The sequence below is a fragment of the Paraburkholderia heleia NBRC 101817 genome (genome assembly GCF_000739775.1).
Taxonomy (GTDB): Bacteria; Pseudomonadota; Gammaproteobacteria; order Burkholderiales; family Burkholderiaceae; genus Paraburkholderia; species Paraburkholderia heleia.
In genome coordinates, this window is record NZ_BBJH01000027.1 from 1 (window position 1) to 57671 (window position 57671).

46 protein-coding genes and 2 pseudogenes (1 of these 48 running past the window's edge) are annotated in these 57671 nt (G+C 65.0%); 19 read left to right on the plus strand and 29 right to left on the minus strand.

Features of this window, described 5'->3' with window-relative positions; genetic code table 11:
- The 7 genes from BHE01S_RS22235 to aroQ all read right to left on the minus strand — a co-directional run.
- Positions 1 to 1034: CheR family methyltransferase (locus BHE01S_RS22235; protein WP_042267752.1), on the minus strand; the 1034-nt coding region annotated here is incomplete at its 3' end.
- Complete coding sequence (locus BHE01S_RS22240) at positions 1031 to 1525, minus strand: chemotaxis protein CheW (RefSeq protein WP_042267754.1); 495 nt, start codon at positions 1523 to 1525, stop codon at positions 1031 to 1033. The genes BHE01S_RS22235 and BHE01S_RS22240, both read right to left, overlap by 4 nt.
- A 13-nt stretch (positions 1526 to 1538) precedes the next feature.
- On the minus strand, positions 1539 to 3212 hold the full coding sequence (locus BHE01S_RS22245) for a methyl-accepting chemotaxis protein (protein ID WP_042267755.1): 1674 nt from the start codon (positions 3210 to 3212) through the stop codon (positions 1539 to 1541).
- Positions 3213 to 3546: 334 nt separating this feature from the next.
- Entirely contained in the window at positions 3547 to 4215 is a 669-nt protein-coding gene (locus BHE01S_RS22250; RefSeq protein ID WP_042267756.1) for a TetR/AcrR family transcriptional regulator, read from the minus strand.
- Between the two features lie 121 nt (positions 4216 to 4336).
- The gene (locus BHE01S_RS22255; RefSeq protein ID WP_245639836.1) at positions 4337 to 5635 is read right to left on the minus strand and encodes an MFS transporter; all 1299 of its coding nucleotides are present in this window, start codon (positions 5633 to 5635) and stop codon (positions 4337 to 4339) included.
- Between the two features lie 142 nt (positions 5636 to 5777).
- Positions 5778 to 6698, minus strand: coding sequence for a shikimate dehydrogenase (locus tag BHE01S_RS22260; RefSeq protein ID WP_042267761.1), 921 nt, complete (start codon positions 6696 to 6698; stop codon positions 5778 to 5780).
- Positions 6695 to 7150, minus strand: a complete 456-nt coding sequence (gene aroQ, locus BHE01S_RS22265; RefSeq protein ID WP_042267763.1) for a type II 3-dehydroquinate dehydratase — start codon at positions 7148 to 7150, stop codon at positions 6695 to 6697. The genes BHE01S_RS22260 and aroQ overlap by 4 nt, the downstream gene beginning before the upstream one ends.
- 306 nt (positions 7151 to 7456) lie before the next feature.
- Between aroQ and BHE01S_RS22270 the strand changes: the two genes are divergently transcribed.
- The 3 genes from BHE01S_RS22270 to BHE01S_RS22280 all read left to right on the plus strand — a co-directional run bounded on the left by BHE01S_RS22270 (position 7457) and on the right by BHE01S_RS22280 (position 12164).
- Positions 7457 to 9373, plus strand: a complete 1917-nt coding sequence (locus BHE01S_RS22270; protein WP_042267971.1) for a bifunctional sugar phosphate isomerase/epimerase/4-hydroxyphenylpyruvate dioxygenase family protein — start codon at positions 7457 to 7459, stop codon at positions 9371 to 9373.
- Positions 9374 to 9494: 121 nt separating this feature from the next.
- Positions 9495 to 10673, plus strand: coding sequence for a porin (locus BHE01S_RS22275; protein ID WP_042267764.1), 1179 nt, complete (start codon positions 9495 to 9497; stop codon positions 10671 to 10673).
- 135 nt (positions 10674 to 10808) lie between these two features.
- Positions 10809 to 12164: a PucR family transcriptional regulator gene (locus tag BHE01S_RS22280; RefSeq protein ID WP_245639829.1), complete on the plus strand. Its 1356-nt coding sequence runs from the start codon at positions 10809 to 10811 to the stop codon at positions 12162 to 12164.
- A gap of 21 nt (positions 12165 to 12185) precedes the next feature.
- Here BHE01S_RS22280 and BHE01S_RS22285 read toward each other — a convergent pair whose 3' ends face one another.
- On the minus strand, positions 12186 to 13811 hold the full coding sequence (locus tag BHE01S_RS22285; protein ID WP_042267975.1) for an AMP-binding protein: 1626 nt from the start codon (positions 13809 to 13811) through the stop codon (positions 12186 to 12188).
- A 395-nt stretch (positions 13812 to 14206) separates the two neighbouring features.
- Here BHE01S_RS22285 and BHE01S_RS22290 point away from each other — a divergent pair, with 395 nt between their 5' ends.
- A complete protein-coding gene (locus tag BHE01S_RS22290) occupies positions 14207 to 14590 on the plus strand; it encodes a helix-turn-helix domain-containing protein (protein ID WP_042267767.1) in 384 nt (127 codons plus the stop codon).
- 98 nt (positions 14591 to 14688) lie between these two features.
- Positions 14689 to 14919 (plus strand): SymE family type I addiction module toxin, encoded by a 231-nt coding sequence (locus BHE01S_RS37965; RefSeq protein WP_042267769.1) that lies wholly within the window; start codon positions 14689 to 14691, stop codon positions 14917 to 14919.
- A gap of 66 nt (positions 14920 to 14985) precedes the next feature.
- Here the strand turns inward: BHE01S_RS37965 and BHE01S_RS22300 are convergent, their stop codons facing one another.
- The 8 genes from BHE01S_RS22300 to BHE01S_RS22315 form a co-directional block, all read right to left on the minus strand.
- Complete coding sequence (locus BHE01S_RS22300; RefSeq protein ID WP_042267772.1) at positions 14986 to 15186, minus strand: hypothetical protein; 201 nt, start codon at positions 15184 to 15186, stop codon at positions 14986 to 14988.
- A gap of 395 nt (positions 15187 to 15581) precedes the next feature.
- Complete coding sequence (locus BHE01S_RS37970; RefSeq protein ID WP_157025567.1) at positions 15582 to 16022, minus strand: hypothetical protein; 441 nt, start codon at positions 16020 to 16022, stop codon at positions 15582 to 15584.
- A gap of 374 nt (positions 16023 to 16396) precedes the next feature.
- Positions 16397 to 16735, minus strand: a complete 339-nt coding sequence (locus tag BHE01S_RS37975) for a hypothetical protein (RefSeq protein WP_157025568.1) — start codon at positions 16733 to 16735, stop codon at positions 16397 to 16399.
- Entirely contained in the window at positions 16732 to 17016 is a 285-nt protein-coding gene (locus BHE01S_RS37045) for an adhesin (protein ID WP_084069108.1), read from the minus strand. Before BHE01S_RS37045 ends, BHE01S_RS37975 begins: the two co-directional genes overlap by 4 nt.
- 124 nt (positions 17017 to 17140) lie before the next feature.
- Positions 17141 to 17470, minus strand: coding sequence for a colicin immunity protein (locus BHE01S_RS22310; protein ID WP_042267776.1), 330 nt, complete (start codon positions 17468 to 17470; stop codon positions 17141 to 17143).
- The gene (locus BHE01S_RS39895) at positions 17470 to 17796 is read right to left on the minus strand and encodes a colicin E5-related ribonuclease (protein WP_084069110.1); all 327 of its coding nucleotides are present in this window, start codon (positions 17794 to 17796) and stop codon (positions 17470 to 17472) included. The genes BHE01S_RS22310 and BHE01S_RS39895 overlap by 1 nt, the downstream gene beginning before the upstream one ends.
- A 1122-nt stretch (positions 17797 to 18918) precedes the next feature.
- Positions 18919 to 19239, minus strand: coding sequence for a hypothetical protein (locus tag BHE01S_RS37985; protein ID WP_157025570.1), 321 nt, complete (start codon positions 19237 to 19239; stop codon positions 18919 to 18921).
- Between the two features lie 4 nt (positions 19240 to 19243).
- Entirely contained in the window at positions 19244 to 27613 is an 8370-nt protein-coding gene (locus tag BHE01S_RS22315) for a hemagglutinin repeat-containing protein (protein WP_042267779.1), read from the minus strand.
- 589 nt (positions 27614 to 28202) lie between these two features.
- Here BHE01S_RS22315 and BHE01S_RS22320 point away from each other — a divergent pair.
- Positions 28203 to 28421: pseudogene (locus BHE01S_RS22320) on the plus strand (DHCW motif cupin fold protein); the annotation flags it as partial.
- A 16-nt stretch (positions 28422 to 28437) separates the two neighbouring features.
- Here BHE01S_RS22320 and BHE01S_RS22325 read toward each other — a convergent pair.
- From BHE01S_RS22325 to BHE01S_RS22335, 3 genes are all read right to left on the minus strand, one after another.
- Positions 28438 to 29568, minus strand: coding sequence for a J domain-containing protein (locus tag BHE01S_RS22325; RefSeq protein WP_042267783.1), 1131 nt, complete (start codon positions 29566 to 29568; stop codon positions 28438 to 28440).
- Between the two features lie 117 nt (positions 29569 to 29685).
- Positions 29686 to 31473: a cobaltochelatase CobT-related protein gene (locus tag BHE01S_RS22330; protein WP_245639830.1), complete on the minus strand. Its 1788-nt coding sequence runs from the start codon at positions 31471 to 31473 to the stop codon at positions 29686 to 29688.
- A 14-nt stretch (positions 31474 to 31487) separates the two neighbouring features.
- The gene (locus BHE01S_RS22335; protein ID WP_042267785.1) at positions 31488 to 32720 is read right to left on the minus strand and encodes an AAA family ATPase; all 1233 of its coding nucleotides are present in this window, start codon (positions 32718 to 32720) and stop codon (positions 31488 to 31490) included.
- Between the two features lie 169 nt (positions 32721 to 32889).
- On the opposite strand from BHE01S_RS22335, the gene BHE01S_RS22340 reads away from it, so the two are divergent.
- On the plus strand, positions 32890 to 33711 hold the full coding sequence (locus tag BHE01S_RS22340; RefSeq protein WP_042267787.1) for an AraC family transcriptional regulator: 822 nt from the start codon (positions 32890 to 32892) through the stop codon (positions 33709 to 33711).
- A gap of 14 nt (positions 33712 to 33725) precedes the next feature.
- On the opposite strand, the gene BHE01S_RS22345 is transcribed toward BHE01S_RS22340, so the two are convergent.
- A complete protein-coding gene (locus BHE01S_RS22345) occupies positions 33726 to 33947 on the minus strand; it encodes a hypothetical protein (RefSeq protein ID WP_052406055.1) in 222 nt (73 codons plus the stop codon).
- Positions 33948 to 34327: 380 nt separating this feature from the next.
- Between BHE01S_RS22345 and BHE01S_RS22350 the strand changes: the two genes are divergently transcribed.
- Genes BHE01S_RS22350 through BHE01S_RS22365 form a run of 4 tightly spaced genes read left to right on the plus strand, consistent with a single transcriptional unit; the run spans position 34328 to position 43757 of the window.
- Positions 34328 to 35641 (plus strand): efflux RND transporter periplasmic adaptor subunit, encoded by a 1314-nt coding sequence (locus BHE01S_RS22350; protein ID WP_042267789.1) that lies wholly within the window; start codon positions 34328 to 34330, stop codon positions 35639 to 35641.
- An 18-nt stretch (positions 35642 to 35659) separates the two neighbouring features.
- Positions 35660 to 38818 carry an efflux RND transporter permease subunit gene (locus tag BHE01S_RS22355; protein WP_042267792.1) on the plus strand — a complete coding sequence of 1053 codons (3159 nt, stop codon included), beginning with the start codon at positions 35660 to 35662 and terminating at the stop codon, positions 38816 to 38818.
- Positions 38815 to 42129 carry an efflux RND transporter permease subunit gene (locus BHE01S_RS22360; protein WP_042267795.1) on the plus strand — a complete coding sequence of 1105 codons (3315 nt, stop codon included), beginning with the start codon at positions 38815 to 38817 and terminating at the stop codon, positions 42127 to 42129. The genes BHE01S_RS22355 and BHE01S_RS22360 overlap by 4 nt, the downstream gene beginning before the upstream one ends.
- Positions 42126 to 43757, plus strand: a complete 1632-nt coding sequence (locus BHE01S_RS22365; RefSeq protein ID WP_281177767.1) for an efflux transporter outer membrane subunit — start codon at positions 42126 to 42128, stop codon at positions 43755 to 43757. The genes BHE01S_RS22360 and BHE01S_RS22365 overlap by 4 nt, the downstream gene beginning before the upstream one ends.
- 28 nt (positions 43758 to 43785) lie before the next feature.
- Here the strand turns inward: BHE01S_RS22365 and BHE01S_RS22370 are convergent, their stop codons facing one another.
- Positions 43786 to 44241 (minus strand): PACE efflux transporter, encoded by a 456-nt coding sequence (locus BHE01S_RS22370; protein ID WP_042267983.1) that lies wholly within the window; start codon positions 44239 to 44241, stop codon positions 43786 to 43788.
- 88 nt (positions 44242 to 44329) lie between these two features.
- Complete coding sequence (locus BHE01S_RS22375; protein ID WP_042267797.1) at positions 44330 to 44980, minus strand: oxygen-insensitive NAD(P)H-dependent nitroreductase NfsB; 651 nt, start codon at positions 44978 to 44980, stop codon at positions 44330 to 44332.
- A 184-nt stretch (positions 44981 to 45164) separates the two neighbouring features.
- Between BHE01S_RS22375 and BHE01S_RS22380 the strand changes: the two genes are divergently transcribed.
- The 4 genes from BHE01S_RS22380 to BHE01S_RS22395 all read left to right on the plus strand — a co-directional run bounded on the left by BHE01S_RS22380 (position 45165) and on the right by BHE01S_RS22395 (position 48144).
- Positions 45165 to 45584, plus strand: coding sequence for a secondary thiamine-phosphate synthase enzyme YjbQ (locus tag BHE01S_RS22380; protein ID WP_042267800.1), 420 nt, complete (start codon positions 45165 to 45167; stop codon positions 45582 to 45584).
- 86 nt (positions 45585 to 45670) lie between these two features.
- Positions 45671 to 46393, plus strand: coding sequence for a dienelactone hydrolase family protein (locus tag BHE01S_RS22385; protein WP_042267802.1), 723 nt, complete (start codon positions 45671 to 45673; stop codon positions 46391 to 46393).
- A gap of 126 nt (positions 46394 to 46519) precedes the next feature.
- On the plus strand, positions 46520 to 47293 hold the full coding sequence (locus BHE01S_RS22390) for a bestrophin-like domain (protein ID WP_042267804.1): 774 nt from the start codon (positions 46520 to 46522) through the stop codon (positions 47291 to 47293).
- A gap of 146 nt (positions 47294 to 47439) precedes the next feature.
- Entirely contained in the window at positions 47440 to 48144 is a 705-nt protein-coding gene (locus BHE01S_RS22395) for a glutathione S-transferase N-terminal domain-containing protein (RefSeq protein ID WP_042267805.1), read from the plus strand.
- A gap of 12 nt (positions 48145 to 48156) precedes the next feature.
- Here BHE01S_RS22395 and BHE01S_RS22400 read toward each other — a convergent pair whose 3' ends face one another.
- The gene (locus BHE01S_RS22400) at positions 48157 to 48816 is read right to left on the minus strand and encodes a DUF4410 domain-containing protein (RefSeq protein WP_042267985.1); all 660 of its coding nucleotides are present in this window, start codon (positions 48814 to 48816) and stop codon (positions 48157 to 48159) included.
- A gap of 68 nt (positions 48817 to 48884) precedes the next feature.
- The gene (locus BHE01S_RS22405; protein ID WP_042267807.1) at positions 48885 to 49502 is read right to left on the minus strand and encodes an HAD family hydrolase; all 618 of its coding nucleotides are present in this window, start codon (positions 49500 to 49502) and stop codon (positions 48885 to 48887) included.
- Positions 49503 to 49661: 159 nt separating this feature from the next.
- Between BHE01S_RS22405 and BHE01S_RS22410 the strand changes: the two genes are divergently transcribed.
- The 4 genes and pseudogenes from BHE01S_RS22410 to BHE01S_RS22425 all read left to right on the plus strand — a co-directional run bounded on the left by BHE01S_RS22410 (position 49662) and on the right by BHE01S_RS22425 (position 53253).
- Positions 49662 to 49922, plus strand: a complete 261-nt coding sequence (locus BHE01S_RS22410; protein ID WP_042267809.1) for a hypothetical protein — start codon at positions 49662 to 49664, stop codon at positions 49920 to 49922.
- Between the two features lie 53 nt (positions 49923 to 49975).
- Positions 49976 to 50243 (plus strand): annotated as a pseudogene (locus tag BHE01S_RS22415) (aldehyde dehydrogenase family protein); the annotation flags it as partial.
- Positions 50244 to 50439: 196 nt separating this feature from the next.
- A complete protein-coding gene (locus tag BHE01S_RS22420; protein WP_042267813.1) occupies positions 50440 to 51501 on the plus strand; it encodes an ABC transporter substrate-binding protein in 1062 nt (353 codons plus the stop codon).
- A 72-nt stretch (positions 51502 to 51573) separates the two neighbouring features.
- Positions 51574 to 53253, plus strand: a complete 1680-nt coding sequence (locus BHE01S_RS22425; protein WP_042267814.1) for a GMC family oxidoreductase — start codon at positions 51574 to 51576, stop codon at positions 53251 to 53253.
- 137 nt (positions 53254 to 53390) lie between these two features.
- Here the strand turns inward: BHE01S_RS22425 and BHE01S_RS22430 are convergent, their stop codons facing one another.
- The 5 genes from BHE01S_RS22430 to BHE01S_RS22450 all read right to left on the minus strand — a co-directional run.
- Positions 53391 to 54191, minus strand: a complete 801-nt coding sequence (locus BHE01S_RS22430; RefSeq protein ID WP_042267986.1) for an ABC transporter permease — start codon at positions 54189 to 54191, stop codon at positions 53391 to 53393.
- A 5-nt stretch (positions 54192 to 54196) separates the two neighbouring features.
- On the minus strand, positions 54197 to 55105 hold the full coding sequence (locus BHE01S_RS22435; RefSeq protein ID WP_042267817.1) for an ABC transporter permease: 909 nt from the start codon (positions 55103 to 55105) through the stop codon (positions 54197 to 54199).
- Complete coding sequence (locus BHE01S_RS22440; RefSeq protein WP_042267819.1) at positions 55106 to 56440, minus strand: NAD(P)/FAD-dependent oxidoreductase; 1335 nt, start codon at positions 56438 to 56440, stop codon at positions 55106 to 55108.
- Positions 56441 to 56442: 2 nt separating this feature from the next.
- A complete protein-coding gene (locus tag BHE01S_RS22445) occupies positions 56443 to 57156 on the minus strand; it encodes an HAD-IA family hydrolase (RefSeq protein WP_042267821.1) in 714 nt (237 codons plus the stop codon).
- Positions 57157 to 57226: 70 nt separating this feature from the next.
- Positions 57227 to 57671, minus strand: the end of a protein-coding gene (locus tag BHE01S_RS22450) for an ABC transporter ATP-binding protein (protein WP_042267822.1). It continues 632 nt past the right edge of the window; only the last 445 of its 1077 coding nucleotides appear in the window; its start codon lies off the right edge, out of view; it ends in the stop codon at positions 57227 to 57229.

Consider the following 57671-nt stretch of genomic DNA (forward strand, 5'->3'; position numbering starts at 1 on the left):
GGAGCGCGTGCTGCCACGGCCAGCGGCGTGGCCAGCGGCGCGAACACCGGCGCGCTGCCGAATACGGGCGCCGCTGCCGCCGCGGCAAGCACCGGCAGCGGCGTCACCGGCAGCGGCGTGAGCGCTGGCGGCACCGCCGCCGGGCTCGCCGGATGATGATCCGCCGTCGCGCCGGGTTCCGGCGCGCGGAAACCGAACGCAAGCGGAATATGGGCGGACACCATCTCATGGCGCATCATCAGCCCGGTTTCCGCCGGTCCGACGAAGATCATGCCGCCCGCCGTGAGGCGTGCACAAAGCAGGTCGATGGCGCGGTCCTGCGAGGCGCGGTCGAAATAGATCAGCACGTTGCGGCAAAAAATGAAGTCGTAGCGCACCGGGTGCGGCGCGAGCCAGTCGAACAGGTTCGCGCGCTCGAACGTCACGGCGCGCCGCACCGTCGCGGCGATACGCCATCCGTCCGGCGTCGCCTCGAAATAGCGCTCGCGAAACGCGAGGCCGTCGCCGCGAAACGCATTGCGGCCATACACGCCGCGCGCGGCCGCCGCAATGGACTGCGCGCTGATGTCGATCGCGTCGATGGCGAACTGTTCGTGCGCGAGCCCCGCGTCGAGCAGCGCCATGGCCGCCGAGTACGGCTCCTCGCCGCTCGAGCACGGCGCGCTCAGCACGCGCAGCACGTCGCCCGGCTGCGCGGCCAGCCGCTTCGCGCCAAGGCGCGCGAGCGCGGCGAAGGCCTCGCGCTCGCGAAAGAACCAGGTCTCGGGCACGACGAGCGCGTCGATCAGCGCCTGGCGCTCGGCAGGCGTGCTCGTAAGACGCTGCCAGTATGCTTCGTACGCCCATTCGGGCAGCGCGGCGCCGCTCGTCCAGTCCTTGCGCGTCGCGGCCGGATGCTGATCCGCCTGGACCTCGAACGCCACCGCCGCCCGTGCGCCCACCGCGCGAGCGAGCGCGTTGGCGCCCAGCGATTCGGCGTCGATGCCGGTTTCGTCGAGCAGCCAGGCGGCGAAGCGCGGGTCGGCCTGTCTCATGGCACGCCTTGCCACGAAGGTGGATCGGGAAAGAGCAGCGCGCGCACGCGCGTGTCGAGCAGCTGGGCGACTTTCACCCACTGCACGAAACCGCGCCCGTCGCGCGCGACGGGGCCGAGCCAGCGCGCTTCGGGCGTGGCGATGCCGCCTTCGGCGAAACGCTCGGGCGCAATCGACTGCGTGCGCGTCGCGCTTTCGAGCAGCAGCGCAAGAAGGCGCGGCGGCGCATGAGAGGAAGCCGGGTCGGCGTCGTGTTCGCAGTCGTACACGAGCACGAGCCTCGTGGACATGAGCGTGCGCGCCGGGCGCCCAAGCGCGAGCATCGGCAGATCGACCACGGGCACGGGCGCGCCCTCGTAGTCCATCACGCCGGCGATATACGCGGGCGTGCCCGGGAACGCGCGCACGGGCGCGAGCGGCAGCACGTGCGCGATCTCGCGGGCATCGAGCGCGTAACGCTCGCCGTCCAGTTCGAATACCAGGAAGAGCATCGCCGCTCCCGCGTCACGCCTCGATCCTGAACCGCGACACGCCGGTGCGCAGTTCGTTGGCGACGAGCGTGAGATTGTCGATGGCCTGCGACGACTGGCGCAGCGACTCCGCCGTCTGCTGGGCGGCCTCGGAAAGCTGCGTGAGCGCCTGGGTAATCTGCTCGGCGCTCGTGGCCTGCGCCTGCATGCCGTCGTTGACGACCTGGAAGCGCGGCGCGAGCGTCTGCACCGCGCCGATGATCTGCGAAAGCTGCACGCCCACCGCTTGCACGTCGTGCATACCGCGCCGCACTTCTTCCGCGAACTTGTCCATGCCCATCACGCCTGCCGAGACCGCCGACTGGATTTCCTTCACCGTCTGCTCGATGTCGTAGGTCGCGACCGCCGTCTGGTCGGCAAGGCGCCGGATTTCGGTGGCGACCACCGAGAAACCCCGGCCGTACTCGCCCGCTTTCTCCGCTTCGATCGCCGCGTTCAACGACAGCAGATTGGTCTGGTCGGCAACCTTCGTGATCGTCGCGACCACCTGATTGATACTCACCGCCTTCTCGTTGAGGATGGCGAGCTTCGCGTTCACCGAGCCCGCCGCGTCCATCACGCTGCGCATGGTGTCTTCCATATGCGTGAGGCCGCTCTGGCTCGTGCTGGCGAGCCCGGCCGACTGCTCGGCCACCGTCGCCACTTCGCTCATGGTGCGCACGAGGTCGCGCGCCGTGGCGAAAATCTCGCGCGAAGTCGCGCCGATCTCGGTCGTGGTGGCCGCCGTCTCGCTCGCAGTGGCCTGCTGCTCCCTGGACGTCGCGGCCACTTCGGCTACCGAAGTCGTGACCTGCAGCGACGACTTCTGCGCCTGCGCCACGAGGCTCGCCAGTTCGTCGCTCATGCGGTTGAAGCCGTCCTCCAGCACGCCGAATTCGTCGCCGCGGTTCAACGCGAGGCGCTGCGAAAGGTTGCCGGTGCGCATGGAGTCGTGCACCTCCACGAGCCGCGCCATCGGCACCGTGATCGCGCGATACAGCGCGTACCCGGTGGCGAGCGCGGCGAGCAGCACGACGCCCAGCGCCGTGGCGAGCGTGATTTCCGTGCCCGTGACCGAGTTGCGGATGGCCTGCGCGGACACATCGGCCTGCTGGCGGTTCTCGTCGACGAGCAAGTTGGCCGTGGCGAGCACCTCCTGCCAGGCCGGGCCGATCTGCGCGAACGCGGCCTGCGCGGCCGGGCGCGAGGCGGGCAGCTGGCTCGCTACCGCTTTCGCCATCGGCAGATAGCGCGCGTAGGCGTCGCGCAAGCGCTGGAAGCGCTCGCGGTCGTCACTGCGGAAAAGCGTGCGTTCGTATTGCCGTGAGACCTCCTCCACCTGCGCCATGGCCGCGGGCAGGCCGGACAGGTCGCGCGCCGTGCTGTCCGCGTCGGCATCGACGAAGGCCGCGCGTTCGACGAGGCTATAGGTCTGATTGGCCGCCGCGCGCAGCGAGGTCGCATAGAACAGGCCCGGCACCGAGTCGGTTGTCAGGCTCATCGCCTCGCTGTCGATGGAGCGCAGGCGATCCCAGGAGACGGCGGCCATCGCGAGCATCAGCACGAACAGCAAGCCGAAGCTGAGGACGATGCGTGTGCCGAGGGTGTAGCGACCCTGAGTCTGTCGAGGCAGGCCGGCTTGGCCGGAACGGGGCATGGCGGTGCTCATTGCGCTAAAGACTCTCCGGTGGCGTGGACCGGCGCGCCCGCCCTGCCGGTGAGGCGGGGCGCGGCTGCGCAGGGCGAGGCCGCGCGCGGCGGCCCGGACCGCCGTAGTGTAATGCGTTTGCGCGCTTTTATGGGACAAGCGATGCTAGCTGTCAGCCACGTAGGACGGGGCTTGCCGGGCTTTTGGAGATGAATTTGCAGGGTTCGCGGGGGCCTTTTGGCCGCCCTGCGCGGCGCCGTGCGGGGATAAGGGCGCGCCGCGGCCCATGCGTCACGCATCGGCAAGCGCGGGGAATCGCCCGCGCGGCCGGGCCGGCCGCGGCGCCGGGGCCGCCTTACTTCTTGACGAAGCGCAGCGTGGCGTCGACGACCATCTCGCGATGGCGCGCGCGCAGGCGCGGATGCGACGGGTCGCGCCCGAACGCCGCGCCGAACGTGTGGCGATTGCCCACGCGGTGAAAGCACATCGAGCTGATGAGCAGGTGCAGGTCGATGGGATCGATGTCGTCGCGGAACGCGCCGCTCGCCACGCCGCGCGCCAGCAGGTCTTCGATCGTGCGGATCGCGCTGGCGTTGCGGCTGCGGAAGGTCTTCAGGCGCTCGATGTATTTCGCGCCGTGAATGTTCTCGATGGTGACGAGGCGCACGAAGTCGCGGTGGCGGTCGTGATAGTCGAAGGTGAATTCGACGAGCCGGCGCAGGCCTTCGGTTGGGTCCAGTTCGTCGATGTGCAGGTCCAGTTCGAGCGCACGGATGTCGCTGTAGACCTTGTCGAGCACCGCTTCGTACAGCCCTTCCTTGCTGCCGAAGTAGTAATACAGCATGCGCTTGGTGGTGTTGGTGCGCTCGGCGATCGCGTCGACGCGCGCGCCTGCGAGACCCATGGCCGAGAATTCGGCCGTCGCCACTTCGAGGATATTGCGCCTGGTTTGCTCGGGATCGTACTTGCGCCGGCTTTCGGATTGAGCATCGTTGCGTTCGGCCGAAGCCGCCGGTCTTGCCATGTTTTTCTTGGCCCGCAGCAGGGATGGGATGCGGGGAATTCTAGCACGCGGGGCGCGGCCCTCCAGCTGGCGCCACGTCCCGCTACCACGCCGAAAGCCGCCCGCAGGCGGCCTGCGAGCCTTACAGCTCGATGCGCTTGATATCGCCCACGATGAAGATGTACGAAGCCGCGCCGATCAGCGCGATCACGCCGATGAACACGAGCGCCCAGACGAACGAGCCCGTCGCGCCCACGATCAACCCCACGACCAGCGGCGTGATGATGCCTGCCAGATTGGCCGCGAGGTTGAAGATGCCGCCCGTGAGCCCGAGCATGCCGGCCGGCGCGATATCCGACACGAGCGTCCAGCCGAGCGCGGCCATGCCTTGCGCGAAGAACGCCACCGAGAGGATCGCGATCACGGCCACGTTGCTCTGCACGAAGTTCGCAAGAATGATGGTCGAAGCGAGCAGCAGACCGGCGATGATCGGTAGCTTGCGCGCCACGTTGGCCGAGACGCCGCGGCGCAGCATCCAGTCCGAGAACGTGCCGCCGAACATCACGCCGATCGACGCGGCAATGAACGGCATGATCGCGAAGAAGCCGATCTTGAGCCAGCCCATGTGGCGCTCGGTGGCGAGGTAGGTCGGAAACCACGTGAGGAAGAACACGAGCGTGGAGTTGCCCGCGAACTGTCCGAGGCAGATGCCCGCGAGCTGACGGCGGCGCACCAGCTTGCCGGCCATGCGCCAGTCGAAGCCCTGTTTTTTCGGTTGCCCGGCAGCCGCTTGCGTGTCGGCCTTGCGCTCGTGGCGGGCGAGACCGCCTCCCGCCTCGATGTAGTCGAGCTCGGCGCGGTTGGCCGCAGGGTGCTCGTGCGGCTCGCGATACAGGAGCCACCACACGAGGCCGAACACAATGCCCACGCCGCCCACCACGTAGAAGAGCGCGCGCCAGCCGTAGGCGCCCATCAGCGCAAAGAGGAACGGGCTGAAGAACGCGAGGCCGATATACTCGCCCACCGTATAAGTGCCCGTAGCGAACGCGCGCTCGCTTTGCGGGAACCACGTGGCGACCACGCGGCTATTGGTCGGGAAGCACGGCGACTCCGCGGCGCCGAGACCCAGGCGGCACGCGAACAGCGCGCCCACGCCGCTGATGAAGCCTTGTGCGAGCGTGCACATCGACCAGAGCGTCATCGACAGCCAGTAGGTGAACTTGCTGCCGAAGCGGTCGAGGAACACGCCGCCGGGAATCTGCGCGACGACGTAGCTCCACGAGAACGCCGAGAACACGAGGCCCATGAGCGCCGCGTTGATGCCCAGTTCCCGCGTGAGCTGCGGCGCTGCGATGCCGAGCACGGTGCGATCGAGGTAATTGATCATCGTGCCGACAGCCAGCAGGCCGAGGATGCGGTAGCGCGCTTTCGAGCGGCGCATCGCGCCGTCGACGGGCGCGGCTGCGGAAAGGTTCGGCGCGTCGCCGCGCCCCGTCGATACGGGTGGTGCCATGTCTTCGTCTCCGATGTGTATTGACGGGTGTCAGCGCGTGAAGCCTGACGCCCGCCTGGCGCTGTCGTTGTTATTCGCCGACGCTTGCGGCATTCGCCACCAGCATGGATTGCAAATGCGCATACATGCGTTCCGCGTCGGGCTCGACGCCCGTGAACAGCCGGAACGCGTCCACTGCCTGGTACACCGCCATGCCGCCGCCGCTGAGCGTTCGGCAGCCGCGCGCCTCGGCCGCTTCGAGCAGCGCGGTACGGATCGGGAAGTACACGATGTCCGCCACCCACAGCCGCTCGTGCAGATACTCCGCAGGCAGCGGCATGCCGGGCAGCTTCGCCATGCCGGTGGGCGTGGCATGGATGAGGCCCGTGGCGTGCTGGAGCACTTCGCGCAGATCGCCGCCCGCGCTCACGCGGGCCGCCGGGAAGCGCGCCTGCAATTCGCCGGCGAGCGACGCGGCGCGCGAGGCGTCCACGTCGAACAGCGTGAGCGCCTGGGCGCCCATCTGCAGCGCCGCGTGTGCGACCGCCGCGCCCGCGCCACCCGCGCCCAGCTGCACGACCGCTTCGAGCGAAACGTCGGGCAGGCCGCGCTGGAACGCGCGGGCGAAACCCGACCAGTCGGTGTTGTGGCCGATGCGCTTGCCATCGCGGAACAACACCGTGTTCACGGCACCGAGCGCGCGGGCGTCGTCGGAGAGTTCGTCGAGCAGTTCGATCACGGCCTGCTTGCACGGATAAGTAATGTTCAAGCCGTCGAAACCCATGCGCTCGGCGGCCAGCAACAGTTCGGGCAGCGCGGCGGGCGTGAGCTTCAGCGCTTCGAGGTCGATGCGCCGGTATATGTAATTGAAGCCGAGTTCGCGGCCTTCCTGCTCCTGCATCGCTGGCGTGAGCGAGCCGCCGATGCCCGAGCCGATCAAGCCGCAGAGAAACGAGTTGGCGGTTGCGCGCGCGCCCAGCGCATGCGTTTTAGCGTTGTTCGGGGCGCTCATTTCGCCACCTCTTTGGCAAGCAGCGTGGCCATGTGCTCCAGCGCGAGCGCATACCCTTGCGTGCCGCAGCCGACGATGATCGCCTGCGCAACGGGCGAAACGAAGGAATGGTGCCGGAACGCCTCGCGCTTGTGGACGTTCGAGATATGGACCTCGATCACGGGCTTCGCGATGGCCGCAAGCGCATCGGCAATCGCCACCGACGTATGCGTATAGGCAGCGGGATTGATGACAATGCCGTCAACGCGCGTGCGCGCTTCATGCAGCCAGTCGATCAACTGATGCTCGGCGTTCGACTGGCGAAAATCGATCTCGAGCCCAAGACGCCCCGCCGCCTCGCGGCACAGCCTGGCAACGTCATCTAACGTTTCAACGCCGTAGATCGCGGGCTCCCGCGTTCCCAGCAGATTCAGGTTCGGTCCGTTCAGGACCAGCACCGAAGGCATTCCCATTACACACACTCCAGAACAGCTTGACGACCGGCGCGGCGCATGCCGAAGAACCGTTGCATGTTTCACCGCATGGTCGAAAGTGTGCCGCGAAGCGGTCCACCGGTCACCTGGGGTTTGCCAGAATTTGTACTAACTAGTTAGTTTGCCGTATCCTGCGGTCACGCGGGTGGCCAGTGTGTCTGCGGTGCTCCAGTTAGTTAAACGCCCGTTCCACGCCGCCGCACCGGACCCTTGTTCAACACCGAAGTCGCAGCCAGCACGCACGCCATGCCCATGTCCAAGCCGCTCCACACCCCCTCTCGCGCGCTGCGCCGCTCGATCGCCACGGTGTCGATCAGCGGCACGCTCGCCGAAAAGCTCGCTGCGATTCGTGCCGCGGGCTTCGACGCCGTCGAGATCTTCGAGAACGATCTGCTCTATTTCGAAGGCTCGCCCGCCGACGTGCGCCGCATGGCTGGCGATCTCGGCCTCGATATCGTGCTGTACCAGCCGTTCCGCGATTTCGAGGGTGTCGCGCCCGAGCGCCTCGCTCGCAACCTCGAACGCGTGAAGCGCAAGTTCGACGTGATGCACCAACTGGGCACGGACCGTTTGCTGGTGTGCAGCAACGTCTCGCCCGACACGATCTGCAACGACGGCCTCGCCGCCGAACAGCTTGGCGCGCTCGCGCGAGCCGCCGGGGAAGCGGGCGTGACGATCTGTTACGAGGCGCTTGCATGGGGGCGCCACGTGCGCACCTATGGCCACGCGTGGCGGCTCGTGAACACCGTCGATCACGCGAACCTCACGCTCGCGCTGGACAGTTTCCACACGCTCTCGCTCGACGACGCGCCCGACGGCATCGCCGCGATTCCGGGTTCGCGCATCGGCTTCGTGCAGATCGCCGATGCACCGAGAATGCAGATGGACGTACTCGAATGGAGCCGGCACTATCGCTGCTTCCCGGGCCAGGGCGACTTCGCGCTCGCGGATTTCACGGCCCAGGTGGTGAAAAGCGGCTACACGGGCCCGCTCTCGCTCGAAATCTTCAACGACGGCTTTCGCGGCGCGCCGCCCGCCGCCACCGCCGCCGACGGTTATCGCTCGCTGCTGCTGCTCGAATCGCTCACGCGCGAGACTCTGCAAGCGGAGCATGTCGAAGCAAACGCGCTTTACCATCCGGGCACCGCGCCCGCGAACGCGCAGTGGCAGTTCCTGGAATTCGCTGTGGACGACACCGCGCGCGCGCACGTGGCGAACTGGCTCGAAAAGCTGCATTTCCGCCGCGCGGGCCAGCATCGTTCGAAAGACGTGACGCTCTATCGGCACGGCTCGGCCGCGATCGTGCTCAACGCCGAACCCGGCTCGTTCGCCGACGCGTTTTTCCAGCGCCATGGGCTCTCGCTCTGCGCCTCGGCATTTCGCGTGGACGATGCGCGGCTCGCGCTCGAACGCGCGGCGGGCTTCGGCTACCCGCCGTTCTCGGGCCGCGTGGGCCCGAACGAGCGCGTGGTGCCCGCTGTCCAGGGGCCTGACGGCAGTCTTAACTATTTCGTGAACGAAGAGCCGGACCAGCCCACCCTCTTCGAAGCCGATTTCTCGCTCACGGATATCGACGGCCCGGTCGAAGTGGGACCTATCGCCGGCATCGATCACGTGAGCCTTTCGCTGCCTGCCGGTTCGTTCGACTCGTGGGTGCTGTTCCTGAAGTCGGCGTTCGGGCTCGAAGCGACGTCCGCCGTGCTGCTGCCCGATCCCTACGGGCTCGTGCGCAGCCGCGCGCTCATGAGCCGCGGCCGCGGGCTGCGCGTCGTGCTCAACGCCTCGGTGGACCAGCACACGGCCGCGGCAGAAACCGTGCGCGCCTATCACGGCACCGGCCTGAACCACGTGGCGTTCAACACCGGCGACATCTTTCGCGCCGTGACCGAATTCGAGGCGGCCGGCGTGCCGCTCCTGCGCGTACCCGCGAATTACTACGACGATCTCGACGCGCGCCACGCGCTCGACCCCGAGTTTCTCGACGCACTGCGCAACCACAACCTGCTCTACGACCGCGACGAACGCGGCGGCGAGTTCCTGCACGCCTATACGGAAACGCTCGACCAGCGCTTCTTCCTGGAGATCGTGGAGCGGCGCGGCGGCTACGACGGCTACGGCGCGCCCAACGCAGCCGTGCGCCTCGCGGCGCAGGCGCGCCGGCGCGCACTCGCCGCACAGGGCGAGCGCGCACCCCAGGATTGATTCAAACGCAGTCACCTTAGTCGCTTCGCGCAGCAGTACACACGCCGTGTCGATCTGAAGATCATGCGGCGTAGCAAAGAAAAATATAAGCAGTCCAAATCTCACCCGGAGACACTCAACGATGAAGAAAGCAGGCCTTGGTTTTGGCACGTGCCTCGCCGCCAGCGCGGCGCTCGTGGCCAGCCCCGCGTTCGCGCAAAGCAGCGTCACGCTTTATGGCGCAGTCGACGACGCCATCACCTACGTCAACAACCAGAACGGTCACTCGAACGTCTATCTGCGCCAGGGCAACCTGTATGCGTCGAAGTTCGGCTTGCAGGGTAAGGAAGATCTCGGCGGCGGCACGTTCGCGATCTTCGACCTGCAGAACGGCTTCGACCTCAACACGGGCGCGCTGTCGTCGAGCGGGCTGATCTTCAATCGCCAGGCCTACGTGGGCCTGCAGAACCAGAACCTCGGCACGTTCACGGCTGGCCGTCAGTACACGCCGTATTACCTGTTCGTCGGGCCGCTCACGGGAAGCTCGTGGCTCACCGGCGCAACCGGCGCGCACCCCGGGGATATCGACGGTCTCGACACGACCGTGCGCATCAACAATTCGGCCACTTACACCTCGCCGATCGTTTACGGCGTGCAGGCCAGCGCCATGTACGCGCTCGGCGGCATTGCGGGCAGCACCGGCAAGGGCCAGACGTGGAGCGCCGCGCTGCGCTATTCCGCCGGCCCGGTGAGCCTCGCTGCGGCCATCCTGCGGATGGACAACGCACAGCTGACAAGCGGATTCGACAGCGCCTCCACGGGCAGCTTCGGCAAGTCGTCGCTGAACACAGGCTATGTCTCGGCGAGCGCGGTCCAGCACATCGCGGCCGGCGGCAACTACACGATCGGCAACCTGGTCCTCGGCGCATCGTATTCGAACGTTCAGTACATTGCGGGCGGCAAGTCGATCTTCCACGACACGGCCATCTTCAACACCTGGGCGGCGCTCGCCGTGTACCGCTTCACGCCGGCCTTCGACGTGGGCGGCGGCTTCGCCGATACGCTCGCTTCGAAGGCCAACGGCATCACGAGCGCGGCGCGCTATCAGCAGTACTCGCTCAAGGAGTCGTACCACCTCTCGAAGCGCACGACGCTTTATGCGCTGCAGGCCTACCAGCACGCGGGCGGCCAGACGCTCGGCGCGAACGGCGCGGGCAACATCGTCAACGCGAGCCCGGCCGTGGGCGACTCGCAGAACGCCACGCCCTCGTCCACACGCTCGCAGTTCGTCGGCATGGCCGGTATCGCGCTGTTGTTCTGATCATTGTTCCGATGCACCGCCGGGGCCGCCTCGCCGTCCCCCGGTTTCGCTCGCCCCCCTCGACGCAGCGGCACGGCGCTGAGTACACTCGCGGATATCGCCTAAACGAACCCGTGCGAATTCCGCGAACTCACCGTGCCGCCCCCCGTCCCCGCCATCAGCCCACGCCTGCGCAGCCGGCTGCGCACGCTCGCCAAAACCCAGACCAGGGCTGTCGAGCGCACCTACGACACGCTGCTCTTGCTCGAAGGCTATAGCGCGCTCTCGGCGGCGGCGCGCAAGGACATCTTCTCGTCGATCGCGTTTTCCGCGGGCCTGTGGTTCCAGTGCCTGCTCGACGGCACGCCGCCCACCGCCGAAGTCATGGACCAGATCGCGGCATTCGCGCGCCGCCGCGTGCACCAGAACGTGCCGCTGCGCTCGCTGCTGCGTGCATTTCGCCTTGGGGCGCGCGAGTTGTGGCGCACCTGCACGGAGCTTGCCGAGGCCGACCCGGCGCTCGCGCACGAACTGCTGTTCGATATTTCGCCTTATCTGCTCGATTACTTCGATGCGATGGCCGAGCACATCGCCGAGGCCTATCTCGACGAGCAGCATCAGCAAGCGCGCTGGCGCGGCTCGCTGCTGCAGCAGCTCTACGACCTCGTGTTCCATGCCCCCGACGACGCCGCGCGCTTTCGCGAGACCGTCGAGGCGCTCGGCCTCGACGCCACGCTGCCGCGCATTGCGCTCGCCGTCGATCTGGACTTGCGCGACCACGCGCCTTCGGTGCGCGAGGATGCGCTCGACCGTTTCGCACTGAGCGCCGCGCGGCACCTCGAGCTGAAGCCCGACGCGCTGGTGCGCGCGTGGCACCGCGAGCGGCTGGTGTTCTGGCTGCCGTGCGTGCGCGGCGATTCGATGACGCGCAACGATCAGCGCGTGGCCGAGCACGCGGCCGCGCTCGCGCGTGCCGAGCCGCGCGTGCGCAGCATCGGCATCGGGCTCATGAACGAAGGGGCGCGCGGCTGGGCGGCCTCGGTGGAAGAAGCGCTCAAGGCCGTGGACTTCGCGCCTCGCGGCAGCCGCGCGGACGACGGCGACGAAAATGGCAACGGCCCCGGCAATTTCCTGCGCGTGCACCGCTTTTCGTCGATTGCCATCGAGGAGAGTGTGCGCAGCAGCGCGAACGTGCTGCGCTATCTCGTCTCGCTCGCCGAGCAACTGGCGACCGAGGCGGACCTGCTCGCCACGCTCGAAGCGTGGCTCGCCAGCGGGCAGCGCCGGCGTCAGACGGCTGAAACGTTAGGTGTGCATCCGAATACGCTCGACTACCGGCTCGAGCGCATCGAGACGCTGCTGGGCGCGAAACTCGCCGACGCCCACTGGATTGCGCGGCTGGATATCGCGCTCAAGCTGCGCGGGGCGACGCAGGGTCCGGAGCGCGCGGGCAAGAAAACGGAGAAGAAGGGGCGCCTCGCGGCGAAGAAGGCGAAGAGCGCGGCGCGCTGAATGACGCGGCGCGCCCTCGCCTCACTCCCCGTCGCGCAATTCCCGCCGCAAGATCTTGCCTACCGTCGACTTCGGCAACGCCTCGACGAATGTCACCACGCGCGGCACCTTGTACGCCGCGAGTTGCGCCCGGCAATGCGCGATCACGGCTTCCTCGCTCAGCACCGCCTCACGCGCGAGCACTACGAACACGCGCACGGCCTCGCCGCTTCGTTCATCGGCCACGCCCACGCACGCGCATTCGGCCACGCCCGGCAACGCGGTCACGATCGCCTCGATCTCATTCGGATACACGTTGAAGCCCGAAACGAGAATCATGTCCTTCGAGCGATCGACAATGCGCAGGAAGCCGCGCGCGTCGAACACGCCTACGTCGCCGGTGCGAAAGTAGCCATCGTCCGTAAAGGCGGCGCGCGTGGCCTCGGGCTGGTTCCAGTAGCCCTGCATCACCTGCGGGCCCTTCGCGCAGATCTCGCCCGGCTCGCCCGGCGCGGCTTCGACGCCGTCGTTCATCAGCTTGATGTCCGTGGAAGGCACCGGCAGTCCCGTCGTACCCGTGAAGTGATCGACGCTTCCCGGATTGAACGACAGCACCGGGCTCGTCTCCGAAAGCCCGTAACCTTCGCGGATGAAACCGCCCGTCATGGCCTGCCAGCGTTCGGACACCGTGGAAATGATCGCCGCGCCGCCACCGCCCGCGAGCCGCAGCCGCGAAAAATCGGCCTCACCGATGCGCGGATGTGCAACGAGCCCTGCATAGAGTGTATTCACGCCCATGAAGCTTGTAGGACGCGCGGCCTTGAACACGTCGATCACGCCATCGAGATTGCGCGCGTTCGCAATGAGCCAGTTCTCCGCGCCTATCGAAAAGTAGACGATGAGATTCACCGTGAGCGCAAAGATGTGATAGAGCGGCAGCGCAGTGACGACGACCTCCTCGCCCGGGTTCATGAAGTCCGGCATGAAGGTCTTGAACTGCTCGACGTTGGCGACGAGGTTGCGATGCGTGAGCAGCGCGCCCTTGGAAAGCCCGGTCGTGCCGCCCGTGTATTGCAGGAAGAGCGGGTCGGCGCCGCACAACATGGGAGCTTCGAACGGCAAATCAGCGCCTTGCGCGAGCGCCGCCGCAAACGAGCCGGGCTGCGCAGCGCGCTCGCCGCTCGCGCTCGTGCAATCGCTCGCGGCAACGCTCAGCACGGTCTTGACGGACGTATTCGCCTTGATCGCATCGAAAGTCGGCAACGCACCGTCGAACACCACGAGCGTTTGCGCGCCGGAATCCACCAGCTGGTGCTGAAGCTCACGCGGCGTATAGAGCGGATTCACGTTCACCTGCACTGCCCCAGCCCGCACGATGCCGATCAGCGCGATGGGAAACGCGAGCAGGTTCGGCAACATCACGGCGACACGGTCGCCCTTCTTCACGCCCGCGTGCTGCAGATACGCCGCGAAATTGCGCGAAAGACGATCGACGTCGGCGTAGCTGAGTGAAGCGTCGCCCGGCGTGGCGTCGCCCGCGCGCAATGCCGGCCGGTGCGCATGTTCGCGCATGGCCTCATTGAGCATATGGGCGAGCGACGGATGCCGATCGGGATCGATGGTGGCAGGGATCTCGCCATAGCTGGCGAGCCAGGGGGCTTTCGACACGTTCGTCTCCATGAAATCAAGTCGCGGCTTGTGTGCAATGTGCCGCGTATCATGCCCATGCTACGGACTTGTCTGCGCCGGGAGAACTGGGAAAGCGGATAAGGTGATTGTGAAAAGTCACAAAAAGCACGCCTGCGCGCGGACCTGTGCGGCGTCAGGTCTGTGTCTGATTTCGGTCAATTGTGCGACATTGTGTCGTCTCGTCCGCATCGCTTCTTCAGCGTGCCGACGTGGCATCGCGCTGGGATGCGCGGCATGGACCGTCCTTTCGGCTAAGGCCTGTCAAATACCATATCAGTAGCCTTTTCATTTCTCCTGCTATGGGATATTGTGCCAGGTGTCGCTGAAGGGGGGGTTTTACACTCCTTGCCTATGTTCAATTTTTTCGTCTGCCCATGAGCTTCTCCGAACGCCTGAGCGCCTACCGCAAGGAATGCCGCCTGACACAGCAGCAGATGGCAGACAAGATCGGCATGCATATCTCGCAATACAAGCGTTACGAAGCAGGAACATCGCAGCCGACCATCGAGGTCTTTCGCCGGATCGCGATCGCGCTGAGTGTGAGCGCAGATACATTGCTTTTTGAGGAGAACGAGCGAGGTCCGGACGAACGACTCAAACTCCAGTTCGAAGCCGTCTCCAGGCTTGATCCGAAGGAACGCGAAGCCATCGAGACCGTGATTGCCAGCGTCCTGCACATGCACGACGCCAAGCGATGGGCGCAACTCGCCGCCGCACCGGCAGCGCCCACGCAGCCGACCGGCAAACGAAGCCGTTAAGGAAGGGAGTCCCGCAGCACCGTAAACGAAGCGCGGGCCGCATCGGCTGCAACCCATACGACCCGCTGACCACCACCAACTCACCACAGGAGTTGATCATGGCTGACGCCAATCTTAATGCATTGCCCGCCCATCCCGAGCGGCACGCCACCGTCCAGCAACGCATGCGCTGGCGTCCCCCGCCCAAATGGCAAGGGCAGTGGAAGAACCCCGCGTTTTTTCCGCTGCTGCGCATCGCCGGAAAGTGGCTCATACAGGCAGGCTTCGAGCCCGGACAGCGCGTGAGAATCACCGTCGAGCACGGCAGGCTCGTCATCACGCCGGACTGAACGACGTCACAAGCAACAAACCCGGCCGCAGCCGGGTTTGTTGTCACTGATGTTTCGCAAGAAGTCTCACTTCTTCGCTTCTTTGATTGCGTCTAACCAATCCTGCCATTGCGCAGGATCGTTCGGGCTACCGTCTGCCCATATGGTCTGTGAGATCGCGCTCAATATGTCACCCAACGTATCAACGCCACCGCCACGGTCGTAGTAGCGATCTAAAAAGATAACCATCGCACGAAACGCATCTTCAACTGAGATTTGCTCACTCATTTTGTTCCTCCCGGCTTCGTGGGTGATGAGAACCCGGTTTGCGAATTGAATTCCTTGGGTATTTGGTTAACTCCACCATAGCTAACCTTACCGTCTCTAACCCCTACCCAAACTTGGGTGCCATCTGACTGTATCGAGGATGACCATATGGTCCCATATTTATCTGTACCAGCCACGGCGGCTGGATTATTTGCAACTTGCTCAAGTAGCGCGCGATTTGCTGGTGTATCAGAAAGATGGCCTTCTGAATCACGGAATATATGCCCGGCTCTTGCATTGTCGACAACTACAGTGCTCTTCCCGTCCGAACTATTCCCGCTTTGTCCGCTCGCAGATTGCCCTTCGCCGTTCCCACTATTGAGCGTCGTATTACCAGCCCCATACCCCGATCAATTTCAAATCTTCTCAATCTCCTCGACGAATGCCGTATCCCCCAAGAATTTCGTCACATTAACCTGCCCTGGCCGCAGAACCGCACACGTAAAAGGGAGATTAAACAGCAAGCAATCGTCAAGGTTTATCTCAAACCAAGCCGGGCCTTGAAACGCCTCTATCTCATCTTGAGTCGATTCGAACCTGTATGCCGCGACTGAAGTAGTCAACGAAAGCAGGTCACAGACCCGGACAACGTAAAAAATACCGGAATTTTCAATTCGTAATGCAGTCGCTAGATTGCGTGCATCCTCGTCAAATATCGACTTGTCATCAATTTCACAAACGTGCCATGAACGACGAGCAACCTCAGCTTCGTTTAGCGAGCCATCCGCATCCAAAATCTTCCGTACATCGGCAAGATCCTTACGGAGAAATTCAACGCGTCTATTACTTTGATCCATACCGTATCTCCTTCGTGGTGCGTCCATTTGCATTTTGGAACTCAATCGTTGTGCGACCATCTTTGCTAGGACGCAATATGACGGTACTGCCGTCGTCAAGCGTTCCGATGCTCACGTCACCACGCCCGGTTGAAACGGTTTTGACGTTATTAGGCTTAAGGGCTGCAAAGTCGCCAGCGGCTGTCGCACTATCGCTATTGGGGACAGTCTCAATGCTGGTTCCACGGGACGTGACGTTCTCAACGGATGTGCGACCGCCATAAACACGATCGTAGGCGCTACTGCCACCACCGTTCTCACTAGCACCGTCGTTGCCACCACTGTTGAGTGTTGAATTGCCGCCCCCATACCCCGATATTCCCGGTGTCGCCGGTTTAGATTAAGGAAAGTGCCATCTCCAACTTTTCACGCGTAATTTTCGAAATCCTTCGTTCACGATATTTATCGACTGTTGTCAGTTTCACGGATGGGGACGCATCAGCACTAATGGTTCGCGGAATTTCTATTGTCACGATGCTTTCCCGACCAACTAGAACCCAATAAATATCTTCCGCTTGCTCGGGAATCCATTGCAAAACGAAGGCTCGGCTCATGTGAGGAAAAATCGATCGTAACGTCTTGCCTAACAAACTATCGTCGGCTTGCAGAGATGCCGAATCCTCCAGCATCTGCTTGCGCAGTTCTTCCTTCGCGGTTGCTCGGTTTGCGCTCATTTCAATTTTCCAGGGAAAGCCGTTACGAGATTTCCGTATTGATCCGTCAGAACCGTCATTACGGTAGTCGGTTGATTGTTGTTGAACTTGTCTGTTCCGATGACGCGTCCCGTATCCACTTCTCGGACATAACTAACGCCAGAGCCGCTTTGAACGGTTTTTCTAATTTGAGTTGAAACGGTATTCGGATCTTTCAGCAAATTACTCAACTCACTTTTGCTGATTGTAAACTGGCTCGCATTCACGCTTGGGTCGAGATGGCGGTCCGCGATGTGATCCATTCCATCATTGGTTACGTTAATCCGTGACTGAACCCGGCCAGGTGTAGAATCTGCGCTCCCAGTTGACTGTTGATCGCCGCCACTGGATAAGGTTGCGTTGCTGGCCCCATACCCCGATCTGCACTTACCATCCTGATATTGACGGAGCCGTAATAATGAACGTGTCGTGCTCAGGCAATTCAGAGCGGATGAACTCAATTGCAGCGAGATTGTTTACACGCGCTGAATTCAAATCAATCGGTGGCTCCGCGCCGTCCCAGATGCAGTCAATGCGTGCCTCGAATCCCGGGTTGTGCCATATTCCGCCCTCGATGCGAGAAACTATAACCCCGTGTTCTGCTGCGTTTGTGCAGACAGAAATCGCGGCTTCGGCTGAGAGCTTCATGACGATGCTTCCCCCGAGCGAGAAGTAGTCGTCAGCATCCGTGTAGCGCTTTGTTCTATCAAGCTTCATTATTTGCTCTTCCATTGAATACGGCTATCAGCTATCCACCTTGGATCGGTCTTGTCACTAATCTGAACGACCTCTCCGGTCCTGTCGTTCACGACAACGTAACCGTCCTTCGACCCATACACCGTAGCCGTGTCGTTTCTAGGTAAGCCGTCCGGTGTTTTCGATGCAGAACGCTTGTCGAAAGCTGTGCCCGTAGGACCGTTGTTGATCGCATTTTGAACGTCTTGCTCCGTCCATCCTCGTTCTGGCAGTTGCTTGCCGATCTTGTCGTCAATGACGGAACCTTGTGCCTTGCCGTTGTTGTTTTGATCGCCGCTGTTGAGTATCGCATTACCAGCCCCATACCCCGATCACTCACCCCCGACGCACCCGCCGTTGTCGAACCACGTTTTTCCCTGACGCCTCCGGCACTTGCAAACCATTTTGCCCTGACCCGTCCTTCGGGATGCAGTTTTTTGCCCCGACGCGGGTTTAAGCCTAAAGACGCGAGTTTGCCAGAGGAGGCGCTCACCCTGTCTCAATTTGCACTGGAGGACAAGGCATCATCCCGCCTGGTTTGCCGTCGGCCTGCGGCCGCCGGCAAACCAGGCGGAACAGGGGCCACTGTGGACCACTGCTCCATGACCGTGGTGGCCGTCCGCGCACCGCCCCGGCACTGAACCCGTCAAGGCCGCGCAACGCGCGCCCGAAGGGGCAGCCTTGACGGCGGGCGGTGTGCCACGCTCGGCCATGCGGTGCAAGACGACACGGCGGCTTGCACCGCATGCAGACCGCGCTTTTGCGTTGCTGCTGCTTCCGCCGTCAGGCGGCTAACCAGGGAGCCCCTCGGGGGCGGACGGGAGGGCGGCTGCGAGCACGGAGCGAAGGCCCGAAGGGCCGCAGCCCGAGCGCAGCAGACCCCTGGGCGGGCAGGGCCGTCACCCTTCGCGCACCGCGCGCTGACCAGGTCTTTGTTCGTATTCCAGGATCATGGCCGCTTTATGGCCCTGACTTCCTCCTGGGCGCAACGCGCCCACGGCGGGCCGGGGGCGCCAGACATAAGGCAAATTAGCGACGGCCAGCGGGCCGGCGCCGCGATGGGACAGGTGGACCGAAGGCGACGGCCCGCTGGCCGTCGCTAATTTCCCAGCCTTATGTTGAATTGGTTATTACCTGGCAGCCCGAAGGGATGACGGGCAATAACCAATTTACCCCCGGCCCTCGTACCCCTCCGGCCCGCAGGGCCGCCGCACATGCCTTCATCGTTCTTCACTTCTTCAACCGCCGCCGCAATCGCGCCGGATGCGTCGCGGCATGCACTTCCTTGAGCTTGCGGATGGCAATGTGCGTATACACCTGTGTACTCTTCAGGTCACCGTCGAGCACGGCAGGCTCGTCATCACGCCAGACTGAACAGCTCCACAGACAACAAACCCAGCTCGATAGCTGGGTTTGTTGTTACTGCCACTTCAATTTTTCTTTGGACAAACAACGTGTTTCAGTTGCATTCGGCCGTCGTGTTCTCGAGCAAGCCATCCAAAGTTCTCAACATTAATTAGCTGCCCGCAGACGAAGCACCGATTTGGCCACCCATGAGCACGCCATTTCGCGATTTCCTGGAACTCAACCCCGTGCGCATATGCAGTCCACTCGCTTCGAGACATACCTAAGGCGTCATGCACAGGAATAGTCCTGTCCATATCTGCCAGGACCTCATCAGAAATGTCCTCGGCCTGCGCATCAGTGATGAGACCTTCAATCAGTTCTTGCAGCAAATCATGTCTTTTCATGGCATTAACGGTTGTTGAGCTTTCGACCGGGAACGGCGTCCTTATACATATCGCCCGTCACCGGGTCCATTGAGCCCAAATGCACGCCGCGTTTGTTGTAAACCTCAATATCGTTATGCGTGTAGTCCCATTCATAAAACAGCTTCCCGTCTGTCTTTACACCGTTTCCAGCACTATTAAGACCTTGCCAAACAGGACTGTCCGCTTTCGATGGGTTAGCTTGACGACTGTTATCCCCGCCGTTGCCGCTATTTAACGTCGTATTACCGGTCGCATACCCCGGAACGTATCCGGGCGTTCCCGGCGTCACGGCAGGTACCACCGTACATACCGGCGGCACGCACACCGCAACCGGAACCGCTGAACCACCCGTCGCCGGTGGTTTCGAGTTCCCTCCCGGCCCGTTCAGGTCATCCGGGCTTACATACGGCCCCTGCGGCCCGTTTGCATTCACCAGCGCTGCAAACTGGTTCGCCAGATTTTGCGCGCCGCGCCCTGCGCTCGCAAGCTGATCGCCAATAAAGTCCAGTAACTGACTGCCCGTGCCACCCGTGCCCGCCGCATTGCCCGTGCTGCGGTTATACAGGTCCGCATTCGCTCCCGTGAACGCGCCCATGCTCCCGCCCACCAATGCTCCACCCGCACCGGCCAGCACGTTCGACACCACATTGCCCAGCGTCATCGACCCCGTCGCACTGCCAATCTGGTCAGCCAGCCCGTTCAGCTTGCCAGCCAGCGCCGACGCCACGCCCGCGCCCGCAGCGCCTGCCGCTGCCGATCCAATCCCGCCTCCACCCAGACCTCCAAGCAGTGCGCCGCCTGCAATGTGCAGCTCCGTGCGGTTCGTTCCACCTTCGTCCCACGACTTCACATCGGCCATTGCCGCAGTGTAGGCATCCATGTCGCCCGCGGCTTTTGCGGCATCTGCCGCTTTCTGGGCGTCGGCCTTCTTTCCATCAGCGTAGGCAGCAATCCCCTGCGCCACCACCTGGGCTGCCGCCTGTGCCGCCTGTATCGTGTCCGCCTGCTGGTTCAGGATATGGTTCACGTCCGGCGTCTTCGACACCGTCCCGTTCGTGTCCGTGGTGTCGCGGCCCAGATTCGCAATGTCCTGCGTCTGCGCGGCCTGGTTGGTGATGTTGATCGTGCCCGCACTCACCGCGCTACGCGTCGTCGCACTCTGGTCGCCGCTCTCGTTCAGGGCCATCGGAATCCCGCCACCCGAGCCGCTCACCGAACCCGGACCCGTCGCCTTGCCGGTATTTCCGACACCCACCCCGGCACTGATCCCCGCACTCGTGGCACTGTAATGCGACTGGTTCTGGATATCGCTGAAGGTCAGTGTGCCGGTCGTGAGGTTGTTCTGCGACGCGTCCGCTGTGCTGGTAATAACCGCACCGGTCAGGTCCGTATTGCCCTTGACGTTGATATCGAATCCGCCGCTGCCCGCATTGATGCCTGCCTGTTCGTTCACCTGCGCGTAGTTGCTATCCGCATGGCCGTTCTGTGCGCTGACGCTCGCGCTCCCTCCTGCCTGGCTGATGCTAATTCCGCCACCCACGCTGCTCTGGTGCGCGGTGCTCACGGTCGTATCCTGAACGCTCCCGATATTGAGGTTACCGCCGACCTGCGCGGTCACCTGGTTACCGTTGAGCTGCGAGCCGATGATATTCGTATCGCCGCCCGAGACGACCGTCACGCCATTCGCCCCGTTGACATGTGAAGCGTTCTGGATCGCCGCGTTGCTGTTCGCGTCGCCGTGTGCGTTGGACATCGACGCCGAGACACCGAAACCCTGCGTCCCGTACGACACACCGACGCTCGCGCTGCTGGAACTGTTCGTGCTTTGCGTGACATCGGTATTCGTCGTATTGACGATATTGACCTGATTCTTTGCGGCGAGAACGACGTCGTTCGCGCTGACGCTCGAACCGGCGATTGTCAGGTTGCCGCTACCGGGCGCACCGCTGCCGGTTGCCACAAAAGCGGCAGTACCGCCTGCCTGAACGTTCGAGCCCGCCTGGATCGTCTGATCCTCCGACGACTGGCTCTGGCTTTTGCTCGACCCAACGCTGACCTGTACGCCGACGCTCGGCGCGTTGGCCGCGTTCGAGATGCCGTTCTTCGCCATGTCGTACGCACCATAGCCCGCCAGCGCTGCATCGCCGCCCGCTGCTATCGCATGCAACGCCTCGGCACGTCCGTTGCTGTTGCCGCTCGCGAGCGCCTGGCCCTGCTGGTATGCGCCGTTGATCGCATCGCCCACGCTGCCCGAGAGGCCGATCGTTATCCCGCTGCTGGCCGTTTTCTGTGTCTGCGCCCGATGTGAGGTATCCGTCGCGGAGTCGATAATGACGTTGGCCGCCGTACCCGTAATGTCCTGCGCCGCGACGAGGTCGCTACCCGTGACATGCAGGGTATTGCCCGCCTGAATCGAGAGGCTACCGTTGAGCGAACCGACGGTGCTTCCGTTGTTCGTGACGCCCGATTCGCTGTCGGTCGTTGCGAGCTTGCTGGTACCCACCGTAACGGTCAGGCCGCTGGCACTCAGGCCCGAATGTTTTTCCTGATAGGTGCCCGACGACTGCATGGTGTCCTGCGTCGTCGTGATGTTCACGTCATGCGTGGCGCTTAAGGACACATCGTTCGTCCCGACAACCGTGCTGCCCGCGACGTTGATATCGTTTCCGCTGGAGACCGACACCGCATCCGCCGAAACCGTGCTGCCCTGGTTGGCGGTCGTCGTCGTGTCGCGGCTGCTCGATACCTCCTTGCTACTCACCACATGACTATGGGTGCCCGTCTGCGTCGAGTTATCCACATGGGTCGCCGTGGCCGCGCCGATGCTGACGTTATTCGCCGCCACCAGCGTCGCCGTTCCCTGGTCGAGATTGACCGTGCTACCCGTGATATTGATATCGTGGCCCGATGCGACGGTCAGCGAATTCCCGGAGTTGAGCGTCGTCGCCGTCAGCGTATCGTCAGACTTGTGCAGCGAATCGGTATATTGGCCGTTGTGATCGCTGGTCGCACTGTTGCTGTCTACCGTCGAGGTCGTCTTTGCTGCCTGAAGCGTGACGTCGCCCTTCGCCACAACCGTACCGCCACCGCCAAGGTTGATATTCGCGCCCGTCGCGGTGAGGTTCCCACCCACGCCGATCTGCGACACGCCACCGACATTCACGTTGCTGCCGGTCGCCTCGTTGATGTTCGTGTCCGATACGCCGCCCGCGCGTGATACGACTTTCTGTTCGCCTGTCTGTACGGTCCCGACGTCGTAGTTGCCACCCACGGCCACGCCGAGGTTACCGCCGACATTGAGGTTGGCCCCGTTCTGCTCGAAGTCGCCGCCCGTGACGATGGCTGCATCGCCCTTCACATTCAGGTTCGCGATGGGCCCGAGCGTTGTGGTGGTCCGGGTCGCGCCTGTGTCGCTGACCTGGTTGAAGGTATTCACCGCCGTATTGAGAAGCAGGTTGCCGCCCGCGTTCAGCGCGAGACTGCCCGCGTTCACGGTGGCCGAAGTCAGGTCTACAGTGCCGGTCGTCGTCAGCGACATCAGGCCGCCGCTGTTGAGCGCACCAAACGCGTTGTCAATCTGCCGGCCCTGGATCGAAAGCGTATTGCTGGCCTGAACATTGCCACTATTGTTGAAGGTCTGCGCGTTCTTCAGGTCGATATCGGTCGCCGCAATCAGCGGCCCGTTCATCTCCTGCTGGCTCGCCTTCGCAAGGTAGACGACCGGCACGAGCACGGACTGCCCGTCGACAACCTCGGTCTGCATGATGACGACGTTGGTTGTGAGCGCCGCGACCTGATCGGCTGACAGGGCCATGCCAAGCGGCAGGTCAAGCTGCCCGGCGAGCGCCGCGCCCGCCGCCATCAGCGCCTCATACATCGCCTGGGTGTCGGTATAGGGACCGAGGACCGCCTTGCCGGTGAGCGAGGTGATCTGGTTCTGGACGAGCTGGGCCTCGTACAGACCGTCGCCAAGGCGCTTTTCCACGTTCTGCGGATTCAGCCCGAGCATGTTGAGGTAGTAGTTGCTCGAAATGAACGATTTCGCGCTCGTAAAGGCCGGATTCGTCTCGATCAGGTACGGCGCATCCGGCGCGGTATTCCGGTGGAACAGGCCACCCTGGGGAATCGTCAGGTTGGAGAGGACGTTGACCGCCGTGGCGCTTGCGATCACGGAATTAACGAGCCCGGAGCCGCCATCGACCGAAGCCGTACCTCCTTTCGACCCGCCCGCATTTCCGGTGACGCCGCCGACGCTCACACCACCGAGCGACTGGCCGGGGACCAGGCCGAGCGACGGGATACCCGCGTTACCCGCGGTGTTGTCGATGTTGACGCCCGTACCGGTGATCGTGCCGCCCGCAACAAAGGTCGATTCGTAGCCCGGCAGTGCATAGGTGCGGATATCTGCCGGTGCATTACAGCCGCTTGCGCAGAATGAGTAGGTCCAGTCGGGAATGCTGCCGTCATAGTTGCGGTAGTGGTAAAGCCCCGAGTACGTCACCTGTACCCCGGGTGCCGTCTGTCCCTGCCAGCTATCCTGGTCGAGCGTGACCGGCATCGCAATGTTGCCGGCTGCTGCAACCGCACTCCAGAAGTTCTGGAACAGGCCGACGTTCGAGGCATTCAGGCTGCCACCCGAAACGACCTGCGCCTGCGGACTGATGGACGCAATGAAATTGCCCAGCGCCGTGCCCGTATAGGTCGTGTATTCGTAGTCGCTGTTCATCTGGCCGCTGTGCGGCGGATCGATGTAGACGCCACCGATACAGGACGGGCAAGGTGTGTTCACCTGGCCGGTGGTGCCGCTCAGCCTGACGCCCAGGCTCGCCAGCAAGCTGGTATCGACGGGCTGGTTCAGGCCGGTCGTCGTCATCGTCGCGCGGGTATTGGTGAACTGGTTCGCGTCAAGCTCCATGTCGCCCGCTGACTGGATCAGCGCGGACTGGTTGCGGATCAGGTTCGCGTTCCTGTAGCTGCCGTCCGCATTTTTCCCGCCCGCCAGCACGACCTTGCCGAGACCGTAGACCGCAGTGGTCGCCTGCGTATCGGTCATCGCGGTGTCGTCGCGGTTCTCGATGTCAGGCGCAAGCAGTTCAAGCGTGCCATTGCTGTCCGTCGCACCGATCAGCGCGGTCGGGCCCACGTTCGACAACGTTTGCGTGGCATTGAGCGAAACGCTGCTGCCGACCATTGCGCCCATGTTTTCGAGCGTCGTCGAGTGCGTGGTGAGCGTACCGCCTGCCATCATCGCGCCGCTGTTCTGGATATCGTTCGCCTTGACGTCGAGGTTATCGACTGCCTGAAGTGCCGCAGTGTTGGTGAAGGTGCCAGGCAGCGTGAAGGTCAGGTTGTGACCAGCGCTGAACTGGAAATCCGGCGTCGGTGCGAAATTGCCCTGAACGTTCACGGCCACGTCATTCGCGGCGCTGTACGCGCCACCGCCCAGGAGCGTTGGCGCGTTAACGGTCAGGTCATGCGTCGCGCCGATTTTCCCGTTCGTATTGGTAATCGCACCTGTTGTCGTAACGGCAACATCGCCGGTCGAATCCGTAAAGGAGCCGATCAGGCTGTTGCTGTTATCGATCGTGCCTGCCTGCACCGCGACGCTTGCACCGCTCAGTTGCGCGCCCTGGGTATTCACGAGCGCCGAGGCGTTGACGGCAACGCTGCCGCTGCCCGTGATGACGCCATTGCCGTTGATGGTCTGGCTGCCACCCTGTAAGGTTTCATCGCCCGTGCCGAGATTGCTGATAAGGCCACCCGTGTTGTCGATGGACGAGGCCTGGATGGCGAGCGTGCTGGCGTCCCCTGTTGCGCCCGTGCCGGACTGGATCTGTCCGTTCGTCGTGGACAGCGCGCCGCCGCTCGTGAGCGACATGGACCCGAGCGAACGGATTGCCCCCTGCGTGTTGATCAGGTTACCTGTGACGTTCGACGTGATATTGCCCTGCGCCGCAAAGACGCCGCCCGTATTGTTCAACCCGCCAGCCCGCGCCACCAGTTGGCCCGCAATGATGATCTGGCCGCCGGCATTCGAGAGGGACCCGGTGCCATTACCCGGCGTGATCGTCAGCATGCCTGTTCCCGCATCGATAATCCTGCCGCCATCGTTGTTTAGGGCAGCAGGGGCAAGCGTCAGGTTCGTGCTGTTGGTCTGGAACGTGCCGGCATTCGAGTTATCGAACGTGCCGCTCACGTTAAAGACCATCGGCCCCGTGCCGTACTGGGTGATCGTCCCACCGTGATTGAGGAGATCGGTCGCGGAGAGTGCGAACTGGTTCGCCTCGATGTCGCCGTTCGAGTTGTCCAATGTGGAGCCGATCGAGAGCGCGAGGTTCGGTGCAACAATCGAGCCGCCGCTATTCGTCATCGAGCCGCTCTGGATCGTCTCGTTCGACACGGCGCCGACCTCGCCGCCGTTGTTGTTGAGCGTGCCGCTTGCGAGGCTCAGGTCGGCATTCGAGAGCAGACTGCCGTTTGTATTGTTCAGCGCACCGTTAACCGTTGCCGTCAGACCCATTTGTCCGCGAACAAGGCCACCTGCATTGTCGAACGTATCGGCCTCGGCTACGACCCGCCCGTTGCTCTCAATGGTCCCATTCGCGTTCGAGATCGCTCCGGTGGCCGTCACCGACAGGCCATCGCCGTTGAGGGACGTGATGCGACCGGCAGTATTGTCTACGGAGGTCCCCGATACGGACATACCCGCCGCGCCCTGCATGGTCCCCCGGCTGTTCACGATGGCGCCGCCCTGAACCTGCATCGCGCCCTGGGAGACCATCAAACCGGCCTGGTTGCTGATCTGGCCGGATGCCTGCGCGACGAGCGGGCCCTCTGCCGACACCTGACCGCCCTGGTTCGAGATGTTCGCGCCCGTGAGCGTCACGCTGCTGCCACCTGCGAGCGTGCCATTGTCATTGATGACCGAGCCCGTCGCATTCGCTGCCACCGAGCCCCCGGCACCTGTCGTCGCGCCCGCAAGGTTCAAATCGCCCGCCCTTGCCGTCAGCGAGACATCGCCGTTCGCCGCCGTCTCGCTGCCTGCGAGATTCACGCCACTACCTGAGAGTGTTGCACTGCCGCCCGCGACGTTTTCGCCGGCCGCGCTCAACTGGCCGGATGTCTGAATATTCAGGTTACCTGAATTGCCCACCGACCCATCGTTGTTGACGCCCGCGCCGAGCGTGCCGGTCGAGGCCAGGCTCGCAGCATTGATGCCCGTATTCTGCTGTGCCGCAATCACACCGCTATTCGACACCGCGCCATCGGACGCGATTGCGGTACTCTGCTGCGCGTAGATCGAGCCGCTATTCACAACGCCCGCAGCGTTGATGCCCAGGTTACCCGTGGCCGTCATCTGGCCGCTCTGGACCAGTTGCCCAGTGGTTGTCAGCGTGAGTCCGCCAGCCTGGGCCGCGATGGAACCGGCGTTCGCCACGCCCACGCCGTTTTCGGTCCCGACAAGTTTGATGGCCCCGCTGTACATGCCTCCCAGTTGCGAAACGTCGATGGACACGCCGGGGGCGGGGCCGCCGCCTGCGATGGCTGCTGGCGTCAGGCCCGCATAATCGATGTTGTTTGAGCCAGTCGTGACGTTCAGCGTATTGGCATATATCGCCGCATTGACCTGTACCGCACGCGATAGCAGATCCACCTCATCGATATTCGAGGCGTTCAGGCCTGCGCCCTGGACAGTAATCGTTCCGCCCGTGACCGAAAATCCGGTAAGGTTGCCGTTTCCGTCGACAAGTGGATTGCCGGTGGTGAGGATACCTTTCGAGGTATTGATGAAGCCACCGCCGTCAACGACAAGTCCGGAAGAATTTGCGATCACGACAGCGGCGGTTTTCGCGCCCGCGACCTCAACGTATCCTTTGAGTACCGAGGGATTGTTGCTGTTGACCTGGTTGACAATGATCTTCGCAGCGTCATTCGCCCCGAAATTCGGATTGCCTGATATCTGCCCTGCAAGCTGCGTTTTCACATTGACGGGCGAGTTATTCAGGATCGCGCCGCGACGGCTCACATCGAACTGCGAATAGGTGTTCAGCGAGACACCCGCCCCTGACGGCTTCGTCACGTTCACCTGGGGCAGGCCATTAGCCGTGCTGACGACGTTCGGCGCGTGCGCGCCCGAGGGCACGATCTGGGCATCCGCGAGAACCGGCGCCAGTCCGAAGAGTCCGAGCGAAGCAAAGGCCGCGTGACGCATCGCGAAAAGCGTAATTGCACAAAGCACGGGTGACTGTCCGGTTTCGCCATGGCCGGTCGTGTGTGCGGTTGCGGTTTCCGAAACTGCGACGAGCATACCCCGAAGCTTGCTGAAGACAAGCCGGTAACAGTTGTTATTCATGCCTATATCTGTAAAGCCGAACGAGGACCCGCCAGTTGCGAGGCGTTTCAAGTTTTTTATGACGACACAAGACCGCGACGAATAATCGGGCGTCGCGTTAAAAACCACTGCAAATGTGTGGGTGACGAGACTAGCAGACGTCTCTTTGGATCGCCATCAGAAAAGCCATATTCAGGTTGTCGCCTGACAATATTTAATGATTTTTTATATCTCATTAATACGCGATTAATTATTCCCCGCCCTATTCACCATAAATATTCCTAACTATTTGATTTAGATCAAGACCGAGTGGCACATCGTCACGTCGCGCATAAATGACCGCGCCTGCGACGCCCACTATCGGTAGTTGTCGCCGCTCCAGCAATACCGACGACAAACAAATCCGCTGTTCAGGAAAACGAAGTCGCGGTCATTGTCTACGACCAGTGGCGGGTAGCGCCCGACTTCAGGGGAACGGTCTACTGGCTGGCGAATGGCAGCCGACACGTTACTGATCGTTGCGAGACGCTTCCCTCCGATGCGCTCGCCTCGCCTTCGTCAGATCAGTACGAGGTACCGACGAAAAAATCAACGGATACCCCCGAACCCGATCCGCGTGCGTATGGTCGACGATTCGCCGGACTACCTCGCGGATCACTGGTGCAAGAAGGGGCGCATTCCGTTCTGCCTCGAAGGCAAACTCGAAACCACGCTCGACAACCAGCGCAAGCGCGTCCTCACGTCCGGCATGAGCTATCAGGTGTGCGACAACGCCAAGGTGCACCCATCGTACACCTGCACGGGTGCAAAACTTTTCGTCGTCGACTGAAAGCAGCGCTGCCGCTTCAGCGCGGCGCGCCGAGATCGGCGTCGAGCCGCTTGCGCAGGTCGCGCACCACGCGCGCGGCGGGTACGAGCCACCACGTGGGAGCCGCTACGGAGAAGTCGTACGCGAGCGCCGTCTGCGCGGCGCCAGTCGTCTGGGCCCGGCAGCGGAACGCCACCATGTGCCGTCGCATACCTGCTTGCGAGCCTGGCGAGAAACGCATGACCGCACGCAGCGCGAATTGCCTTTCGTCGGGCGCGGCCTCGTACGACTCGATGCTCCACTCCGCTCCGTAGTGCGCCTCATGACGCAATGCAGCGCTCACGCGCAGGCGCGTTTCATCGGCGGGCAGAGCCACCGGGTGCTCGCGCCCAGCACGCGCGGCGCGATACAGCGTGCGCTGCGACCAACCCCAGCCGAACGTCAGCACCACGCCGCCCGCCACGAGCGCCCACTGCAGAATATGCGTGAGCCAGCGGCCAAACTCGAAGCGCGCAATGGGCGCGAGCAGCAAGCCCGCGATCCAGTGCGCAACGACGAAGATCACGACGCACGCGAACACGCTCGCGGAGAGCGTCAGCAACCAGCCCCGCGACGGGTCGTCGAATTTCGCAAACAGGAAATCGCGCACGCCGCCTGAACGCGCGTGCACGCCATCGGTTTGGGGCTCGATTGCGGCGTGCGGATCTAGTGGCTGCGCGGCATCCGCTTCGTCGCGCAGCCCCGTGAGTTCGCCGTGCAGCGAGTCGCGTTCGGTCCGCATGCGCTGGAGCTCGTCCAGGGTACGCGTGCGCTCGGCACGCAGACCGTCCAGCTCGGCGCGCACGCGTTCGCGCTGCGCCAGCAGCGCCTGCATCTGCGCGTGCAGCGCCTCGGCCTGCGCCACACTCAGCGCGGAGCGGCTCACCGGCGGCGCGTGATGCACGGACCAATACGCCTCGAGCAGTTCGCGCGCCTCCTTGACGCGCTTGAACTGGTCGTCGGCCCAGCGCATCGAGGCGGCCGTGGGGTGCCGCCATTTGTCGGGATGCAGGATCTGCGCGAGATGGCGATAGTGATGCTTGATGTCCGCCTCGCTCGCCCCCGGCTCGAGATCGAGCCGGTAGTAGAGGCGGTCGTAATCCACGGGTCGGTAATCGCGGCCTGGCATGACCTGTATCTATTCGTCGGTGGATGGGTTGGCAGGCGGCGCAACGCCTGTACGCTCAAGTTAGCGCAACGCGCCGAGTCCGGCAAGGAAAGCGCCGCTGCCGTTGCCCGCACGGTTTTAGTGCCGCCGGCGCGCTAGCAGGCGGCTCAGCGTCGCGAACGCGGTGGCCGGCAGCTCGTGCAGCTTGCGCACCACCACGGCATCCGGATAGAACGTCTCGACGGCATCGTCCAGTATGCCGATGCCGACCAGCTCGATGCCCTGCTCCTTGACCGCCTGCACGCGAGCGAGCAGGTCGCTGTGCAACACAGCCGGGTCGCCGTCGCTCGTCGATGGATAGCCGTCCGAGAGGACGAAAAGCAGCCGCCGGCGCGCCTTGCGCCGCGCGAGCCGCGCCGCCGCCCAGGCGAGCGCTTCGCCGTCGGGGTTCTCGTGGCCGCACTCGATGGCCGCGAGTCCGCTCAGGTCGCGTGAGTCGAAGCGCTTGAATACGCGCAGATCCAGCCGCTCGACGAGGCGGTTATAGGCCCGCAGATCGGCACCGGCCGCGCGTGCGCGCTCGCAGCGCGCGCGCAATTCCGGCGCTTCGATCGAGCTGTAGCCGAGCACTTCCGAATCGAAGGCAAGCTGCGTGAGCGCATCGGCGAGCGCCGCCGCGCACAGGCGCGCCAGCTCGATCTTGCGGCCCGCCATCGAGCCGCTCAGGTCGAGCAGCAGCGTGACGACCGTGTCGCGCCCGCTCGCATGCCGCGCCACGCGAAACGGCGTGCGATAGCCGCGCGAGGCGGCGAGACGCGCGAGCGCCGCGCGGTCGATCTCGCCGCGCTCCTGCTCGCGCTTCCAGTGCGTAAGTTCGTCGGCCTTGAGCACGCGCTCGAGCTGGGTCTTGAGCGCGCCGGTCTCCGCGCGCGCCAGTGCACGCAGCCTGCGCCAGGCGGCGGCGTCGCCGCGGCCCGTGAGATCGGTGACGACGTCGTAATCCGTGGTCAGCGGAATCGACAAATGTGGCCGCCCTGGCGTGGAGCGCTGATGCGTAGCGGCGGCGAGCGGCGCATCCGCTTCGGAAAGCGGAGCGCCGGCGGCGGAACCGGACTCGGCGCGCGCGCGTGCTGACGTGCCGCCGTCACCGTCGCGGGCGTCATCCGGCTGCGCGGCGCCGCCCGGCGGTCCGACCTCGTCGTCCTCGCCGTCCTCGCCGAATTCGTCCAGCGCCTGCGCGAGCCGCGCCGGGTCGTCGTCGAGCCCTTCGGGCGGGCCCGCGGTCTGCATCATGTTGTTCGCCCCGCGCGACGCGAGCGAGCGCACGCCCGCCACGATCGTCGCGGCGGCGCTCAGGCTCGCGCGCGTCGACTGGCTCGCGCGGGCCGCGCCGAGCTCAACGTCGATCGCGCGCAGCGCGGCAGCAAGCGCCGCGGCATCGCGCTCCAGCACGCCCGGCGCTTCATCCCACAGCGCACGCTCGATCGCCCAGACAAGGCGCTCGCGCCACAGCAGTTTCGACCAGCGTCGCGAGACTGCCTCGCCGCGCTGCGTACGCCAGCTTTGCGTGTAGCGTTGCGCACCGGGGAACGCCCGCGCGAGTTGCGCGAGCACGCGACGGTCCTCGATCGCCTGCGCAATGCGTCCCGTCACGCCGGCTTGCGGCGTGTCGAGACGCGTCACCTCGCTGTAGCGATGGCGCGCGGCCAGCAAGTCGAGCGCGCCGAGCAGTGCGGCTTCGTCTGCGCCATCATTCGCGAGGCGCGCGGGCAGCACGAAGCGTTCGCCTTCCACGCGCGGCTCGCCCGCGCCGAACGTCACGCTCACGCGCGAGTCGCCGGTCAGCACCCGCGCCAGGCGGCCGAGCGCGCCCGCGGGATCGGCGCTCGCCGTCAAACTCGCTGTTTCGTCCTGCAAGCTCGACACAGGCGCCTCCGCACTCACGCGTGGAAGACGACGTGATGCCGGATGACGCTGCGGATGAGCGCCGCATCGTCCGCGCTCACCTTCGCGTAGATCGCCGGCCCCGCCGCACGTTCGACATCGCCGGTGCGCAGCATGAGTTCGGCCCAGTCGATCAGGCGTCTCGTGGAGAACGCGCTCGCAAGATCTTCGCGGGCGAACGCAGTCCGGCAGTCGGCGGCGATGGCAGCGAGTGTGCGCGCGAGCGGCCGCGTGAGCATCGGCAGCGTGCGCAGCAATACTTCGGTTTCCTCTTCAAGTGAGAGATAGTCGAACAGGTAGACGCGCCAGCGGTCGAGAAATGCCTCGTTGAGCAGATTCGCGCCCTGATACAGATGGCGATACGCGCTCATCGCGCCCGCGGCGTTCGCGGTGGCGAAGAGGCGGAACGACGGATGCGGCTCGACGATTTCGTTGCCGCGTTCCTTGAGCAGCAGGCGGCCGTTCGGTTCCAGCACGGCGGTGAGCACGGCAAGAATGGACGGCTCGGCGAAATCGAGTTCGTCGATGATCAGCCAGTAGCCCTCGCGCATCGCCACGGGCAGCACGCCGTCCACCCAGGTTGTCTCGCCGCCCTTCACGGTCCAGAAGCCGACGAAGTCGCCGATGGTGGTCTGGCCGTTCATGTTCGCGCGCAGCACGCCATAGTCCGCGCGCGCCGCCACCTGCTCGATGAAGCTTGTCTTGCCCGAACCCGTATGGCCGATCAGCATGACGCGGCGATTTTCTACGATGTCCTGAACGATGTCGTCGCCGCGTTCGGCGAAGAGGTAGGCCGCGTTCACACGCGGCACGAGCGCGTTCGGCTCGCCACGCGGCAGGTCTACACTGCCGATGCGCACGGCGGCTGGGTGGGCTTGCGTCCTGGCGCGAGCCGCTTTGGCCTCGCGCGCCGCTTCGGCGGCCCGTTGCAAGGCCACGGAAAATGTGCTGCCCGCCTGTGCAGCTCGCGCTTCATCGGCGCGCTGCGCTTCGGAAACGAAGCCCTCGCGACGCCACTTGAGCAATTTCGCTTCGAGGTTGTCCAGATCGATTTCGGTGTCGATGTCGACTTCACCGACCGCATCGTCCTTGCCCTGGCCGTGCTCGATGCGGTACATGTGTGCGCGCCCGGAACGCGTGACGCGCCACCATTCGCATGCGCGGCCGTCGCCGCGGGTGTAGAGGCCGAGCGGGTCTTCGTCTTGCAGTACGGGGGCGGGTGCGTTCATGGACGGAAAATACAGGGCGCTGCCGCGCGTTCCGGCAATCGTCTCATATTCCCGGTGCCTGGCGCACCGCGGCGGCGCCACGGCCGTGCTTCCGGCACACGTCCAACCATGCTAGCGTGACGATCGTCATACGAGGCACGCACGCCTCACCTGTACCCGGAGACCCACGATGCCCCAAGCCGCGCCGCCCGAACTCGACGACGAGCCCGGGCGCGGCCGTTCGCTCGCTCGCCAATACCCGCGCGGCCTCCGGATCGAGCCGCACACGCATACATGGGCACAGGTGCTGTACGCCGTCTCCGGCGTGATGTGGGTCGAGGTGGAGCGCGAGGCGCTCGTCGTGCCGCCGCAGCGTGCCGTGTGGCTGCCGCCCGGCACGCAGCACGCCATTCACATGCTGAGCGCCGTCGAGATGCGCAATCTCTATCTGCACGAGCGCGACAGCCGGCACCTGAGCGAGCGGTGCGAAGTGTTCGAGGTCAACGGCCTGCTGCGCGAACTCATCACGGGCCTCGCGGAACGCGCACCCGAGGACGACGCCTGGCTCGACGCGGCCTATCGCCTCGCATCGATCGAACTCGCCCAGGCGCCGCGCTCCACGCTGCGCATCCCGCTGCCCGATGCGTCCGACCGCCGCCTCGCCACGCTGTGCCGCGCGGTGATCGACAATCCGTCGGCCGATATCGGCTTCGAACAGCACGCGGCATGGGTGGGCGCGAGCGTGCGCACGCTCGCGCGGCTCTTCACGCGCGAGCTTGGCATGGGGTTTGCTGAATGGCGCCGCCAGGTGCAGCTCGCCCTCGCGCTGTCGCGCCTCGCGCAAGGCGAGCCCGTGAACGCCGTGGCGCGCATGCTGGGCTATCTCCCCAGCAGCTTCAGCGACATGTTCCGCCGCGAACTGGGCGTGCCGCCCAGCGAGTTCCGGCCCACCGGCACCCTGGGCGGCACAGCGGGTTTCGCAGAGGAAAGCGCGGCGCAGGAGCGCGCGTAGCCGCGGGGTGCGGCTCAATGCGGTGGCAGATCGCCCACTAGCGGAAACATGTCGGGCGTGTAGCCCATATTGAAGTAACCGGCCCGTGCATACGTGGCGATTCGTTCGAGGTGCTCGGTTTCGCGCGACGCGTCGCGCAGTTCGGGCTCATCGGCTTGAGGCGTGGGCGGCGGATGGTTCGTCCGGCCGCGCCGCGCGAACCACGCCGGCACGCACAGCATCGACAGCTTCGACATGGCGGACTCCTCGCGAGGCGTTGACCCCTTCCAATCTAGACAGTTGGAAGCGTGCACGCAAACAAGCATTTCTGCGATGCATTGCACACCGCGGCCGATGCTCGCGGTCCATCCGGCCCGAACGTTGTAACCGCCGGAAAATCTTACAAATCACTAACGTTTCGAAATTGGCGCACGAGTTGGTTAGACTGCGGGTCTCGGCCTTCGCTGCGCCTTCACCGCACGATGGGGCCCGGCATCGACGGCATAACAATCATGAGAATGCGTATGCAGCAACTCGACAGTCACCGGCAGCGATTCGCGGCGGCCAAGCCGTTGAGCGCGCCGATAGGGTTTCTCCGCACCGCCTTGCGCGGCGGTCCGACCTCCTGGAGGCAGGCATGAGCGACGTCCCGCAGACGCAACCCGCGCCCCAGCCCCCGCCGCCGCCCGCTCCGCCCCCGCAGGCGCCCAGGCGCCGCCGGCTCGGGCCGATCATTCTCGCCATTGTCGTGATCGCGCTGATCGTGCTCGTGATCGTGCACATCATGCGCAACAAGAAGACGGAGCACGGCGCGGCGCCGCAGGTCGTCACGGTGGCCGCCGCCACGCTCGGGCCCATGCCCGTGACGCTCAACGCGCTCGGCACGGTCACCCCGCTCGCGACTGTCACGGTTCTGCCGCAAATCAGCGGCTACCTCACCGAGGTGGGCTACAAGGAAGGCCAGGATGTCGTGAAGGGTCAGTTCCTCGCCCAGATCGACCCGCGCCAGTACGAGATCAGCAAGGAGCAGGCGCAGGCGCAACTCGCGAAAGACGAGGCGCTGCTCGCCCAGTCGCGCGCCGACCTCGTGCGCTTTACCCAACTGCACGAACAAAGGTCCATCGCCGAGCAGACCTTCACCGACCAGAAGTTTCTCGTGATGCAGAACGAGGCCGCCGTGAAGGCCGATATGGCCAACGTCAGACTGTTCGAACTCGACCTCATCTACTGCCGCATCACCGCGCCGGTCTCGGGACGCGTGGGCCTGCGCCTCGTCGATCCGGGCAACTACGTGACGTCGTCCAGTTCCACGGGCATTGCCGTCATCACGACGATCAAGCCCACCACCGTCCAGTTCGCGATCCCGCAAACCTCGCTCGGCAGCGTGCTGGAGCGCGTCAACGCCGGTGCAAAGCTGCCGGTCACCGTCTTCAGCAGCGACAACACCCGCCAGATCGCCACCGGCACGCTCTTCGCGCTCAGCAACCAGATGGCCACGGCCACCGGCACGGTCACGCTGCGCGCGAGCGTGCCCAACGACGACGAGGCGCTCTTTCCCAACGAGTTCGTCAACGTGAGGCTGCTCGTCGACACGCTGCAGAACGCCGTGCTCGTGCCGACGCCCGCCGTGCAGACCGGCGCGCCCGGCGACTACGTGTACCTCGTGAACGCCGACAACACCGTGTCGGTCCACAAGGTCACGCTCGGCCCGAGCGATGGCCGCTACACGGTGATCTCCGCGGGCTTGCAGCAGGGCCAGCATGTCGTGACCGACGGACTCGACCGCCTCAACGACGGCGCGAAGATCCAGCCCGCGGGGCCGAGGCCCGCCACGCACGCGGGCGCCGCCAGCGCGCCGCAGCATGGCAGCGCCCCGGGCGCGTCCAGCGAGCCCGGCGCCACGGCGCCGAACGCCTCCGACGCGAGCGCCGCGGCCTCGCAAGCGGGTTGAGCCCCGGACCCAGCGCCGATGAATATTTCGCGTCTCTTCATCCTGCGGCCGGTCGCGACTTCGCTCCTGATGATCGCGATGGTGCTGATCGGCCTCGTCGCGATGAAGTTCCTGCCGGTTTCCTCGTTGCCCGCGGTGGACTATCCCACCATCCAGGTGCAGACCTTTTATCCGGGCGCGAGCCCGAACGTGATGGCGACCACCGTCACGGCGCCGCTCGAAGTGCAGCTCGGCGAAATCCCCGGCCTGCAGCAGATGATCTCGTACAGCTCCGAGGGCGCCTCGGTCATCACGCTGCAGTTCGACCTTTCGCTGAGCCTCGACGTAGCCGAGCAGAACGTGCAGCAGGCCATCAACGCGGCCAACAGCTTCCTGCCGAGCGGCCTGCCCGCGCCGCCGACCTATGCCAAGGTGAACCCGGCCGACCAGCCCATCCTCACGCTCGCGGTCACGTCGAAGTCGATGTCGCTCACGCAGTTGCAGGACGCGGCCAACAATCGCCTCGCCACGAAGATCTCCGAAGTGCCGGGCGTGGGTCTCGTCACCACGGCGGGCGGCAACGTGCCCGCCGTGCGCGTCGAAGCCGACCCGCACAAGCTCGCCGCCTACGGCCTGAATCTCGACGACCTGCGCACGCTGCTCGCCAACGTCAACGTGAGCAACCCGAAGGGCAACTTCGACGGCCCCGAGCTGAACTACACGATCAATTCGAACGACCAGATCTCGGACCCGAAGGACTACGAAGACACCGTCATCGCCTATCAGAACGGCTCGCCCGTGTTCATGCGCGACGTGGCGCGCGTGTCCACGGCCGCGCAGGACGTGGAGCGCGGCGCCTGGTACAACAAGACGCCCGCCATCGTGCTGAACGTGCAGCGCCAGCCGGGCGCGAACGTGATCGCCACCGTCAACCAGATCATGCGGCAGTTGCCGCAGCTCGAAGCGGCGCTGCCCGCGGGCATGCAGGTCACGGTGGTGTCGAACAGCGTGGGCGTGATCCGCGCTTCGGTAAGCGACGCGGCCTTCGAACTCGTGCTCGCCGTGGCGCTCGTGGTGGCCGTGATCTTCGTGTTCCTGCGCAATCTGCCCGCGACCATCATTCCGAGCATCTCGGTGCCGGTCTCGCTGATCGGCACGCTCGCGATCATGTATGAGCTGGGCTACTCGATCGACAACCTCTCGCTCATGGCGCTCATCATCGCCACCGGCTTCGTGGTGGACGACTCGATCGTGATGATCGAAAACATCGTGCGCTACCTCGAGGAAGGCGACAAACCTTTGCAGGCGGCGTTAAAAGGCGCAGGCCAGATCGGCTTCACGATTCTTTCGCTGACGATCTCGCTCATCGCCGTGCTGATTCCGCTGCTCTTCATGGGCGGCGTGATCGGGCGGCTCTTCAGCGAATTCGCCGTCACGCTCGCGGTGACCATCGTGCTGTCGGCCGTGGTCTCGCTCACCGTCGTGCCGATGATGTGCGCGCGCATCCTGCGCGCTCAGGCCGAGCGCCACCCCAGCCGCTTCGAGCGCATCAGCGAAGGGCTTTTCAACCGGACGCTGAACGCCTACGAGCGCGGCCTGCGCTGGGTGCTCGATCACCAGACGCTCACGCTCGTCGTGTTCCTCGTGACGGTGGTGCTCACCGGGCTGCTTTACGTCGTGATTCCGAAGGGCCTGTTCCCGGTGCAGGACGTGGGCGTGCTGCAAGGCATCAGCGTGGCCGACAACTCCATCTCCTACCAGGCGATGGTGCGGCGCCAGTCCGCGCTGGCCGAGGAAATCCTCAAGGACCCCGATGTCGTTTCGCTCACCTCGTACGTGGGCATCGACGGCATCAACAACACGCTCAACAACGGGCGCTTCCTCATCAACCTGAAGCCGCACGACGACCGCTCCGAAACCGCCGACGAAATCGGGCGGCGCATTCAGCAGTCGGTCGCGAAAGTCGCGGGCGTGCGCCTCTATATCCAGCCCGAGCAGGACCTCACGCTCGACACCACGGTCTCGCGCAACCAGTACAACTTCGTGCTGCGCGGCCCGAGCCAGGACGCGTTCGAGCGGTACGTGCCCGCGCTCATCGCGCGCATGAAGCAGATCGCGTCGATCCGCGACGTCACGAGCGACCTCAACACGGACGGCCTTTCCGTGAACGTCGAAGTGAACCGCCAGCTCGCGGCGCGCTACGGCATCACGGCGGCGACCATCGACAACGCGCTCTACGATGCGCTGGGCCAGCGCATCGTTTCGACCATCTTCCAGCAGTCGGACCAGTACCGCGTGATTCTCGTGGCGAAGCCCGAGGCGCTGCCCACGGTCGAATCGCTCGGCGACCTGTATCTGCCGAGCCAGACGAGCAGCGAAGGCCAGGTGCCGCTCAAGGGCATTGCGAAGATCAGCATTACGCGCTCGCCGCTCATGATCAGCCATCTCGCACAGTTCCCTTCGGTCACGATCTCGTTCAATCTCGCCGATGGCGCGTCGCTTTCCGCCGCCGTGCGCGACGTGCGCAAGGCAGAAGCCGCCGCGAACCTGCCGCCCTCGATCACCTCGTCGTTCCAGGGCGCGGCGCAGGCGTTCGAGGATTCGCTTTCCAGCGAGGGGTATCTGCTGATCGCGGCGCTCGTGGCCGTCTATATCGTGCTGGGCGTGCTGTACGAAAGCTACGTGCACCCGGTCACGATTCTTTCGACACTGCCCTCGGCCGGCATTGGCGCGCTGCTCGCGCTGATGATCGCGGGCAAGGACCTGGACGTGATCGGCATCATCGGCATCGTGCTCCTGATCGGCATCGTCAAGAAGAACGCCATCATGATGGTGGACTTCGCGCTCGAAGCCGAACGCGTGCAGGGCAAGCCGCCGCGCGAGGCGATTTTCGAGGCGTCGCTGCTGCGTTTCCGGCCGATTCTCATGACCACGCTCGCGGCCATGCTCGGCGCGCTGCCCATGCTGCTCGGCAGCGGCACGGGTTCGGAGCTGCGCCGCCCGCTGGGTCTTGCGATCATCGGCGGGCTCACGCTTTCGCAGATGCTCACGCTCTTCACGACGCCCGTGATCTATCTGTTCTTCGACCGGCTGGCCGAACGCTTCGGCCGCAAGCGCAAGCCTGAAAGCCGCGCGGGCGGCGACACGGACGGCGGTACCGGCAACGGCGCCCCACCCGCGCCCGAGGGCACGCCGTGAACCCCTCGGCGCTTTTCATCCGGCGGCCGGTCGCGACCTCACTCCTCGCGATCGCGATCCTCATTTCGGGGATGCTCGCCTTTTTCCGGCTGCCGGTCGCGCCGCTGCCCAACATCGCCTACCCGGTGATCGTGGTGCAGGCCAACATGGCGGGCGCGAGCCCGGACATCATGGCGTCCACCGTGGCCGAGCCGCTCGAGCGCCGCCTCGGCACCATCGCGGACGTGAGCCAGCTCACGTCGATCAGCAACACCGGCACCGCGCTCATCGTGGTCGTGTTCGGCCTGAACCGCGACATCAACGGCGCGGCGCGCGACGTGGAAGCGGCCATCCAGGCCGCGCGCGCCGACCTGCCCACGACGCTGCGCAGCAACCCGACGTACCGCCAGTACAACCCCGCGAGTGCGCCGATCATGGTGCTCGCGCTCACCTCGGACACGCTCACGAAGGCGCAGCTCTACGATTCCGCCGATTCGGTCATCCAGCAGCAGCTCTCGCAGGTGGACGGCGTGGGCCAGATCACGCTGGGCGGCGGCGCGCTGCCCTCGGTGCGCGTGGAGCTGGAGCCGGGCAAGCTCAATAGCTACGGGATCGGCCTCGAAGACGTGCGCGCTTCGATTGGCGCGGCCAACGCCAACAGCGCGAAAGGCCATATCGACCAGGGCGACCAGCGCTACACGGTGATTTCGAACGACCAGATCAGCAAGGCCGCGCCGTTTCGCGACGTGGTGATCGCCTATCGCAACGGCGCGCCCGTGTTCCTGCGCGACGTGGCTTCCGTCATCGACTCCAACGAAAACATCCGCAACGCGGGCCTCTACAACGGCAAGTCGTCCGTGCTCGTGATCGTCTACCCGATGCCCGGCAGCAACGTCGTGAAGACGGTGCAGCAGATCCGCGCGCGCCTGCCCTCCATCGAGGCCGCGCTGCCTGCCACGATCAAGGTGGACGTGGCGATCGACCGCTCCGAGTCCGTGCGCGCTTCCGTGGCCGACACCGAACGCACGCTCTTCATCGCCGTGCTGCTCGTGATCGGCGTGGTGTTCGTGTTCCTGCTCTCGCCGCGCGCCACGCTCATCCCCGCCGTGGCGCTGCCGCTTTCCATCGTGGGCACGTTCGGGCCGATGTACCTGCTCGGCTACAGCATCGACAATCTCTCGCTCATGGCGCTCACCATCGGCACGGGCTTCGTGGTGGACGACGCCGTGGTGGTGCTGGAGAACATCGTGCGCCACCTCGAGGCGGGCATGGACCCGAAGGAAGCGGCGCTCAAAGGCGCGGGCGAAGTGGGCTTTACGGTGCTTTCCATGAGCCTTTCGCTCATCGCCGTGTTCCTGCCCATTCTGCTCATGCCGGGCATCGTCGGCCTGCTCTTTCACGAGTTCGCGATGACGCTCTCCATCGCGATCCTCATCTCGCTCGTGATCTCGCTCACCGTCACGCCCACCATGTGCGCCTATGTGCTCAAGCGCGAGGCGCTGCACCGCAAGCCTTCGCGCGCGGCCGTATGGATCGATGCGCAGTTCGAGCGCTTCAAGCAGTTCTACTCGCGCACGCTCGACGTCGCGCTCGATCACGCGCGGCTCACGATCTTCATCCTGTTCGCGCTGCTGGTGGGCAATGTGTTTCTCGCGCGGCTGCTTTCCGGCACGTTCTTCCCCGAGCAGGACACCGGCATTCTGATCGGCCAGATCATCGCGGACCAGAGCATTTCGTTCACCGCGATGGAAAAGAAGCTCGCGCAGCTGCAGGCCATCGTGAAGGCCGATCCGGCCGTGCAGTCGGTAGCGGGCTTCACGGGCGGCCGGGCGCTCAATTCGGCCACCGTGTTCGTCGAACTGAAGCCGATCGCCGAGCGCCGTCTTTCGGCCACCGAGGTCGTGAACCGCTTGCGTCCCAGGCTCAATGCCGTTTCGGGCGCACGCCTTTTCATGCAGGCCCAGCAGGATCTGCAGATCGGCGGGCGGCAGTCGGCGGCCGAGTATCAGTACACGCTCACGAGCGACGACGCCGACGCCCTCTTCACCTGGGTGCCACGCCTCGTGGACGAGCTGAACAAGCACCGCGGCCAGATGTCGGATGTGAACTCGGACCTGCAGCAAAACGGTCTGGAGGCCTACATGACGGTACAGCGCACGACCGCCAAACGCTACGGGTTCGACCCGAACCAGATCGACAACGTGCTCTACGACGCCTTCGGCCAGCGCACCGTTTCGACCATCTACAACGCGATCAACCAGTACTTCGTCGTGATGGAAGTGGCGCCGCAGTACTGGCAGTTTCCGCAGTCGTTCCAGAACATCTGGCTGAGCACGGCGGCCGGCAACGCCAGCGGCGCCGCGCAAACGCAAATGCCCGCGAGCGTCATCTCGGGCGTCACGCCTTTCACGGCCGTGACCACGGCCAGCGCAACGAGCGGCAACACCAACGAGCGCAACGCGAACGCAGTGGCCAACCAGCAGAACAACGCGATCGCGAACAGCAAGGGCGGCAGCTCCAGCGGCAGCGCGGACAGCACGGCCGCCGAAACCATGGTGCCGCTCATGGCGCTCATGGACTGGAAAACGCGCCACACGGCCACCCAGGTCAATCACCAGGGCACCGAAGTGGCAGGCACGATTTCGTTCAATCTGCCCAAGGGCGGCTCGCTTTCCGAGGCCGGCAAGATCATCGAGCAGGCCGAGCGCGACATCGGCATGCCGGCCTCCATCCACGGCGCGTTCGCGGGTGCGGCACAGGCCTACGCGCAGTCCATGAGCGTCGTGCCGCTGCTCATTCTCGCTGCGCTCGCCGTGGTCTATATCGTGCTGGGCGTGCTGTACGAAAACACCATCCACCCGCTCACGATCCTCTCCACGCTGCCTTCGGCCGGCATTGGCGCGATTCTCGCCATGCTGATCTTCGGCACGCCGTTCTCGGTGATCGCGATGATCGGCATCATTCTGCTCATTGGCATCGTGAAGAAGAACGGCATCATGATGGTCGACGTCGCCATCCAGTTGCAGCGCAACGACGGCATGGAGGCGCGCCGCGCGATTCACGAAGCCGCCGTGGTGCGCCTGCGCCCGATCATGATGACGACCTTCGCGGCCGTGCTCGGCGCGCTGCCGCTCGCCATCGGCATCGGCCAGGGCGCTTCGCTGCGCCAGCCGCTCGGCGTGACGGTCATGGGCGGCCTGCTCCTGAGCCAGGTCTTTACCCTGTACACCACGCCGGTGATTTACCTGTTCCTCGACCGCCTGCGCGCACGCCTCGCGCGCTGGGCCGCGCGCCTGCCGTGGAATCGCCAGGCCGATGAGAGCGCATCATGATGAAGACTCGCCCTAATCCCTCGCTCATGCGAATGCTGATCTCCGCCGCCGCAAGCGCTGCCGCGCGCACGCTGCCGTCCGCGTTGCCGCTTACCCCCTTCACCGCTGCGCTGCTGCTCGCGGGCTGCATGGTCGGGCCGGACTACCACCGTGCGCAGGTCGCCGTGCCCGCCACGTGGAAAGAACTGCCCGGCTGGACCCAGGCCGAACCCGAAGCCGCCCAGGGACCCAAGGGCGACTGGTGGACCGCCTTCCAGGACCCGCTGCTCGACGAACTGGAACCGCTCGTCCAGGTCTCGAACCAGACCGTGCGGCAGAGCTACGCGAACTACCAGCAAGCGCTCGCCGAAGTGCGCGTCGCGCGCGCGAGCCTCTTTCCGGTCATCGGCGTCACCGGCTCGCTCGCGCGCGAGCGTTCCTCCACCGGCACGCTCAGCAGCGTGAGCAGCATCACATCCACGCCGAGCGGCGCGCGCATCGTCAACGGCGGCACGCTCGAAGCGAACGCGAGCTGGGATATCGACCTCTGGGGTCAGGTGCGCCGCCAGATCGAGGAACAGTCGGCCACGGCCCAGGCGAGTGAGGCGACGCTGGCGAACGCTACGCTGTCCGAACAAATCGCACTGGCGAACGCCGTGATCGATCTGCGCATCACCGATGCCGATATCGACCTGCTCACGCATACAGTGCAGGCGTACACGGACTTCCTGCGCGTGGTGGCCAACCAGGACCAGGCGGGCACCGTGCCGCCATCCGATCTGATATCCGCGCGCACGCAGCTCGAATCGGCGCGCGCGAGCCTGATCGCGCTGGGCGTGGCGCGCGCGCAATACGAGCATGCCATTGCGGTGCTCGTGGGCCGCAACCCCGAAGAGGTCGATGTCCCGCACAGCACGCAGCTTCCCGCACTGCCCGCCATTCCCGCCGGCGTGCCCTCCACGCTGCTGCAGCGGCGGCCCGACATTGCGATCGCCGAACGCCAGATGGCGTCGGCCAATGCGGCGATCGGCGTGGCCGTGGCCGCATACTATCCGTCGATCTCGCTCACCGCGCTCGACGGCTTCACGCAGTCGCCGCTTTCGGGCCTGCTGCACATGAGCAACTATGTGTGGTCGCTCGGCGCGAGCGCGACCCAGACGATCTTCGACGGCGGCCAGCGCAGCGGCCAGGTCGCGGCCGCGCGCGCGAGCTACGACGCGGCAGTGGCGAACTATCGCGGCACGGTGCTGACGGCGTTCCAGGGTGTCGAGAACGATCTCTCGGGGCTGCGCATCCTCGCGCAGCAGGCCGAAGTGCTCGACGCGGCCGTACGCGACGCCATACGCGGCGCGCAGATCGCGCAAAACGAATACGAGGCGGGCACCGTGGACTACACGACGGTCGCCACGGCGCTGGCTACACAGGTGACCAATCAGCAGAGCGCGCTGAACGTGCATCAGCAGCGGCTGCTCGACACGGCTTCATTGATCGGCGACCTGGGAGGCGGCTGGTCCGGGCAGTTGCACGATGCGCAGCATCCCGCGCGTGCGGTGATGCCGGCTTCCGGCGCCGCGGCGGCGGACGCGGGCGCGGGCAGTCCGGCGAACGTGGAAGCGAGCAGGACGCAGGGCGCCGCCGTGGGCCCCTGACCTCAGCCCCTGGTCGAAAGCGCCCGCACTACGTGCGCGGCTGTGATTCCGAAGCGCTCGTCACCGGCATGGCGGAAGCCGGCAGGCCGAATACGGCGTCGAAGATCAGGTTGTAGACGTAGTTGTAGACAAGAAAGAACATCGAGAGGCCGATATCCATCGCGAACGCCTCGATCAGCGACACGTGCAGCGTGAGCGCGATCATCGGCACGAGGAACACCACGAGGCCGCCCTCGAAGCCGGCCGCATGGGCGATGCGGCGCGCGACACTGCGGCCGCGTTTTGTCTGGCGCGCTTCCCAGCGCTCGAACAGCAGGTTGAAGACGAAGTTCCAGCCCACCGCGATCAGCGACGAAAACACCGCCGCCGCGCCCGCGCGGTCCATGCCGCTGCCCGAGAGCGAGGCGAAGCTCGTACCGGTAATCAGGATCGCGATGCCTTCGAACAGCGTGACGTACACGATCCGGCGCTTGATACCCTGCATGGACGAATGCTCCTGATGCGGCGCCCGCGTGGCTTCGGGCCGCGTCAATCGCCGCGCCTGCTGCGAGCGCGGCGAAAACCTTCGCGTATCAACCGAGATCGGTGAAGACCGAAGCCGCGGACAAACGCGACTTCGGCAGCTTCGCGTTGAAGTCGTCGGCGCTGCGGTAGCCGAGACCGACCACCACGAGCGCGGTGAGGCCCTGCTCGCGCAGGCCCAGTTCCTCGTCGAGCGCTTTCGCGTCGAAGCCTTCCATCGGGCAGGCGTCGATTTCGAGCGTCGATGCGCCGATCAGCAGCGTGCCGAGCGCGAGATACGCCTGCTTCTCCATCCACGCCGGCAGGTCGTTGCGCTCGCGATGCAGGTTCACGTAGAACGAGCGCGTCTTTTCCTGACCGGCCTTCGCCTCGGCATTGGCGAAGCGGCCGTCCGCTTCTTCCTGCGCGAGCACCTGGGCGAGGTGCGCTTCGTCCATGTCGGTGCGCACGCACAGCACCATCACGTGCGAGGCACGCGAAACCTTCGGTTCGTTGTACGCGAAACCTTCCATTCCCTTGGCGATACGCGCACGCGCCGCATCGCTTGCGGCCAGCACGAAATGCCACGGCTGCGAGTTCACCGAGGAAGGGCTGAAGCGGATCAGCTCCTTGAGTTCGTCGATCACAGCGGCGGGAATCTTGCGGGCGGGATCGAACGCCTTGGTGGCGTGGCGGGCTTTAGCGAAGCGGGTGAGGTTCAAGCGGTTTTCTCCTTCGTGTGCGGTCGGGCCGGGCAGTAGCCGGCCAGGCCGACATCGTACCAGCATCGCGCGCCGGCTGCGGGAGCGGTCTGCGCGCCCAGCGCGCCTGCGCTATGCTTGAAAGCTCGAATCGCCGCGACGGCTCACGAGCCATGCGCCGCCGCCCGTCAGGAGAATACCGATCATGCGCCAGGCCATCCATCATCTGCCGGTGAGCACGCGCACGCGCGGGCTCGTCGAAATCAGCCATGAGGTGCGCGCGTTCGTGCGCGAACAGCGCGTCGCCACCGGCTTGCTCACCCTCTTTTGCCGCCACACGTCGGCATCGCTCGTGATCCAGGAAAACGCGGATCCTTCGGTGCGCCGCGATCTCGAACGTTACTTCGAACAGCTCGCGCCCGAAGATCCGCAGCGCTATGAGCACGACACCGAAGGCCCCGACGACATGCCCGCGCATCTGCGCGCGGCGCTCACGCACACGCAACTCTGCATCCCGGTCGAGCACGGCAATCCCGTGCTGGGCACGTGGCAGGGCATCTATGTGTTCGAGCATCGCCGCGCGGCGCACACGCGCGACATCGTGCTGCACTTGATCGGCGAATGAGCCGGTCAGGCGCTTACACGCAAATCCCGCACGCAAGCGCTATGCTTGCGTCTTTCGTTCAACCGACTCACCGAGGGTTGCCCCAAATGAAACAGTCCGCCGGCTCCATGATTTCCTTCACCCGCCCTGATGGCCAGTCGCTCCAGGGTTATCTCGCCAAACCGGAAAAGACCGAAGGCGCACCCGCCATCGTCGTGATCCAGGAGTGGTGGGGCTTGAACGACCAGATCCGCGGCGTGGCCGACCGGCTCGCGCAGGCGGGCTACCTCGCGCTCGTGCCCGACCTCTATCGCGGCAAGAGCACCGTCGAACAGGAAGAGGCCCACCATCTGATGACGGGCCTCGACTTCGCGGACGCCGCTTCGCAGGACGTGTACGGCGCCGTCACTTACCTGAAGACGCTCACGGACCGCGTGGGCGTGACGGGTTACTGCATGGGCGGCGCGCTCACGCTGCTCGCGGCCACCATGGTGCCGGGCCTGGCGAGCGCCGTGGTGTGGTACGGCTTCCCGCCGCTCGAATACATCGACGCGAGCAAGATCACGGCGCCCATCCTCGGCCACTTCGCGACCCAGGACCAGGCGTTCAGCATCGAAACCGTGGCGGAGCTCGAAACGAAGCTCAAGGGCGCGAACGTCGACGTCGAATTCCATCGCTATCTCGCCCATCACGCGTTTGCGAACGAGACCGCCGTGGGCCCGAACCGCATCCCCATCACGCAGTACGACCCGGTCTGGGCACAGCTCGCGTGGGACCGCTCGCTGACGTTCTGGGGCCGCACGATGTGGCCGCAGCGCACGGTGCGCTGAAGCGCCGCCGGCGGCCCGCGCCGCCGTGCGCAACGGTCGTGGAACCGGCGCCGCCGCGCCTCGCGCGGGCGACGCCGATTGGCATTGCAGCGCCTTCGTCCCTCTCACGCTTTTCGCGGAGACTCCATGACGCCGCTCATCCTCCAGCGCCCTGCGCTTCTGCTCGTCGTGCTGATCGTGGTCCTGCCGCTCGTCGCCTGGCTAGGCACGAGCGTGCTGCACCGATACTTCCCGCTCGCCGAGGAAGCCCGCGAGAACTACAAGATCGTGCAGGGCGCGACGCTCACGCTGCTCGCGCTCCTGATCGGCTTCACGCTTTCGATGGCCGTGAGCCGCTACGACCAGCGCAAGAACCTGGAGGAGGAGGAAGCCAACGCGATCGGCACGGCGTACCTGCGCGCCGAGCTGCTTGGCGGTGAGGCGGCTGCCAGGACCCAGGCGCTGCTCGCGCGCTACCTCCAGGCGCGCATCCGGTTCTATGTCGTGCACGACGCGGCCGGACTCGATGAGATCAACCGCAACACCGCCGAGCTTCAGACGCAGCTCTGGGCGACCGTGCGCGACGCCGCGAAGGCGCAGCCGAATCCGGTGATGGCGCTCGTGGTCGCCGGCATGAACGACGTCATCAACTCGCAGGGCTACACGCAGGCCGCGTGGATCAATCGCATTCCCGTCGCCGCGTGGACGCTGACGATCTTGATCGCCGTCTTCAGCAACCTGATGCAGGGCTACGGCGCGCATGGTCAGGTCGGCCGGCGCGTGCTGCTGCTCGTCCTGCCCATCACGGTGACGCTTTCGCTCACGCTCATCGCCGATATCGACAGCCCGCGCGGCGGCCTCATTCGCGTCGCGCCGCTCAATCTGATGAGCCTTGCGCAATCCATGCCCGCCAATCCCTGAGCGCCACGCCGCGCCTTGGGGGCGAAAACACGGCGCGCGCCATTTCCACTAAACTTGGCGGCCTGACTCCACTCCCGCTTCCCTGGCAGGCCGTGGCGCGCCTTTCAGGGCCCGCGCCCGCCGCTGCAGGACTTCAAGGACCGCGCATGAACGACCTCTCCGCATTTCCCATCACCCGCAAGTGGCCAGCGCTTCACCCCGACCGCCTCCAGCTCTATTCGCTGCCCACGCCCAATGGCGTCAAGGTCTCGATTATGCTGGAGGAAAGCGGCCTGCCTTATGAGCCGCATCTGGTGCGCTTCGACGCGAACGACCAGATGTCGCCGGAATTCCTTTCGCTGAACCCCAACAACAAGATTCCCGCGATCCTCGATCCGAACGGCCCAGACGGCGCGCCGCTCGCGCTGTTCGAATCGGGCGCGATCCTCATCTATCTCGCCGACAAGTGCGGCCGCTTCCTCGCCCGCGAAGGCGCGGCGCGCTACGAAACGATCCAGTGGGTGATGTTCCAGATGGGCGGCATTGGGCCGATGTTCGGCCAGGTGGGCTTCTTCCACAAGTTCGCGGGCAAGGAGTACGAGGACAAGCGTCCGCGCGACCGCTACATCGCCGAGTCGCGGCGCCTGCTCGCCGTACTCGACCAGCGCCTCGAGGGGCGCAAGTGGATCATGGGCGACGAGTACACGATTGCCGACATTGCCACGTTTGGTTGGGTGCGCAACCTTGTTGGCTTCTACGACGCCGGTGATCTTGTGGGTTACGCCGATTTCAAAAACGTCGCGCGCGTGCTCGACGCATTCGTCGCGCGGCCGGCGGTCGCGCGCGGGCTCAACATTCCGCCGCGCGGCTAACGCGCCCGAGCGTCATTGCGGCGCCGCTTTCACGCGCGCCGCAACCGAGTCGGCCACTTCGGCCGCCGCGCGGTCCACGTTCTTGCGGTCGTCGGCGCGCGCCAGCACGAATTTGGCCGCCGCCACATAGGGATTGAGCGCGATGGCCGCGCCGGCGCCCGGCTTCGCGTGGCTCGACTCGCTGTCGATCACCTGATAAAGCGGCTGCGGCGCCTGGGCGGCGAGGTTGTCCACGGCCACCGCCAGTTCGATCTGGCTCGCGCCGGAACCGAAACCCACCACTGCACGCCGCAGACTGTTGCCTTCGTCCACGCTCAGGAATACGCCGCGCACGAGCCACCCCTGCGCGGGTAGCGGCCCGCCGCCGGGCAGGCGGCGCGCGTCGAGGCCCTTCGCGCGCAGGTCGCTCACCAGCGCATCGGCCAGTTTCCCGACGACCTGATCGGCCTGCTGCTGCGGGTCGCGGTGGCGCAGCAGTGGTCTCGGCAGCAAGCCGCCCATGCGCTCGCGCGCATTCTCCACAGGATTCGAATCCTGCTTGACGTTGGCCGCGTCGAGTTCGAAGTCCGTCACGTAGACGAGCGGCGCGCCCGGCTGTTGAGCCGCGGCGAGCGACGCGAACGCGCACAGGCAGAGTGTCGCGACCCATTTCCAGCTCCATTGAATTTTCATCGCAAACTCCCGTACGTTCGCCAGCCATTCATTCATGCCGTGACCGCGCGTGCGGCACGGCAACTGAGTCAAGCGTCGATGAGCCCGAGCCGCGCCAGTTCGCTCGCGAGCGACCCGGCTTCGACGAAGTGGCACGCCTGCAGCCCCGCGTCGAGCGCGCCCGTGACGTTCGCTTCGCTGTCGTCGATGAAAAGCGTTTCCTCGGGCTGCGCACCGAGTTGTGCTACGCAGCCGAGGTAGGTCTGCGCGGCCGGCTTGACCGCGCCGAACGTCGCCGACGAATACACCTGCGAACCGAAAAGCCGCGCAACCGGCGGATTCAGATAGTCGAGGTGATGCGTGACGAGCGAGCAGTTGTTGGTCAGCACCGCGATGCGGCATCGCGCGGCCACACGTTGCGCCAGTGCGAGCGCCGCCTCGTTCGGCGTGATCGATGCGCGCCGCGCAGCGAGCCACACGTCGCGCCCCACCTCGCACCCGAGCAGCTCGCCGAGTGCGCGCAGATACGCGTCGGGGCCGATCTCACCGGCGTCGGCGCGCGCTTCGAGACCCGAGCCCCAGATCGCGTGACGCACCGTTGCGGGCGGCGCGCCGGTGGCCGCCGCGAGGCTCGCCACGCGCGTGCCGCGATCGTAGTGGGACAGCACGCCTTCCATGTCGAACAGGACTACGCCGATCGCTGCCATCTGCCGCTCCCGCCACGAAAATATCCCACTGCGATCCCCACTGCGTCCGCTGCAGATCATACCGCCGGCTCGCGCCGGGCGGCACACGAGCGGGCACAGGCGCGGCACGCACTGATTGCGCCCCGATACCGTCGATCGATTTTGGGTAGACTGGGACGTATGAACACCTGCCGTTACTGCGGAAAACTGCGCGACGAATGGGATTGCCACGGGCCGGCGTGCCGCCGGGCGATCGCGCAGGCGCTGCGCCGCCAGCGCAAGGGACTGCCGATGGTCGCGAACGTGATCCGCAACGAAATCCCCGCCGACGCCACCACGGGGCAGATCATCACCGTGCTTTCGCGCCAGCGCCAGCGTGCGCGGCGCGGCAACGAGGAACGACGCGAGCGCAAGGCGCTCGATCTGCCCGAAGGCGAGTAAGGTACACGCCGGGTTCGGTCAGCGTGCCTCACCCTCTTCCCAGACTCCATATGCTCGACGATGAAGCGCACGCCATCCAGGCGGCCAACGACACGCCATTCGGCATCGCGTCGTACTTCCACAGCCAGGATGTGCGCCGTTATCGACCGCGTGTCGCGGGCGCTGGCGGCAGGCATCGTCGGCAGCGACGAAGGTGCGATTTCGAGTGAAGCTGCCCCGTTCGGCGGCATGAAGGAATCGGGCTATGGCCGCGAAGGCTCGAAATACGGTCTCGACGACTATCAGTCGATCAAATACCTCTGCCTGGGCGGGCTGGATTGAGGGAATCCCGGAGGTCCACAACGCTCGCGCCGACATAACATCAGGTCATGGACACTCCAACAATTCCGGCATTGCTGCCGCGCAATTGACTCAATATATTCACTTCAAACACGCGCCTGCCCCATTTGTGCATCAGCGGGAAAGCGCGCCGCCTGCAAGACGTCCACCGCTTCACCCATGTCGAGGAAACGCCGTGATGAAGATTGCAAGGTTCCGTTGTTCGAGCTTCCCGCTGCGCCCGCTGGCCATGACATTGCTGTTCACCATCGCAGGCGCCTCGCCCGCCTTTGCAGCGGGCAAGATCACATTCGTATCGCAGGGCGGCGCCTATCAGGAAGCCCAGACCAAAGCGATTCTCGACCCCGCCGCGAAGCAGCTCGGCATCACCATCAACCAGGACAGCATTCCCGACGCGTGGCCGCAGATCAAGGCGCAGGGCGAAACCGGCAAGCCGGTCTGGGACGTGGTCGACACCCCTACCGCCAACTGTCTGCGCGGCGGCCGCGCGGGGCTACTGGAAAAGCTCGACTTCTCGAAGCTGCCCAACGCCGCGAGCGTGCCCGAAAAGTACCGCACGCCCTATTCCGTCGCGTACGAGTTCTATTCGACGGTGATTGGCTACAACAAGAAAACGCTGAAGAGAGTGCCGCAAAGCTGGAAGGACTTCTGGGACGTGAAGAACTTCCCCGGCACGCGCGCGCTGCGCAATGATCCCGTGACCGTGCTCGAAGCCGCCCTCCTCGCCGACGGCGTGCCGCGCGACAAGCTGTATCCGCTCGACGTCGATCGCGCCTTCAAGAAGCTCGAGCAGATCAAGCCGGACATTACCGTGTGGTGGACGTCGGGCGGCCAGTCCGCGCAATTGCTGCATGACGGCGAAGTCGACATGGCCATGATCTGGAATGGCCGCGCGAGCGCCGTGATGAAGGACGATCCGGATATCGGCTTCACGTTTAACGACGGCATTCTGCAAAACACGCAATTGTGCGTGCTCAAGAACGCGCCGAACCTGAACGACGCCATGCGCTTCATCAATGCGGCGCTGTCGCCGGATCTGCAGGCCAATCTGCCGCTGTATATCGATTACGGTCCGGGCAACCCGGCTGCGTTCAAGACCGGCAAGATCAGCGAAAAGCGTGCGGCCGAACTGCCTAGCTCGCCGGCCAACGCGGCGAAGCAGGCGCTGATGTCGGAGGACTGGTGGGCGTCGGAGCCGGGCATTCAGGCGAAGGCGCGCTGGCTCAAGTTCATGCAGTAACGCACGGCGCTCTTCACATCGTTCCCCACGTGCCGCACATCGTGCAAGGTGCGCGGCTCACGCATTCCACACGTGATCGACTATCTGATTCTGGGCGGCGGCTCGGCGGGCTGCGTGCTGGCCGCGCGTCTTTCGGAAGACAGCGGTGTGAAGGTTTGCCTCGTCGAGGCGGGCCGCGATGTCTCCGCGCATACCATGCCCGACGCGATCCGCAGCCGCTATCCGGGACGCGCGTATCTGGAAACGCGCAACCTCTGGCAGCAGTTGAAGGCGCGCATGAGCGCGAGCGCCGCCATGCGCCGTTATGAGCAGGCGCGTTTGCTGGGCGGCGGCTCCGCCATCAACGCGCTGATGGCCAATCGCGGCGCGCCCGCCGATTACGACGAATGGGAGGCGCTCGGTGCGTTGGGCTGGAACTGGGCGTCGTGTCTGCCCTACTTCTGCAAGCTCGAAACCGATTGCGATTTCGACGGCCCGCATCATGGCAGCGACGGGCCTTTGCGCATACAGCGCACGACGTGGCCGCGGATCTCGCCATTCGTGCGCGCCGTGCTCGACGCGCTCGACAAGAACGGCTACGCGCTCCATGGCGACCAGAACGGCCCGTGGGAAGACGGCACGTTCATCGGGTCGATCGCGGTGAGCGCGCACGGCGAGCGCATTCCGACTTCCGTGTGCTATCTCGACGACGCCGCACGCGAGCGCCCCAATCTTTCGATACGCACGGGCGAAGTCGTCGAGCGCATCCTGTTCGATGGCCGCGTAGCAGTCGGCGCGCGCATCGTGCGTGCGGACGGTACGCATGAGGACGTGAAGGCGCGGCGCGTGATCGTCTCCTCCGGCGCGATTCATAGCCCCGCATTGCTGATGCGCAGCGGCATTGGCCCGGCCGATGAGCTCGCGGCACACGGCATCGACGTCATTGCGGATCGCGCGGGCGTGGGGCGCAACCTGATGGAGCATCCGTCGATTGCGGTATCGGCGTTTCTGCCGCGCGGCGCACGCACGCCGTTTCCCGACGAGCATCATGAGCAGGCAATCGTGCGCTTCTCGTCGGCGCTCGAAGGCACGGTGCCCGGCGACATGCACGGCGCGATTCTGTCGCGCTCGGGCTGGCACTCGGTGGGCTACCGCCTCGGGACCCTCTTCTTCTGGGTCAACAAGTCGTATTCGCGAGGCCGCGTGACGCTGGCTTCGTCCAGCGTGTTCGACGAACCGAAAGTCGATTTCGCCATGCTCTCCGATGCGCGCGACCTCGAACGGCTCAAGCTCGCGCTGCGCTTTGGCGCGGCGACGCTGGCCTCGCCCGCGATGGCGGGGCGTCGCGATGTGATCTTCCCGTCGAGCTATTCGCCGCGTGTGGCGGCGGTGGCCGTGCCCGGCATGTGGAACGCGGTGCAGCGCGGCTTGCTGAGCGGCCTGCTCGACGTTGCCGGGCCTTTGCGGCGCGCGTTGATCAAAGGCGTCGTGACGCAAGGCGTGACGCTCGACGCGCTGCTCGACGACGATCGCGCGATGACGGATTTCGTCAAATGCTCGGTGGGCGGGACGTGGCATCCGTCGGGAACCTGCCGCATGGGTTCGGCCAGCGATCCACTCGCGGTGACGAACTCAGTGGGCGCGATTCATGGCGTGGAGGGCCTGCATGTGTGCGATGCCTCGCTGATGCCGTCCATTCCGTGCGCGAACACGAATGTGCCGACGATCATGATGGCGGAACGGGTCGCGGACCTGCTGCGTCGCCACGCATGAAGCCGTGGCGAGCCGTGACATTGCTTGCCCCGTGCCAGGATCGATCACGGCCAGCCGCCCGGTGCCCGAAGGCTCGACCCACTCGCCGTCGATATAGCACTGCTGCGGATGGTGCATAAAGGCCCGCGCCAGAAGAATCAGGCGCGCGCCGCCGCGGATGAGCGCCGGCTGACGACGACGATCAGCACGAGGCACAGCGTAATGGCCGTGAGCATCGTGCTGATCGCGGCGATGGTCGGGTCGATCTCGTCGCGCAGGGTGACGAACATGCGCCGCGTGAGCGTCTGATTGCTGCCGCCCGAGACGAACAGCGCGACGACGGTTTCGTCGAGTGCCTGGATGAACACGAAGACCATGGCCGAGATCACGCTCGCCTTGATCTGCGGCAGCGTCACTGTCATGAAGGCCCGCAGGCGGTTCATGCCGAGGCTGCGGGCGACCATTTCCTGCGTGCGGTCGAAGGTGCGCAGATCGGCGCCAACGGAAATCAGCACGTAAGGCAGGCCGAGCATGGTGTCGGCGACGATCAGGCCGCTGAGCGTGTTCACATAGCCCGCCTGCGTGTAGACGAAGAACACGCCCACCGCGACGATGATGATCGGCACCATCAGCGGCAGCATCAGCAGCGTGCGCAGGTAGCGCATCGACCAGTGCGAGCCGTTCTGGATGCCATAAGCCGCCATGACGCCGAGCGGCGTGGCGAGCAGCGCGGCAGACGTCGACGCAATGAAGGTTGTCCTCGCGGCCGCGATCCACTCGGGGTTGTCGAAAAACGCGTGATACCAGCGCAACGAATAGCCGGGCGGCGGGAAGGTCAGAAAGCGCGCATCGGAGAACGACAGCGGCACGACGATGATCACCGGCACCATCAGAAACGCAAGGATCAGCATCACCGAGGCACCCAGCGTCAAGCGTCCGAACGAAAGTTGGCGATTCATCTGCATCACCTGGCTCCCAACGTCTTTTCGAGTGGAATCACACGGCTCACCGCATAGAAGACCGCAAACACGCAGATCAGCAACGCCACGCTCACCGCGCTCGCCGCGCCCCAGCTGTTGTAGATCTCGACGTTGCGGCTAACGATCATCGACACCATCATCGACTTGCCGCCGCCCATGAGCTCGGGCGTGATGTAGAAGCCGAGGCACAGCACGAACACGAGCGTTGCGCCCGCCAGCACGCCGCTCATCGAGAGCGGCAGGAACACGCGCAGGAACACATGCAGGGGCGAGCCGCCGAGGCTCGCGCCCGCTTGCGAGAGGTTCGCGGGGATCTTCTGCATGGCTGAATAGAGCGGCAGCACCATGAAGGGCAACAGGATATGCACCATTGCAATGACCGTGCCGAACTGGTTGTACGAAAGCTGCAACGGCCGCTCGATCAGGCCCAGGCCGAGCAGCGCCTTGTTGATGAGACCGGTGCGCTGCAACAGCACGAGCCAGGCATACGTGCGGACGAGCACGCTGGTCCAGAATGGCAGGATGACCATGCCGAGCACGAGCGCGCTCCAGCGCGGCGGGAGGGACGCCGCGAAATACGCCACCGGATACCCGAGCAGCAGCGTCACGGCGGTCACGATGAAGCTGAGCTTGAACGTGAGCAGGAACGTGTCGAGATAAGCGCCCGTGAAAACGCGCCGGTAATTGACCAGCGTGAAGGCGCCGTCGTGATAGATGGACTGCCACGAGAGCCATGCGAGCGGCACCACCAGCAGCACCACGATCGTCAGCAGGGCCGGCACCATCAGCAGCAGCATCGTGCGATCTTCGCGCCGCTGGTGGCGCACCGCAGGATCGATGGCGGCGGCGTGAAGCATGGTCGGGTCTTGAAACATCCGTTTGGCTGTTGTCATTCATGCACCTACGGCGTCGAGAAACTGATACCACGCAGCGACGAGCCTGACGCCCGGCGCGCGCAGCGCGTGAAACGGCACGGGCCGCAGCCCCTCCTGCGCGAGCATGGCCAGCTCGGGCGTGTCGCCCAGCGCGAGCGCCGCAGCGTGCTGGCCGATGAGGCTCGCCATCGCTACACCCGCGCCGTTGTAGCCGAGACAGAAGGTCGTCCTGTCGTCGCTGCGCCCAACATGCGGCAACGCGTTGAACGTCATGCCGACATAGCCCGACCAGCGGTATTGCACCGGCACGCGCGCGAGGTCGGGAAAGAGCGCGGCCATCGCGCGTTGCAGCGCGTCGAAACCAGTCCGCTCCCCTTCCTTGCCGAACGCGTCGCGGCCGCCGAACAGCATGCGGCCATCGACCTTGCGGAACCACTTCATCATGCGCCGCGTTTCGGTGTAGCTGCGCCGGTTGACCATCAGGCGCGCATCGAGTTCGGGCGGCAGCGGCGCGGTCGCGATCATTGCGCTTCTGAACGGCACGAGTTCGCGATGGTACTGCGACGTCGCTTCGGTCAGGTTCGAATACGCGTTGGTCGCAACGATCACCTGCTGCGCGCGCACCGTCCCGCCTGGCGCACGCAGCAGCACGCGGCCATCGTCTGCACGCTTCATGTCGATGACCGGGGTCGACTCGTAGACCGGCACGCCGCGCGCCGTCACGCCCGCCGCGATGCCGCGCACGTATTCGAGCGGCAGGATGGTGCCCGCATCGGCGCTCAGCACGCCGCCGACGAAACCCTTCGATCCCGTTTCGTGCTCGACCTGCGCGCGCGTGAGCACGCTCATCGAGGTGTCCCTGAGCGTGTTGCGCACCCAGTCCGCTTCCGCGCAGATCGATGCCAGCGCGCGGGCCGTATGCGCGCAACGCAGGCTGCCCGTGTGTTCGAAGCGCGCGCGCTCGAGCTTGAACTCGTCGATCAGCGACTGCACCGCCCGCACACCGTCATGCGCCAGCCGGTGCATCCGTATGGCGACGTCCAGCCCATGCGAACTCGCGATCGACGGGAACGAGAGGCGGAACTTCGACGACACCACGCCGCCGTTGCGCCCGCTCGCGCCCCAGCCAACCGGATTCGCGTCGAGCACCGCGCAGTCCACGCCGCGCTGTTGCAGTGCATGGGCGGCGCTCAGCCCCGAGTAGCCCGCGCCGATGATCGCCACTTCGACACCGAGATCGCGGGCAAGCGGCGCACCGGTGCTGACCGGCGCGTCCATGGTCGGCACGCGCCCGGCCATCGCCCGCCACAGCGATTCGGCGTGCGGGCGCGGTGCGTTCGTCGGCGCGCGCATCGTCAGGCCGCGGCGCGCAGCTCGTCGTCCACGGCATCCGCGAGGCCGGCGAGCGTCGCGAACGTCCAGGTCGGCGTCGTGAAGCTTTCCGGTGTGGGCGTGGCGCCGTAGCCCTTCATACCCTGACGGCGCTCGATCCAGCACGTCGCGTAGCCGAGCTTCGTCGCGATGCCGATGTCGTGATACTGGCTTTGCGCCGTGTGCAGAATCTCGCTGAACTTGTAGCCGAAGGCCGCCTGGCGTCCGCGGTTATAGGCAAAGAATTGCGGGTCGGGCTTGGCGACGCCGGTTTCATCGCAGCACACGGTGTCGTCGAACGGGTCGCCGAGCGTATGCGCGTAGGCCGAGAGCGCGACGCGGTCCGCGTTGGTCATCGCGACGAGGCGAAAGTGCTTGCGCAGGCGCTTCAATGCGGCGACGGAATCCTCGAACGCGGGCCAATCGAGCACGTCCCGCTGGAATGCCGCGGCGCATTCGGCATTGTCGGGCAGGCCGAGCCTCTTCGCGAGATGCAGGTAGACGTTCGCCATTTCATGGCTGGAACGGCCATGGAACTTCGCGCGGCCCTCCATGTACGGTCCGAAGATCTGGTCGTCGGTCAGGTCTAGCGCCTTCGAGCCGCCAAGGCGGCGCACGGAGCCGAGCACGCCCGCCTCGAAGTTGATCAGCGTGCCGACGACATCGAACGTCAGGACCTTGAAATCGGTGAGCTTCATTGCTTCATCCTCTACGGGTTGCGTATCTGCGTTTGCGTCGAAATCGCCCGTGCACAGGCGGGGAATGAACTTATGCGGGTACCACGATGGTGTCCTGCGGATCGAGCGCAACCGTCATGGGCGCGCCCGGCGCGGGAATGCGCTGGCGCGCGTCGTGGCCGCCCGGCTGCCTGAGGCTGATTGCGGTGCCGTCGGCAAGCGATGCGAACACGCGCAGGCTCTCGCCCTGATACAGCACTTCCGTTACCCGGCACGACAGACGGTTGGCATCGGCATGACGGTTCTCGCCGTCGATGACGAGCTTCTCGGTTTGCACGGCGAGCAGGAGTTTGTCGCCGCGCGGCAACGGGTGCGCGGTGCGCAGGAGCGTGTTGCCCAGCCGCACGGCATTCTCGCCGGCGCGGCTCACGTCGAGCAGCGTCGCCTCGCCGATGAAGCTGGCCACGAAGGCATCGCACGGGCGATCGTAAAGGCGCTCTGGCGTGTCGATCTGGACGAGCTTGCCATCCTTCAGC

Excerpts from the sequence above, each read along its gene's own strand:
- BHE01S_RS22240 (WP_042267754.1), bottom strand. The coding sequence starts at position 1,525 with ATGCTCTTCCTGGTATTCGAACTGGACGGCGAGCGTTACGCGCTCGAT.
- BHE01S_RS22245 (WP_042267755.1), bottom strand. The coding sequence starts at position 3,212 with ATGAGCACCGCCATGCCCCGTTCCGGCCAAGCCGGCCTGCCTCGACAG.
- BHE01S_RS22250 (WP_042267756.1), bottom strand. The coding sequence starts at position 4,215 with ATGGCAAGACCGGCGGCTTCGGCCGAACGCAACGATGCTCAATCCGAA.
- BHE01S_RS22255 (WP_245639836.1), bottom strand. The coding sequence starts at position 5,635 with ATGCGCCGCTCGAAAGCGCGCTACCGCATCCTCGGCCTGCTGGCTGTC.
- BHE01S_RS22260 (WP_042267761.1), bottom strand. The coding sequence starts at position 6,698 with ATGAGCGCCCCGAACAACGCTAAAACGCATGCGCTGGGCGCGCGCGCA.
- aroQ (WP_042267763.1), bottom strand. The coding sequence starts at position 7,150 with ATGGGAATGCCTTCGGTGCTGGTCCTGAACGGACCGAACCTGAATCTG.
- BHE01S_RS22275 (WP_042267764.1), top strand. The coding sequence starts at position 9,495 with ATGAAGAAAGCAGGCCTTGGTTTTGGCACGTGCCTCGCCGCCAGCGCG.
- BHE01S_RS22290 (WP_042267767.1), top strand. The coding sequence starts at position 14,207 with ATGAGCTTCTCCGAACGCCTGAGCGCCTACCGCAAGGAATGCCGCCTG.
- BHE01S_RS37965 (WP_042267769.1), top strand. The coding sequence starts at position 14,689 with ATGGCTGACGCCAATCTTAATGCATTGCCCGCCCATCCCGAGCGGCAC.
- BHE01S_RS22300 (WP_042267772.1), bottom strand. The coding sequence starts at position 15,186 with ATGAGTGAGCAAATCTCAGTTGAAGATGCGTTTCGTGCGATGGTTATC.
- BHE01S_RS37970 (WP_157025567.1), bottom strand. The coding sequence starts at position 16,022 with ATGGATCAAAGTAATAGACGCGTTGAATTTCTCCGTAAGGATCTTGCC.
- BHE01S_RS37975 (WP_157025568.1), bottom strand. The coding sequence starts at position 16,735 with ATGAGCGCAAACCGAGCAACCGCGAAGGAAGAACTGCGCAAGCAGATG.
- BHE01S_RS37045 (WP_084069108.1), bottom strand. The coding sequence starts at position 17,016 with ATGGATCACATCGCGGACCGCCATCTCGACCCAAGCGTGAATGCGAGC.
- BHE01S_RS22310 (WP_042267776.1), bottom strand. The coding sequence starts at position 17,470 with ATGAAGCTTGATAGAACAAAGCGCTACACGGATGCTGACGACTACTTC.
- BHE01S_RS37985 (WP_157025570.1), bottom strand. The coding sequence starts at position 19,239 with ATGAAAAGACATGATTTGCTGCAAGAACTGATTGAAGGTCTCATCACT.
- BHE01S_RS22315 (WP_042267779.1), bottom strand. The coding sequence starts at position 27,613 with ATGAATAACAACTGTTACCGGCTTGTCTTCAGCAAGCTTCGGGGTATG.
- BHE01S_RS22325 (WP_042267783.1), bottom strand. The coding sequence starts at position 29,568 with ATGCCAGGCCGCGATTACCGACCCGTGGATTACGACCGCCTCTACTAC.
- BHE01S_RS22335 (WP_042267785.1), bottom strand. The coding sequence starts at position 32,720 with ATGAACGCACCCGCCCCCGTACTGCAAGACGAAGACCCGCTCGGCCTC.
- BHE01S_RS22340 (WP_042267787.1), top strand. The coding sequence starts at position 32,890 with ATGCCCCAAGCCGCGCCGCCCGAACTCGACGACGAGCCCGGGCGCGGC.
- BHE01S_RS22345 (WP_052406055.1), bottom strand. The coding sequence starts at position 33,947 with ATGTCGAAGCTGTCGATGCTGTGCGTGCCGGCGTGGTTCGCGCGGCGC.
- BHE01S_RS22350 (WP_042267789.1), top strand. The coding sequence starts at position 34,328 with ATGAGCGACGTCCCGCAGACGCAACCCGCGCCCCAGCCCCCGCCGCCG.
- BHE01S_RS22355 (WP_042267792.1), top strand. The coding sequence starts at position 35,660 with ATGAATATTTCGCGTCTCTTCATCCTGCGGCCGGTCGCGACTTCGCTC.
- BHE01S_RS22365 (WP_281177767.1), top strand. The coding sequence starts at position 42,126 with ATGATGAAGACTCGCCCTAATCCCTCGCTCATGCGAATGCTGATCTCC.
- BHE01S_RS22370 (WP_042267983.1), bottom strand. The coding sequence starts at position 44,241 with ATGCAGGGTATCAAGCGCCGGATCGTGTACGTCACGCTGTTCGAAGGC.
- BHE01S_RS22380 (WP_042267800.1), top strand. The coding sequence starts at position 45,165 with ATGCGCCAGGCCATCCATCATCTGCCGGTGAGCACGCGCACGCGCGGG.
- BHE01S_RS22385 (WP_042267802.1), top strand. The coding sequence starts at position 45,671 with ATGAAACAGTCCGCCGGCTCCATGATTTCCTTCACCCGCCCTGATGGC.
- BHE01S_RS22390 (WP_042267804.1), top strand. The coding sequence starts at position 46,520 with ATGACGCCGCTCATCCTCCAGCGCCCTGCGCTTCTGCTCGTCGTGCTG.
- BHE01S_RS22395 (WP_042267805.1), top strand. The coding sequence starts at position 47,440 with ATGAACGACCTCTCCGCATTTCCCATCACCCGCAAGTGGCCAGCGCTT.
- BHE01S_RS22400 (WP_042267985.1), bottom strand. The coding sequence starts at position 48,816 with ATGAAAATTCAATGGAGCTGGAAATGGGTCGCGACACTCTGCCTGTGC.
- BHE01S_RS22405 (WP_042267807.1), bottom strand. The coding sequence starts at position 49,502 with ATGGCAGCGATCGGCGTAGTCCTGTTCGACATGGAAGGCGTGCTGTCC.
- BHE01S_RS22410 (WP_042267809.1), top strand. The coding sequence starts at position 49,662 with ATGAACACCTGCCGTTACTGCGGAAAACTGCGCGACGAATGGGATTGC.
- BHE01S_RS22420 (WP_042267813.1), top strand. The coding sequence starts at position 50,440 with ATGAAGATTGCAAGGTTCCGTTGTTCGAGCTTCCCGCTGCGCCCGCTG.
- BHE01S_RS22430 (WP_042267986.1), bottom strand. The coding sequence starts at position 54,191 with ATGAATCGCCAACTTTCGTTCGGACGCTTGACGCTGGGTGCCTCGGTG.
- BHE01S_RS22435 (WP_042267817.1), bottom strand. The coding sequence starts at position 55,105 with ATGACAACAGCCAAACGGATGTTTCAAGACCCGACCATGCTTCACGCC.
- BHE01S_RS22440 (WP_042267819.1), bottom strand. The coding sequence starts at position 56,440 with ATGCGCGCGCCGACGAACGCACCGCGCCCGCACGCCGAATCGCTGTGG.
- BHE01S_RS22445 (WP_042267821.1), bottom strand. The coding sequence starts at position 57,156 with ATGAAGCTCACCGATTTCAAGGTCCTGACGTTCGATGTCGTCGGCACG.